This window comes from Lelliottia wanjuensis, assembly GCF_030238365.1.
Lineage (GTDB): Bacteria > Pseudomonadota > Gammaproteobacteria > Enterobacterales > Enterobacteriaceae > Enterobacter > Enterobacter wanjuensis.
Genome location: NZ_JASSOT010000053.1, coordinates 56,824 through 100,798, shown reverse-complemented (window position 1 = coordinate 100,798; position 43,975 = coordinate 56,824). Strand labels below are relative to the sequence as shown.

Genomic DNA, 43,975 nt, shown 5'->3' with positions numbered 1-43,975 from the left:
TTTGCCTGGCGGCTTTAGCGCGGTGGTCCCACCTGACCCCATGCCGAACTCAGAAGTGAAACGCCGTAGCGCCGATGGTAGTGTGGGGTCTCCCCATGTGAGAGTAGGGAACTGCCAGGCATCAAATTTAGCGTGCTGATATGGCTCAGTTGGTAGAGCGCACCCTTGGTAAGGGTGAGGTCCCCAGTTCGACTCTGGGTATCAGCACCACTTTATTACGTGGTTGAAGTTCGGCAATAGTAAAAAGAATTTGTCTGGCGGCTTTAGCGCGGTGGTCCCACCTGACCCCATGCCGAACTCAGAAGTGAAACGCCGTAGCGCCGATGGTAGTGTGGGGTCTCCCCATGTGAGAGTAGGGAACTGCCAGACATCAAATAAGTGAAAAGGCCATCCGCAAGGATGGCCTTTTTGCGTTTAAGTCTCAGAAATACAATGACTACCCGGCAGCAAAAAGCCACCGGGCAACGAAAACCATTAATGAATCACCTGAGACAGGAATGCGCGCGTACGTTCAGATTTAGGATGCGCGAAAAACTCTTCCGGAGGAGCCTGTTCCACGATTTCCCCACGATCCATAAAGATCACTCTGTCCGCCACCGTCCTGGCAAAGCCCATCTCATGCGTCACACAGAGCATAGTCATTCCCGATTGCGCCAGACCAATCATCGTATCCAGCACCTCTTTCACCATCTCCGGATCCAGCGCTGAAGTCGGTTCATCAAACAGCATGATTTTAGGTTTCATGCACAGAGAACGGGCGATCGCCACACGCTGCTGCTGCCCACCAGAGATCTGTCCGGGGAACTTGTTCGCATGCTCGGCTATACGCACGCGTTCCAGGTAATGCATCGCCAGCGCTTCGGCCTCCTTCCTGGGCATCTTCTGGACCCAAATAGGTGCCAGCGTGCAGTTCTGCAACACGGTCAAATGCGGGAATAAATTGAAATGCTGAAATACCATTCCCACTTCCTGGCGGACCCGTTCGATATTGCGAATGTCTTCATCCAGCTCAATCCCGTCAACAACAATCCGGCCTTGTTGATGTTCCTCAAGATGGTTAATACAGCGAATAGTCGTCGACTTTCCTGAACCTGAGGGGCCGCACAGGACAATACGTTCGCCCTGTTTAACCTTTAGGTTGATATCTTTCAGGACATGAAACTGGCCGTACCATTTATTGACGTTTTCCAGCGTAATCATCGCGTCGGCAGGGGTCATCGTTATTTTGCTCATAAATTCCTCAGTGCGGTGTACGCCCGGTGTTAAAGCGCTTTTCCAGATGTTGGCTGTAGCGCGACATGCTGAAACAGAAGATCCAGTAAACAAGTGCAGCGAAAACATAGCCTTCGGTCGACATCCCGAGCCATGCCGGGTCGACCGTTGCCTGCTGAACGCTGCTAAAGAGATCGAACAATCCGATGATGATCACCAGGCTGGTATCTTTGAAGAGTGCGATGATGGTGTTCACCAGACCAGGGATAACCATCTTGAGAGCCTGAGGTAAGATCACGAGCCCCTGCGTTTTCCAGTAACCGAGCGCCAGCGATTCAGCGGCTTCGTACTGACCTTTCGGCAGCGCCTGCAGACCTCCGCGAACCACCTCTGCGACATAAGCCGACTGGAATAAAACAACACCCACCAGAGCGCGGATCAGTTTGTCGATCGTGGTGCCTTCCGCCATAAATAGCGGCAGCATCACGGAAGACATAAACAGGACGGTGATCAGCGGCACCCCGCGCCAGAACTCAATGAAAATCACCGAAAGAATGCGCACCACCGGCATGGTGGAGCGACGGCCAAGTGCCAGCAGAATGCCTAACGGCAGCGCTCCGGCGATCCCCACAGACGCGATGATTAGCGTCAACGTCAATCCGCCCCACTGGCGCGTCTCGACTCGCTCCAGCCCCAGAATTCCCCCATACAGCAGCAGCCAGACAATCAGTGGATACACTACCGCCCAGCAGGCAATGTAACGTCCACGGCGCGGCAGGTTTTTCCAGAACATCGGCACAATCGACAGCAACCCGACAACCAGCGCCAGATTGATGCGCCAGCGCTGATCGTGTGGATACAGCCCATACATAAACTGGCCAAAACGTTCGTGAATAAACACCCAGCAGGCGCCTGCTTTGGTACAGTCTGCCCGCGTTGAGCCCACCCAGTTTGCCTGCAGGAAAGCCCAGTTCAGAAGCGGAGGGATCAACTCCCACATCAGCCATAAGCTGACAATCGTCAGGAGACTGTTGCTCCAGGAGGAGAACAGATTTTTGCGTGCCCAGGCGATGAAACGCCAGCTTCCGGTGCTGGACGGACGCGAGGGGTGTGACAATACGGCTTTTGTCATCATGGTTCCTTAGCGCTCAACCAGGGCGATACGGCGGTTATAGATATTCATCAGCAATGAGATCGTCAGGCTGATAATCAGATAGACGGACATCGTGATAGCGATCGTCTCGATAGCTTGTCCGGTCTGGTTCAGTACGGTTCCGGCGAACAGCGAAACCATGTCGGGATAACCAATCGCGGCAGCCAGCGAGGAGTTTTTAGCGATATTGAGGTACTGACTGGTCAGCGGTGGGATGATCACGCGTAAGGCTTGAGGGATGATCACCTGGCGCAGCGTTACCGGGTTAGGTAAGCCGAGAGAACGCGCAGCCTCGTGCTGCCCATAGGGAACCGCCTGAATACCGGAGCGAATGATTTCTGCAATAAATGCGGAGGTATAAATCGACAGCGCCAGCGTCAGGGCTGCCAGTTCAGGAATGAGGACCATTCCACCGCGGAAGTTAAAGCCCCGGAGCTGCGGAATATCCCAGTGCAAAGCGGCTCCGAACACCCATTGCGCCAGTAACGGCAATCCTATGATCAATGCGGCGCCGATTGGCCATGTCCGGCGAAGTTGCCCGGTTTTAATCTGCAGCGTCCGGTTATAGCGAAACAGCCCCACGGTAATCGCAATCGCAATAACAATGGCCGCGATAAACGCATACAAACCCTCACCCGCAAGAGGTGAGGGGATATAGAGACCCCGGTTACTCAGATAAAAAAGATCCCAGGCATCAACGGCCTGACGCGGGCCGGGCAGATTACGCAGTACGGCGAAATACCAGAAAAAGATCTGCAGCAGTGGCGGAATATTGCGAAACGTCTCGATATAAATCGTCGACAGTTTGCGTAAGAGCCAGTTATCAGAAAGGCGTGCAAGACCGAGGAAAAAACCCAGGAATGAAGCAAATACAATACAGAGTCCGGAGACCAGCAGTGTATTAAGCAAACCGACCAGAAACACCCTTCCGTAGGTATCACCCTCTTGATAATCAATCAGATGCTGCACAATACCAAAACCAGCACTGCGATCCAGAAATGCAAAGCCTGAAGTAATACCGCGATTGCTCAGGTTGGCCACAGTGTTATGAATCAAATAAACCGCAACAACCACAACGGCAACGACGGCGATTATCTGGAATAGCCAGGCGCGAACCGCGGGATGAGAAAAGGAAAGCTTTCCTTTTACGGCTAAGCGGCGATGGGACATAAAGAAACCTCGGTAACCATGACTCTGGATGGGGCACCGCAGTTGCAGTGCCCGTTACAGCCAAATGCTTAACGTACTGGCGGAGCGTACTGAATACCGCCGTTGTTCCAGAGGTTGTTCTGGCCACGTTTGATCTTCAGCGCACTTTCCGATCCCACGTTGCGCTCGAAGATCTCTGAATAGTTACCGACGTGTTTGATGATGTTATAAGCCCACTTATTGTCGAGTTTCAGATCTTTGCCGAAGTCACCCTCTTTACCCAGAAGATGTGCCATATCCGGTGTTGATGGATTTGCCGCTTTCTCGTCGACGTTTTTCGAGTTGATACCCATTTCTTCGGCGTTCAGCATGGCAAACAGCGTCCAGCGAACGATCGAGAACCAGTCTTCATCACCGCGACGAACCACCGGGCCGAGAGGTTCTTTCGAGATAACTTCAGGCAGAACAATCCATTCCGCCGGGTTGCTCAGCTTGATGCGCAGGGCATACAGCTGTGACTGGTCAGAGGCCAGCGTATCGCAACGGCCTGATTCCAGCGCTTTAGCGGATTCGTCAGAGCGATCGAAGGTCACAGGCGTGTATTTCATGTTGTTGGCTTTGAAATAGTCGGCGACGTTCAGCTCGGTATCGGTGCCAGCCTGAATACATACGGTGGCGCCATCCAGCTCTTTCGCGCTCTTCAGCCCCGCTTTGTTATGGGTCAGGAAGCCGATGCCGTCATAATAGGTCACGCCGGTGAACGACATCCCCATCCCGGCATCACGGGATGACGTCCATGTGGTATTACGAGAAAGCATGTCTACTTCGCCGGATTGCAAAGCGGTGAAACGTTCTTTCGCCGTCAGCGGGGTGTATTTTACTTTGGTATCATCCCCGAAGAGAGCGGCTGCAACGCCACGGCAAACATCGACATCAATGCCAGTGAACTTTCCGTCCGCATCGGCGTAAGAGAAGCCCGGTAACCCATCACTAATACCGCATTGCACAAAGCCTTTCTTTTTAACGGCATCCAGCGTGGTACCCGCATGAGCCTGACCCGCTACAGCAAACAGCATGCCCGCAGCGGCAAGGCTGGCTATCATCGTCTTTTTCATATTGCATCCTGTGTGGCGAAATTTATCTTTATAGAAAGTCGTTTTAAAACGCTTTACCTGTCTGTGGCGTTGGCCGACGTTTATAAAGCAAACGTAATGCCAGTTTTTGCGTTCGGCAGAAATTGGGATAATTGAACGCATAATGCAGAGTGTAGACAGGGATAAATAAATCGAGCGCCCCGGAATGGTGCGAAATCACAACCTACGCCACAAATCAGAGCAAAAGTTGCGAGTCCGTCAGTGAATTCAGGAAGATAGTTTCTGACGTGAATATTGGCAGGATAGTTAATCTCGTTAATTTGTGAAAAGTATCACGCGGGAAAATGAAATAAAAAATACACCGCAAAAAAGATGTGAGAAGAATCAGGTATTAATAAGCGAGGCAGAATGAAGAGGGGAGTTTTTTTAACGAATCGTAAAAAGGCTGCACTGATTTGAAGCAAAAGCGCGGACTAGACGCGCTTTTGCCAGGGAAAGATTATTTAGTTAACGCGACGATACCTAGCGTCAGGCCAGCAACAGCAGCGGCACCACCGGCGATGGCCCCTGCTGTTTCCCAGTTATCCTGGGTGGTTCCTTTCATACAGGTATTGGTATGAACCAGTCGGCCTTGATCGTCATAAACCGGAACACACGGAGAGTCGTGTGCGCAACCGGCAAGAAGCGCAGCGAGTGTTGCAACGCAAATGAATCTTTTCATGATGTTACCTCAGAATTAAAACTTACTCGCTATAAAACCGAAAGGGTATTTATCGAGCTGGAGAACATTTTACCACTACATTCCTCTGCAGAGTCAGTATGAATAATCTCAAATTATGTGGTTTGTAAAAATCGTGGAGAAGATTTAGGAAAGGCATGAATTTATGAAGGAAGTGTGGATGTAATAAATGAATAACCGGGGTTGTTAGCGTTTCTCATTATTCGCAGACGCATCATAATACAATGATAGTTTGTGCGCTAATGTTCTCTTTGAAGGAAAAAGAAAAGGCGCCGAGCGACGCCTTTTCTGTTTAATTTACTTATCGTTGCGGTTAAATCGTCTTCTGACGACCACAAAGAAGACAGGAACGAAGAAGATAGCCAGCAGTGTTGCGGACAACATCCCTCCCATCACCCCTGTCCCCACGGCGTTTTGCGCACCGCTGCCTGCACCATGGCTGATAACCAGAGGCAGTACACCGAGGATAAACGCCAGGGAGGTCATCAGAATCGGGCGAAGACGCATGCGTGATGCCTCAAGGGTGGCTTCGATAACGCCTTTGCCTTCTTTCTCCATCAGGTCTTTCGCAAACTCCACAATAAGAATGGCGTTCTTGGCGGATAACCCGATGGTGGTGAGGAGTCCCACCTGGAAATAGACATCGTTGTTCAGACCGCGCAACGACGCGCCGAGCAGGGCACCAATAACACCCAGCGGCACGACAAGCATAACGGAGAAGGGAATCGACCAGCTCTCGTAAAGCGCCGCCAGACACAGGAACACCACGATGAGCGAAATGGCATACAGCGCAGGAGCCTGATTGCCAGAGAGTCGTTCCTGATAGGACATTCCCGTCCAGTCGTAGCCAATCCCGGAAGGCAGTTTCTGCGCAAGTGACTCCATCAGGACCATTGCTTCACCGGTACTTTTGCCTGGCGCAGCTTCACCAAGAATTTCCATGGATGGCATACCGTTGTAGCGCTCAAGGCGCGGGGAGCCTGAAATCCAGCGCGAGGTACTAAACGCAGAGAAGGGAACCATCTCTCCGTTAGCACTGCGCACATACAGATTGTTGATATCTCCCGGCAACATACGGAACGGCGCATCTGCCTGCGCGTACACTTTTTTCACGCGACCGTGATCGATAAAGTCGTTTACGTAGGTCCCGCCGAGGGCGGTTGAAATGGTCTGGTTGATATCAGACACGCTCACACCCAGCGCCTGCGCTTTCTCCTGGTCGACATCCAGCTTGAATTGCGGCGTATCTTCCAGCCCGTTTGGACGCACACGCTCCAGCATCTCAGGATGTTCTTTAACCATGCCCAGCAACTGATTACGTGCTTTTGTCAGCTCGGTATGTCCAAGGTTTGCCTGGTCAATCAGCTCAAAGTCAAAGCCGGTTGCGGTACCCAGTTCGATAATCGCTGGCAGGTTGAAGGGGAACACCAGGCCATCTTTGATCTGGCTAAAGGCTTTGGTCGCACGGCCAACGATCGCTCCTACACTATTCTCAGCGCCTGGACGTTGATCCCATGGCTTAAGACTGATGAACGCGATACCGGAGTTTTGCCCCTGGCCACTGAAGCTAAAGCCGTTAACCGTAAAGACCGATTCTACGTTGGCTTTTTCTTTGGTTTGATAGTACTGCTGGACCTGATCCAGGATCTGCTGTGTGCGGGTTTGCGTGGCACCAGCCGGAAGCTGGACCATGGTCATAAACACGCCCTGATCTTCCTCAGGCAGGAAGGAGGTCGGGAGACGTAAAAACAGTACCGCCATGCCCGCGACAATCAGCACATACACCACCAGATAGCGCCCGGTTCTGCGTAAGATACCGCCCACGCTATTGCTGTAATGCTCCACGCTCTTATCAAAGAGATTGTTGAACCAGCCAAAGAAACCGCCTTTTGCATGATGCTCTTCCGATGCCGGTTTAAGCAGTGTGGCGCAAAGGGCGGGTGTCAGAATTAACGCAACCAGCACGGAAAGGGCCATGGCAGAAACGATGGTCAGGGAGAACTGACGGTAAATGGCACCGGTAGATCCACCAAAAAAGGCCATCGGAACAAACACCGCCGAAAGCACCATCGCGATACCGACCAGCGCCCCCTGGATTTGCTCCATGGATTTTTGCGTTGCCTCTTTTGGCGGGAGCTTGTCTTCCACCATAACGCGTTCAACGTTCTCCACGACCACGATGGCATCATCGACCAACAAGCCTATCGCCAGCACCATCCCAAACATCGTTAGGGTATTGATGGAAAATCCGAAAGCGCCCAGCACGGCAAAAGTCCCCAGCAATACGACGGGCACCGCAATGGTGGGGATAAGAGTGGCACGCAGGTTTTGCAGGAACAGATACATGACGAGGAAGACCAGAATGATCGCCTCGAACAGGGTTTTGACCACTTCATGAATGGAGATTTTCACGAAAGGTGTCGTGTCGTACGGATAAACGACTTTCAGCCCTTGCGGGAAGAAGGCCTGCAGCTCTGCCAGTTTTGATTTAATGGCCGCGGCGGTATCCAGCGCGTTCGCACCTGTCGCTAACTTGATGCCGAGACCGGTGGCCGCCTGGCCGTTGATCTTCGTCACCATGTTGTAGTTTTCACCGCCAAGCTCAATGCGGGCCACATCTTTCAGATGCACCATTGAGCCATCCTGATTCACTTTCAGCGTAATTTTGCCAAACTCTTCCGGTGTTTTCAGGCGCGTTTGCGCGATGATCGAGGCGTTCAGCTGCTGCCCAGGTACTGCAGGCGTCCCCCCCAGTTGCCCGGCAGCGATCTGGTTGTTCTGGGTTTTAAGCTGATTAATGACATCCAGCGGCGTCAGCTGATACTTATTCAGCGCGTTGCTGTCGAGCCAGATGCGCATGGCGTACTGCGCGCCAAACAGCTGAACGTCGCCCACACCGGAGGTCCGGCTGATGGAGTCTTTGACGTTGGAGGCGACGTAGTCTGAGATATCATCCTGCGTCAGGCTTTTGTTATCAGAGACAAAGCCGGCGACCAGAAGGAAGCTGCTGCTGGATTTCTCCACGCCGATCCCTTGCTGCTGCACTTCTTGCGGCAGGAGCGGCATCGCCAGCTGGAGTTTGTTCTGAACCTGTACCTGCGCGATATCCGGATCCGTACCAGACTGGAAGGTCAGAGTGATGGTCACATTACCCGCTGAATCGCTGGTGGAGGACATGTACATCAGGTTATCGATACCATTCATGTTTTGTTCGATAACCTGGGTCACGGTGTCCTGCACCGTCTGCGCATCAGCGCCAGGATAAACAGCCGTAACGGCTACGGCTGGTGGCGCGATGGTGGGATACTGCGCCACCGGCAATTTGAGAATTGCCAGCCCGCCCGCAATCATCAATATGATGGCGAGTACCCAGGCGAAAATCGGCCTTTGAATAAAGAAGTTAGCCATTGATTAATCCCTTAACTGGCTTTAGGCGCGGCGGAATCCGGCGTGGCGACCACAGTGGCGCCAGGATGGACTTTTTGCAGGCCGCTGACGATCACGCGATCGCCTTCCTTCAACCCTTCGGTGACCAACCAACGATCGCCAATGGCCTGTGGCGCAACTACGGTTCGCATCTCAACCTGCTCTTTGGCATTCACCACCAGAACCGTGGCGTCACCGCGCGGTGTGCGAGTGAGCCCCTGCTGCGGAACCAGAATGGCATTCGGTTGCACGCCTTCATCAATACGGGCACGCACAAACATGCCGGGTAACAGCATATGCTGAGGATTTGGGAAGACGGCGCGAAGAGTGATGGAACCGGTGCTCTCGTCAACGGTGACGTCGGAGAACTGCAGCGTGCCCTTTTCCGGGTACGGCTGCCCGTTTTCCATCAGCAGCTGGACGGTGCTGGTGTCATTGCCTTTTTGCAGACTCGCCTGCTTCAACTGCATGAAGTCATTGCTCGACTGTGTGACATCCACATAGATCGGATCAAGCTGTTGCACGGTTGCCAGTGCTGAAGTCTGCCCATTGGTGACCAGCGCGCCTTCTGTGACGCTGGATTTACCAATCCGTCCGTTAATTGGCGATGACACTTTGGTGTAAGCAAGATTGATGCGCGCCGTTTCGACACCCGCCTGAGCGGCAGTAACGCTGGCATCGGCCTGTCTGGCGTTGGCCACCGCCTGGTCATACTCTTGTCGACTGACGTATTGCGTACCGACCAGAGGGACATAACGTTTCACGGTCAAATGAGCGATGTTAGCGGCGGCTTCGGCTTTCTGCAGATCGCCTTTCGCACTGTCATACGCGGCCTGATAGGTCGCAGGATCGATCTGATACAGAGAATCGCCCGCTTTGATATCACTGCCCTCGGTAAAATTACGACGTAAAACAATGCCGCTTACCTGGGGACGAACTTCAGCGACGCGAAAGGCATCCGTACGCCCTGGTAGTTCAGTGGTCACCGCCAGCGGAGCACTTTTCACGACATATACAGTTACCTGAGGTGCCTGTGCGCTTGGTTTTGAGTTATCAGAACCATCACAGCCAGCAAGCAGCGCGGAGCAGATAATTAAACCGGATAAGGGTAAAAGCCTGAAGTGTTTCTTCATTACTGTTCCTTTAAAAACAATAAACTGATATTTGCCGTGAAGTGATGAAAAGGGTTGCGGGGGCAAAGAGTCAGAAAGTCAACGCACATCATAATGGGGCACAGTGATGTTGTTTAATTTATAAGTGCGGCACATCGATTATTAGGATAAAAACCAGGGCCTGATACGACTAATCAAGGATATAGTGAAGAACAACAACGGGCGTTTGCCAAATACACTTAAGGTTATTCATATATTTTATGAATCTAATGATTGCTATTCATTTACGTGAATTATTAATTAAGGTCATTGCCTTTTTTTGTTCAGAATAACAATTCCTTTTAGGGAATACTTTCACGACTACGTGCTCAGGGTTACGTGGAAAAGTATTCAGGTAATGGATGAGAGTCTATGGCGCGTAAAACGAAAGAAGATGCACTCAAAACAAGACAACAGCTGATCGAAGCCGCCATAGCGCAGTTCTCCACGCGGGGTGTGGCCAGCACTACCTTGACCGATATCGCTGATGCCGCAGGCGTCACGCGCGGAGCAATTTACTGGCACTTTACCAGCAAGTCGGAAATCTTTAATGCCATATGGGAGCAGCAACTGCCCCTGTGCGATTTAATTCACGACCAGCTTTCACTGACGCTCAATGACGATCCTTTATGCGTTCTTCGCGAGCGCTTTATTGTTGCGTTGCAATATATTTCTCGCGATCTTCGCCAGCGGTCGCTGTTACAGATTCTGTATCATAAATGTGAATTTAATAATGAAATGACATCAGAGTGTGAAATTAGAAACAGAATTGGCTTTAATTACCAGAACGTTCGCGCACTGCTGGAGAAGGGGTTGTCGAAAGGAATCATCTCTCCGCCGTTAAATATCGATATGACGTTGATTGTTTTTCATGGTTTTTTTAGCGGATTAATTAAAAACTGGTTAATGAATAGTGAGAATTTTAATCTCTATCAACAAGCCCCCGCGCTGGTGGACAATATCCTGGCGACGTTAAATATCACCCGCGTGCCGCCAGCGATCTATCCTGTTGCTTCATGATGGCAGAGGGTTCTTCATCGCTTCCAGGTTATTGCACAGCTCTTCGACGGTCTGCGCGGTGACGGGACGGCCTAGCAGATATCCCTGCAGCGTATTGCAGCCAAGTTCAGTCAGGAACTGCTGCTGGGCTTCGGTCTCCACCCCTTCTGCGACCACTTTAAGATTCAGCGTTTTCGCCAGCGCGACAATCGCCGAGACAATCGTGGCGTCGTCGCTTTCCCCGCTCAAATCCTTCACGAACGCGCGATCAATTTTCAGCTCGCAGGCCGGCAATTGCTTCAGATAGAGCAGGCTGGAATAGCCCGTCCCGAAATCATCAATCGACGCTTTTACGCCTGCATTTGTCAGCTCCGTTAAGATCCTGACGCTCTCCTCCGGATTGTGCATCGCAGTGGTTTCTGTCACTTCGAGGATCAACGACTCCGCTGGAAGGTTATGCCGTGCCAGGCAGTCGAGGACCGTTTGAACCAGCGTGGGTTGTTCAAACTGTAGCGTCGATAGGTTCACCGCCATCGACCACGCGCTGTGGCCCTGCATGTGCCACTCGCGCAGCTGGCGGCAGGCCTCGTTAATCACCCAGTTCCCTATCGGGATAATCAGCCCGGTTTTTTCTGCCAGCTGCAGGAAGACATCAGGCGTCAGGAGCCCCTGTTTAGGGTGCTCCCAGCGCAGCAAGGCTTCAAAGCCGAGTATCGGGCCAGCCGGAGCGTGGAATTTCGGTTGATAGTGCAGGCGCAGTTCATCGCGATCGATCGCCAGCCACAGATCGTTCATCAGCTGTAAATGGGTTTGCGCAAGCGTGTTCATCGACGGCTGGAAAAAGTGATACCCGTTACGGCCCATACGTTTGGTGTGATACATCGCCGCGTCGGCATTAAACATCAGCTCACGATCGGATTTTCCGTCGTGCGGATAGAGCGCAATGCCAATACTGACAGTCACGACCAGCTCGTAAGGTTCGACGTTGAACGGGCTGTCGATGGTGCGAACCAGCGCACTGGCCAGCGAAGCCGCATCATCCGGACCGCCGACTTCCGCCAGCAGAACAAACTCGTCGCCGCCAATGCGGGCGAGGGTGTACTGGCCTTTCAGCGGCAACAGGAGCCGCTCGGTGACCGCCACCAGAAGTTTATCGCCCGTATCATGGCCGTAGGCATCATTCACCCCTTTGAAGCCATCAAGATCCATAAACATCAGCGCAAAGTGCGTTCCTTCGCGATCGGCCTTGCTGATCGCCTGGTCGAGACGGTCTTCCAGCAGTATGCGATTGGGCAAGCGGGTCAGGGTATCGTGCAGCGCAAGTTGGGCCAGCTCGCGGTTGGCTTCGGCAAGCGAAGAGGCCAGCAGCGAAGTGCGGGCCTGGAGGCGCGCATCGAGCATGGAAACCAGTAAGGTGATGCCGAGAATAGAGAGTGCAACCACGCTGACCAGCACCGCCAGCCAGCTGCCATTAATCCCGTCATGATGCATTTCCGTCGATGCCGGGAACTGCGCCGCTTTCATGCCCGCATAATGCATGCCCGCAATGGCAATGCCCATCGTCACGGCGGCACCTAAACGCATCAGTGCCACCTGGGCCGCCTCATGGCGCAATCGGAAGGTGAGCCACAGGGCGGCCAGTGAGGCTGCCAGCGCGATGACCACAGAGAGGGCGATCCAGGTTTTGTCCCAGATGATCCCCGGTGTCACTTCCAGCGCCGCCATCCCCGTGTAATGCATGGCGACAATCCCGGTGCCCATCACTAATGCGCCAGGTAAAAGGCGGCGTAAACGCAATTGCTCTCCGCTCACCAGCCAAAGCGCAAACATCGACGAGCCAATCGCAATCACCATCGACAGCACGGTTATCGCCGGGCTGTAGCTCATGCTCATGGAGATATCCATCGCCAGCATGCCGATAAAATGCATCGCCCATACGCCGATCCCCATCGCCACGCCGCCGCCCGCCAGCCAGACGCGCGCAGCAATACCCTGACTCCCCGCGACGCGCGCGGCCATATTCAGCGCGGTGTAGGCAGCGAGGATGGCAACAACAAAGGAGACGACAACGAGGATTTGGTTGTATTGGCTTACCAGCATGGGGGTTTAACTCATTCTCAGTGAGACGATATGCAATGCGCCTGAAAAGGGCAGTGACATTACCATCGTAACGGAATGGCGAAAAGGGATTTAAATCCCCGTTTTTACTGGGTGTTAAGGCCGTTTTTACGGGTGTTCGCCGCTTAATCGAGCTCTGAGCAGTTCACCAGTTTGAGAGGATTTACGGAATTCATATTGCGACATTTATCGGTTTCGGTACTCAGCAACTCAATCCACTGGATCAGCAGCGCATCGAAGATGAAAACCGTGACAGCAAATACCACTAACCACCCGTATTTACGAATCATTGTGTCGTTCCGTGTTGAAGAAGAGGCCCTGTAAGGTGGTGGAAATATACACGAAAAGCAGGCGTTGAAAAGCGGGAAAAGGCAAGGTTTACAAACCCTTGACGTTCGGAAAAAAGGCAATAAAAAAGGCGCATCCCCATGCCGAGTAGCGCCTTTTTAAACAAGCATTTAGCTAATCGAAATTAGTTCATGCCGTACTTTTTCAGCTTCTTACGAAGAGTACCACGGTTGATACCCATCATCAGGGCTGCGCGGGTTTGGTTACCGCGGGTGTATTGCATCACCATGTCCAACAGTGGCTGTTCAACTTCAGCCAATACCAGCTCATACAGGTCACTAACATCTTGACCGTTCAGTTGAGCAAAATAGTTCTTCAGTGCCTGTTTTACCGAGTCACGGAGGGGTTTTTGAGTTACCTGATCCTGAGAGTTAACGGTAGAAACGGTCAGTACGTCAGAATTTACGCGTTGTTCGAACATAGTTCTGTCAGCTCTTTATTTCTGTTTACGCAAAATTTTCGAAGTATGCCTCCAACGCCTCCAGCTGTACGCTGGCATCCTCTATGGCGTTGAATGTGCGCCGAAACTGGTCATTTGGAGCGTGCTCCTGGAGATACCAGGAAACGTGTTTACGCGCAATTCGGTACCCTTTTGCCTGACCATAAAAGTCATGCAGTTCCCGAATATGCGAACAAAGCAAGCGCTTAACCTCTGCCAGAGGCAGTGGCGCAAGCAACTCTCCAGTGTCCAGATAATGCTGGATTTCCCGAAAGATCCAGGGTCTTCCCTGAGCCGCACGTCCTATCATCAGAGCATCTGCCCCTGTATAGTCGAGCACAGCCCTGGCTTTTAGCGGGTCAGTTATGTCGCCATTCGCGATAATCGGAATGGAAACTTTCTGCTTAACTGCCCGAATGCTGTCGTATTCCGCATTGCCGTTGAACAAACAGGCGCGAGTGCGTCCATGAATGGTCAGGGCCTGGATACCACAGTCTTCGGCCAGTTGGGCAATTTCTACACAGTTACGGTGTTCCGGCGCCCAACCAGTGCGAATCTTCAGCGTAACGGGAACGTCCACTGCGTTAACCACCCCCGACAAGATCAGCTTCACCTGGTCGGGGTATTGCAGAAGGGCGGAACCTGCCAACTTGCGATTCACCTTTTTTGCCGGGCAACCCATATTGATATCAATAATTTGGGCGCCACTTTCAACGTTAATACGCGCGGCTTCCGCCATTTCTTCAGGATCGCTTCCGGCAATTTGCACGGTGCGAATACCTGGCTCATCAATATGCACCATCCGAAGACGGGACTTATCGCTTTCCCAAACCTGAGGGTTAGACGACATCATCTCGGAAACAGTCAATCCTGCTCCCATCTCGTAGCACAACGTCCGAAACGGCCGGTCAGTGATACCTGCCATGGGCGCTGCGATCAGGCGATTTCTGAGCTGATAGTGTCCGATGCGCATGTGTTAAGAAATGACCATACTGTGACTGCAAGGCGGCGTATATTACGCATTTTTTGCACGAGATGAAAGGCCAAACTTTGAACAATCCGCTGTTACAGATCAAGGAATTGCTGCTCAGCGTTTGTGCGAGAGATTATTAATCATGTAAATCATTGTGTTATATGATTGTGGTTGTTTTATAGGCGCTTACAAATTCCCGTAAGTTCTCATCATTTCTGCATAAATGACTCACTTAATCCGGATAATCTGCTGTTTTAAGCAGCAGATTATCGCCCTTCTTTGCGATCTGAGTCGCATTTTAGAACATGATCTCAGCGCGCCGTGCGAGCATTATTCCACAACAACGCGACCATTCAGGGACTGTACCGGACGGTTATTATCGTGATGCATAGTGTGGGTAAACTTTTCCAGCTGTGCGTCGGAAAGTGTCATCGGGTGCTTAAGCACGATCCAGGTGACACCCTCTGAGCACGGTGGCGTGGTCAGGGAACCGCTAAAGCGCCAGTAGGTTTTGTCCTTCGGCAAAAGCTTGTTCAGGTTCAGATGTGTATCCAGTTTCGCCGATTGCTCTGCCTGCCCAGGCATGACGCCCCACAGTTTATCCAGCTCGGCGTTCGCCGCTCCCTTATCAAACATCACCGCTACCACCACCAGTGCGCCGTTCGCATTTTTATGCACGAGGTGCATCTCCATGGCGGACTTTTTGCCATGAATCGCGTTCTCAGCCGGAGCGTGGAAGTGGAACTGCTGCAGAGTCCAGGTCTGGTTGTCGAGGGTGATGGAATCGCGCGTCTGCGCATCTTCAGCGGCCTGGATGGTGTGGCCATTGTTCGTCAGCGTCACCGGGCCATCAATGTAGCGCGTTACCAGCGGTGAAATATGCGCTTTGGCAGTAGCGTCGATATTAATCGGAGACTGATTCTTCCCGCTCTGGCAGGCCTTGTAAGCATCATCCAGTTCGCCCCAGTGTTCCGGTGAACCTTCGCCTTCGTAGCTCCAGTGAGATGCATATGCTGAAACCGAGATCATGCTGAGCGCCAGCAGTGCTGCCTTGCCAATAAAATGTGCCATAGTATTCTTCCAGTGAATTTTTATATTCAAATCATTGATTGTGAGATGATTTGCCGTTGGAATTTTACTGGATAACCACAATAAAAAGGAGGGAAATTGAGTCTAAAAAAGGCGTGGGGAGGAACCCACGCCGGAGAGACGAAATTACTTTTTACGGCCGGTGATGCGGCACCACTCTTCTTTCTCGACCACCGGATCGAGGGCAAAGAGATCGGCGTAGGCTTCGCATACGCTGTCAGCCTGGCTGGCAAGGATCCCCGACAGACCCAGCAGACCGCCCTCAACGGGCAGGACGCTGATTAACGGGGCCAGTTCGCGTAATGGGCCCGCCAGGATGTTTGCGACCACTACATCGGCTTTCATGACCTCTGGCTGGCTATCCGGCAGATAGAGTTCCAGACGATCGGAAACGCCGTTGCGCTGCGCGTTATCGCGGCTGGCCTGAATCGCCTGCGGATCGATGTCGATCCCGATGGCTTTGGCTGCACCCAGTTTCAGCGCGGCGATCGCCAGGATCCCGGAACCACACCCGAAGTCGATCACGGTTTTGCCTTCCAGATCCAGTCCGTCCAGCCATTGCAGGCACAGAGAGGTGGTCGGATGCGTTCCGGTACCGAACGCCAGGCCCGGATCCAGCATCACGTTCACGGCGTTGGCATCCGGCACATCGCGCCAGCTTGGACAGATCCACAGACGCTTACCGAACTGCATCGGGTGGAAGTTATCCATCCACTCGCGTTCCCAGTCTTTATCTTCCAGTTGCTCGATTTTGTGCACGAAACCGGCGCCCAGCAACGGGTGATTCTCAAGGATCGCCACCACTTCTTTCATATCGGTTTCGGCATCGAACAGGCCAATGACGTCGGTATCGCCCCAGAGGCGAGTTTCGCCTGGCAACGGCTCAAACACCGGCGTGTCATGCGTGTCCTGGAAAGTAATGGAAACTGAACCCGCTTCCATTAACGCGTCACTCAGTTCTTCGGCATTGGCACCGGTTGTATTCAGTTTTAGTTGGATCCAAGGCATGGCAAAACTCTTTATTTATCAGTAGAAATGACGGCGGCCTGTGGTACGGGTTGACCGAAACGGTTCCCCACCACAAACGCCAGCAAACTTAACAGTAACGAAGGCACGATCGGATGGAAGCCCAGGTACTGAATTTTAAAGGTGGCGAGTACCGCATAAAGTACGCCACCGACAATCATCCCGCTGAGCGCGCCCGCAGCGTTCGCGCGCTCCCAGTACAGCCCCAGCACCAGCGGCCACAGGAATACCGCTTCCAGCCCGCCGAACGCCAGCAGGTTGAGCCAGATGATCATCTCCGGCGGGCGCCACGCGGCCAGCATCATCAGAATGCCGAGCACCAGCGTGGTCCAGGTCGAAATGCGCTTCAGGCGATGCTCATTACGCATTTTAGTCGGCGTTGCGCTGAGCCACAGATCTTTAATAATGGTCGCCGACGCCTGCAACAGGTGTGCATTGACGTTGGACATGATCGCCGCCATTGGCGCGGCCAGGAATAGCCCCGCCGCCCACGGCGGCAACACCTGCACCATTAATGTCGGGATCACCTGATCCGGCACGGTCAGATGCGGAAGAATGGCGCGGCCTAACGCGCCCGCCAGATGCATGCCCAGCATCAGAAGTGACACCACGATCGTGCCGATGATAATCCCGCGATGCACTGCTTTGCTGTCTTTATAGGAGATACAACGCACCGCCGTGTGCGGCAGACCGATGACACCAAAGCAGACCAGCACCCAGAATGAGGTCATAAACGCCGGTGTCAAAATATCGTCGGCACCGTGCGGGCTGACCAGTTTCGGGTCAATCTGCTCCAGGGTTTCCACCGCGTTATGCAGGCCGCCCGCGGCGTAGATCACGCCAACCAGCAGCACCAGGGTGCCAATCAGCATCACCATGCCCTGCATCGTGTCGTTCAGGACGCTGGCGCGGAAACCGCCGAACGCGGTGTAGAGCGCGATGGTGATCCCGAAGATTAGCAGGCCATTTTCGTATTTAATCCCTGCGGCGGTCTCCAGCAGACGTGCGCCGCCGATAAACTGCACGGCAATCGCGCCGACGAAAGCCACCAGCAGACTGACGCTGGCAATCCACACCACCGCGCGGTTTTGATAGCGCGCCTGCAGCATGTCGTTAAGCGTAATCGCGTTATAGCGTCGGGCGAGGATGGCAAATTTTTTGCCCAGAATGCCGAGCGACAGCCAAATCGTCGGGACCTGAATCATCGCCAGCAGCACCCAGCCGAGCCCGTATTTATACGCCGCACCCGGTCCGCCGATGAACGAGCTGGCGCTGACGTAGGTCGCGGTCAGGGTCATCGCCAGCACAAACCCGCCCATTGAGCGGCTTCCGAGGAAATATTCGCTGAGGAACGAGCCGGTGCTGCGCTTACGCATGGCATAAGCCGAGAGGCCAAACACAATAAAGAGATAGATAACCAGAACGGCGATGATTTCAGTTTGCATCGCTATCCTCCAGAGAGATATCGCGGAAGATAAAACGCACCATCAGCCAGCACAGCAGCGTAAAGACCAAAGGCATCAGCAGACAGGCCATTTCAAACCAGTGCGGCAGGCCGGTGAATCCGGGGGCCGAATCAGGTAAGTAAGCAGTCACTAACCACGCAAGAAGATAGAGAAGGGTCAGCCACAGCGCCCAGCGCGCTTCTTTATGGGCTTGAACAAAACGCTTGTCCATTTTAAGTCCCTTGTGGATGAAGAAAGCGGGGATTGTACATGATGGGGGCTAAGCGTCCCCAGAAATAAAAAAGGCCGGATTATCCGGCCTTTTAACGCTAATGCGGTCTTACTTTTCGTGAAGGCCGAGTTTTTTCTCCAGATAGTGGATGTTAGTCCCACCATTCTGGAAGTTCTCGTCGTTCATGATACGAACCTGCAGATCCACGTTGGTTTTGATGCCATCGATGATCAGCTCCTGCAGGGCGTTCTTCATGCGGGCAATTGCCACATCACGGTTCTCGCCGTAGCAGATAAGCTTACCGATCATTGAGTCATAGTACGGTGGCACGGTGTAGCCAGCGTAGATATGAGATTCCCAACGTACACCAAAGCCACCCGGCGCGTGGAAACGCGTGATTTTACCCGGGCTCGGCAGGAAGGTGTTCGGGTCTTCGGCGTTAATACGGCACTCGACCGCATGGCCTTTGACCACCACTTCTTCCTGCTTGATGGACAGCGGTTGACCCGCTGCGATACGCAGCTGCTCTTTGATCAGGTCAACGCCAGTAATCATTTCGGTCACCGGGTGTTCAACCTGAATACGGGTGTTCATTTCGATGAAATAGAACTCGCCGTTTTCGAACAGGAATTCGAACGTACCTGCACCGCGATAGCCGATATCGACGCACGCCTTGGAGCAACGCTCGCCGATGTAGCGACGCAGTTCCGGGGTAATACCCGGTGCTGGTGCTTCTTCGACCACTTTCTGGTGACGACGCTGCATGGAGCAGTCGCGCTCTGCCAGATAGATAGCATTACCCTGACCGTCAGCCAGCACCTGAATTTCGATGTGGCGTGGGTTTTCCAGGTATTTTTCCATGTACACCATGTCATTGCTGAAAGCGGCTTTCGCTTCAGCTTTGGTCATGGAGATGGATTGCGCCAGGTCTGCATCGCTGCGAACAACGCGCATACCACGACCGCCGCCGCCGCCGGACGCTTTGATGATCACCGGATAGCCAATGCGTTTAGCATGAGCACGGTTTGCATCCATATCGTCGCCCAGAGGGCCGTCGGAGCCTGGTACCGTTGGAACGCCCGCTTTCTTCATCGCGGTGATCGCAGACACTTTGTCGCCCATCAGGCGAATAGTGTCAGCTTTCGGGCCAATGAAGATAAAGCCAGAGCGCTCAACCTGTTCAGCAAAATTGGCGTTCTCAGAGAGGAAGCCATAACCCGGATGGATTGCCACCGCGCCGGTGATTTCAGCGGCGCTGATGATAGCCGGGATATTCAGATAACTTTTTACGGACGGAGCCGGGCCAATACAGACCGTCTCATCCGCCAGTAATACGTGTTTTAAATCGCGATCCGCGCTTGAGTGCACAGCCACGGTCTTGATGCCCAGTTCTTTACAGGCACGAAGGATACGCAGTGCAATCTCGCCACGGTTGGCGATGACAATTTTATCCAGCATGTTCGCCTCGTTACTCGATGACGACCAGCGGCTCGTCAAATTCTACCGGCTGACCACTTTCGACCAGAATCGCTTTAACAATGCCTGACTTGTCAGCTTCGATCTGGTTCATCATTTTCATCGCTTCAACGATACACAGGGTATCGCCTGCGTTGACTTTCTGACCTACTTCGCAGAACGCTTTAGCGTCCGGGCTTGGTGTGCGGTAGAAAGTACCAACCATCGGGGAACGTACGATGTGACCACTGATTTCTGCTGCTGCTGCTGCGGCTGCCGGCGCTTCAGCGGCCGGTGCAACTGCGTTAGACAGAGCAGGCTGCTGCTGCATCACAGGTGCAGCATAAGCCTGCTGCATGACCGGGAAGCTAGCGGCTGGCGCTGCACGGCTGATGCGTACAGACTCTTCGCCTTCAGAAATTTCCAGTTCGGAGATGCCTGATTCTTCAACCAGCTCGATCAGTTTTTTAATCTTACGAATATCCATGAGTGGGTTCCGTACTCTTGTTTAGTGTGATTGTGACAGGCGTTTTACCGCTGTCTGTAAAGCGTATGAATAACCGTCTGCACCCAGTCCGCAGATAACGCCAGCAGCGATATCCGACAGATACGAATGGTGGCGGAACGGCTCTCGTGCATGCACATTGCTCAGGTGGATCTCGATAAACGGGATGCTCACCGCAAGCAGTGCGTCGCGGATAGCAACACTGGTGTGCGTAAACGCGGCCGGATTAATCAGGATATAGTCCACAGTGTCTTTAGCCTGATGAATACGGTCGATGAGTGCGTACTCCGCATTTGACTGAAAATGGTCAAGACTCACGCCAAGCGCCGCTGCTTCCGTACCCAGACGGTTAACAATTTCGCTTAACGTCAGCGTGCCGTACTTCTCGGGTTCACGGGTGCCGAGCATGTTCAGGTTCGGTCCGTTCAAAACTAAGATGTGCAACTTTCCAGTCATTGTGCCGCTATCTCCTGCGATTCTCGGGTAAAAAACAAAATATACCTTCGATGCGCAATTGTCACCCTTTCAGGGGAGGAAAAACCCCTTCAGGAAAACCAAGGTCGCACATTATAACGAGTTCGTAGCATTTAGCAGCTAAATACTGGTCTTATCAGGGAAGATTATCAACCGCAATTGGAAAAAGATTCGCGGTTGATAAGTAATCTGCGGGAATACGCACAGTTTCGCGAACTATCGCCACCACTGGCGGAACTTCTTGTAGCGCCATACCAAAAGGGCCACAGCAAGCAGGGCGTAGATGATGGGCTGAGGAGATAAAATCTTCACTGACCACAGATAATGTATCGGCGCCAGGATCGCCACCAGATAGACGAAGTTATGCAAAAGTTGCCAGCGTCGGCCCAGCTTTCGCTGTGCGTATTGTGTCGATGTCAGCGTCAGGGCCAGTAAAATCACCCAACTGATGATCCCGAGCGTCAGATACGGACGTGACACCAGTTCGCTGCCAAGTAGCGCCAGATTGTTAATCCCCAGCTCCAGCAACGTATAGCTCGTGAGATGTATCGTCGCCCAGGCAAAGCACCATAACCCTAAAAGACGCCGGGTTCGTATCAATAATGGCTGTTTAGCGTAGCGCGCCAGGGGCGAGACCAGCAAGGTCGCCAGCAAAAATTTCAGAGCCATCCTACCCGTAAAGTGTTGAATATCTTTGGCCGGATCGGCGCTGAAATAGCCCTGACTGGCCGCCCAGAATAGCCATATAAAAGGAAGCAAACCGGCAAGGTGTAGTAGCACCTTGAGCCAGGTGACCTGTTTAGCGGTTAAGCGCACTTAAAAATTCTCCCGCAAATTGAGCCCGCGATAGAGCGAGGCGACTTCATCGGCGTAGCCGTTAAAGAGCAGCGTCGGCTGGCGTTTCACATCCAGCGCGCCGCCGGAGCCGATAAAGCGCTCGGTGGCCTGCGACCAGCGCGGGTGATCCACATGCGGGTTCACGTTTGCAAAGAAACCATATTCGTTGGGCGCGGCGAGATTCCAGGTGGTCGGCGGGCGCTCTTTTGTCAGCTTAATGCTGACGATCGATTTGATGCCTTTGAAACCATATTTCCACGGCACGGTTAAGCGGATGGGGGCGCCGTTCTGCGGCGGCAGGGCTTTACCGTAAACGCCAACGGTCAGCAGCGTCAGAGGATGCATCGCCTCGTCGAGGCGCAGCCCTTCAACATACGGATATTCCAGCCCGCCGCCGATAAACCGATCTTTCTGGCCTGGCATCAGCTCAGGCGAGTAGAGCGTCTGGAAAGAGACATATTTGGCATCGCTGGTGGGCTCGGCCATCGCCAGCAGTTTGTGCAGCGGGAAACCGATCCACGGCACCACCATCGACCAGGCCTCGACGCAGCGCATCCGGTAAATACGCTCCTCGAGCGGGAAACGGGTGGTGAGATCGTGATGGTCAAAGGTGAGCGGTTTGGCGACCTCGCCCTCAATTTTTAAGGTCCAGGGATCGGTTTTCATGCTTCCGGCATTGGCGGCAGGATCGGCTTTATCGAGGCCAAACTCGTAGAAGTTGTTATAGCCCGTGACTTTATCTTCCGGCGTCAGCGCAAGCGTGTTCTGCCACTGGGCGGGTTTGGTAAAAGTCAGCGGCTGGCCCGAGGGGGCTTTTGGACGATCGTTACCCTTGAACCAGTCGAGCAGGTCGGCATGGGCGGCGGGTGAGAGGGAAAGGGCGGTGGCGCTGATGCCGAGCATCTTCAGGATCTGGCGGCGCTGCAGCATAAAGACAGATTCGGACGTGACATCGGCTTCCGTCAGTTTTTTGGTTTTCATGGCATCCTCCATCATGCATTTTTCTAAGCATGACGGAGGAGTCGGTTTAGCGCGAATATGTCACGAAAATTTGAAGATTAGGCAATTTTCACCAGCGCACGACCGTGGAACTGATTGCTCATGATTTTACCGGCGTATTCCGGAGCCTGCTCGAGGGTGATCTCGGTGGCGCTCTGGCTGAAGAAGGATTCCGGCAGATCGCGCACCAGACGCTCCCAGGCCTGCGCGCGGCGCGCGGCTGGCGTCATCACCGAATCCACGCCCTGCAGACGCACATTACGCAGAATAAATGGCATGACCGTCGTTGGCAGTGCGAAGCCACCCGCCAGACCGCAGGCCGCCACACAACCACCGTAGTTCATCTGCGCCAGCAGTTTTGCCAGGACTTTATCGCCCACAGTATCGACCGCACCGGCCCAAACCTGTTTCTCCAGGGGGCGCGTTTCGCTGAACTCTTCGCGACCGAGAATGCGGTTTGCACCCAGAGAACGCAGGTATTCATGGGTGCTTTCGCGCCCGGTCACCGCAGCGACCTGATAACCCAGTTTGTGCAGCAGGGTGACGGCCGTACTGCCTACGCCACCGCTGGCACCGGTCACTACCACTTCGCCGGAGTCCGGGCGAACACCCGCCTCTTCCAGCGCCATCACGCACAGCATGGCGGTAAAACCTGCCGTGCCGATAATCATCGCTTTACGACCGTCCAGCCCTTTCGGCATCGGCACCAGCCAGTCGCCGTTGACGCGCGCCTGCGTCGCCAGGCCGCCCCAGTGGTTCTCACCCACGCCCCAGCCCGTCAGCAGCACCTGCTGCCCGGCGTGAAAACGGGGATCTTCACTGGAATGGACGCGCCCGGCGAAATCAATTCCCGGAATCATCGGAAAGTTGCGGATGATTTTACCCGTGCCGGTAATCGCGAGGGCATCCTTGTAGTTCAGGCTGGACCAGTCGATATCAATAGTGACATTGCCTTCAGGAAGACGGCTTTCTTCAACGGATTGAATCGACGCCAGCGTGTTACCGTCCTGCTGTTCTAAGATCAAAGCCTGCATACAAATGTCCTCACTAAGCATGGTGATTGGAAAATTATTTCTGGAGACTATACTCGCTCATTGAAACGCTATGCCGATTTAACGCAATAAATTGCCAGATCGACCAGGTTTGGTAGTATGCCCCTGCTAAACGCAAGTTAGCACTTACTTGCTATTAAACTGTTTCCCCATCAACCAACGGAGTGATCTCAAGGATGCGATTAACGACGAAATTTTCAGCTTTTATTACGCTGCTGACGGGGCTGACCATTTTCGTCACCCTGATGGGGTGCTCGCTGAGTTTTTATAACGCGATTCAGGACAAGCTCGACAACCGTTTACAGTCCGTCGCCTCGGTGATTGATTCACGACTGGTGACTTCCTCGCTCCCCGCGCTCGCTCAGCAGCTGGATGAGATGATGGTGCCGGTCGACATTGTGCATATCGACATCTTACAGGGTAGCAAAGTCGTTCTGAGCCATGCGCGTCAGAGCAGCTATCGTCCCGCCGGGAATTTAGCTCAGTACCGCGAGATGATCATTCACTCCTTAAAAAGCCCCGGTGTCACCATCAGGCTGGTCTATCAGGACCCGATGGCGAACTACTTCCGCTCCCTGATGACCACCGCGCCGCTGACCGTGGCGGTGGGTTTTATCGTGGTGCTGCTCTTTCTGGCGGTTCGCTGGCTGCGACGCCAGCTTTCCGGACAAGAACTGCTGGAATCGCGATCTGTACGTATTTTAAACGGCGAACGGGGTGCTAAGGTACGGGGCTCCGTCTACGAATGGCCTACGCGGACCAGCAGTGCGCTCGACGTCTTGCTCTCGGAGATTCAGTTCGCCAGCGATCAGCGCAGCCGGATGGATACGCTGATTCGCTCCTATGCTGCCCAGGACAATAAAACCGGGCTGAACAACCGTCTCTTCTTTGATAATCAGCTGGCTACGCTGCTGGAGGACACGGAAAAAGTCGGCGCGCACGGCGTGGTCATGATTATCCGCCTGCCGGATTTCGATCTGCTGCGCGATACCTGGGGCCACTCGGTGGCGGAAGATCATCTCTTTACGCTCATCAATTTGCTCTCGACCTTTATCATGCGGTACCCGGGCGCGCTGCTGGCGCGCTATCACCGCAGCGATTTTGCGGTGCTGCTGCCGCACCGGACGTTGAAAGAGTCTGAAAGTATTGCCAGCCAGCTGCTGAAAGCGGTCGATGCCCTGCCGCCAACCAAAATGCTCGATCGGGACGACATGGTCCACATCGGGATTTGCGCCTGGCGCGGCGGGCAACACACGCAGCAGGTGATGGAACATGCCGAAGCTGCCACGCGAAACGCGGTGCTGCAGGGGGCGAATGGCTGGGCGGTTTACGATGATTCTCTGCCGGAGAAAGGGCGCGGCAACGTGCGCTGGCGGACACTCATCGAGCAGATGCTCAGCCGCGGCGGGCCGCGTATCTATCAAAAACCGGCCGTGCTGCGCAACGGCGTGGTGCATCATCGCGAATTACTGTGCCGTATCTTTGACGGTACGGAAGAGGTGGTCTCCGCCGAATATCTGCCGATGGTGCTGCAGTTTGGTCTGTCAGAAGAGTACGACCGCCAGCAAATTACGCGTCTTATTCCATTTTTATCTTTCTGGCCTGAGGAAAATCTGGCATTACAGGTAACGGTAGAGTCGCTGATTCGCCCGCGTTTCCAGCGCTGGCTGCGTGATGTTCTGATGCAATGTGAAAAATCGCAGCGGAAACGGATTATTTTTGAACTTGCAGAGGCAGATGTCTGTCAACATATCAGCCGTTTACAGCCGGTCGTCCGTTTGATGAATGCTCTCGGCGCTCGCGTCGCGGTAACACAGGCGGGTTTAACGCTGGTCAGTACCAGTTGGATCAAGGAGCTGGATGTGGAACTGTTGAAGCTGCATCCGGGGCTGGTCAGGAATATTGAAAAGCGCACGGAAAACCAGCTTCTGGTTCAGAGTCTGGTGGAAGCGTGCAAGGGAACGCAAACGCAAGTATTCGCCACAGGCATACGTTCACGGAGCGAATGGCAGATGTTGACGGAGCGCGGTGTGGCGGGTGGTCAGGGGGATTTTATTGCCTCCTCTCAGCCGCTTGACAGCAATGTGAAAAAATATTTGCAAAGATACTCTGTTTGACCTGCCGTTTAATTTGTTTTCACGTAGAATATCGCGCCTGTAGCTTTGAGTATGACGAGCAAAACGCCAGTCGTTGACCCGGACCGGTTACAAATGAAAGCGAGTGACGCAGCTGTTAACTCAGCCCTGATGGAGTCAGGAATTAAATTTGTAACATACGGAAACGTACTGCACTAATTTTCACCGTAGCAGATGATTTTTGCGCCTTGTCGCTGCTACGTGTGGTTGGTAAAGTAAGCGGATTTTAATTTTTCCGCCCCAGCTTTCAGGATTATCCCTTAGTATGTTGAAAAAATTTCGTGGCATGTTTTCCAATGACCTGTCCATTGACCTGGGTACCGCGAATACCCTGATTTATGTAAAAGGACAAGGCATCGTATTGAATGAGCCTTCCGTTGTGGCCATTCGTCAGGATCGTGCCGGCTCCCCGAAAAGCGTGGCAGCCGTAGGACACGATGCGAAGCAGATGCTGGGTCGAACCCCAGGCAACATCGCCGCGATCCGCCCAATGAAAGACGGCGTTATCGCTGACTTCTTCGTGACTGAAAAAATGCTTCAGCACTTCATCAAGCAGGTTCACAGCAACAGCTTTATGCGCCCAAGTCCGCGCGTGCTGGTGTGTGTGCCGGTTGGTGCGACTCAGGTTGAACGTCGTGCGATCCGTGAATCCGCTCAGGGTGCAGGCGCGCGTGAAGTCTTCCTGATTGAAGAGCCGATGGCTGCTGCAATTGGTGCAGGCCTGCCGGTTTCTGAAGCAACAGGTTCGATGGTGGTGGATATTGGTGGTGGTACCACTGAAGTGGCCGTTATCTCCCTGAACGGCGTGGTTTACTCCTCCTCCGTGCGTATCGGTGGTGACCGTTTCGACGAAGCCATCATTAATTATGTGCGCCGTAACTACGGCTCTCTGATCGGTGAAGCCACCGCAGAGCGTATTAAGCACGAGATCGGTTCTGCTTACCCTGGTGACGAAGTCCGCGAAATCGAAGTTCGTGGCCGTAACCTGGCAGAAGGCGTTCCGCGTGGCTTTACCCTGAACTCCAACGAAATCCTCGAAGCGCTGCAAGAGCCGCTGACCGGTATCGTCAGCGCGGTGATGGTTGCGCTGGAACAGTGCCCGCCAGAACTGGCTTCCGACATCTCAGAGCGCGGTATGGTTCTGACCGGTGGTGGTGCGCTGCTGCGTAACCTCGACCGCCTGTTAATGGAAGAGACAGGGATTCCTGTCGTAGTTGCAGAAGATCCACTGACTTGCGTAGCCCGTGGTGGCGGCAAGGCGCTGGAAATGATCGACATGCACGGCGGCGACTTGTTCAGCGAAGAGTAGTCGAAGTGAGAGGGTAGCGAAGGCTACCCTTTCTCTCTGACACGAGAATACGCATAGCCTATGAAGCCAATTTTTAGCCGTGGCCCGTCGCTGCAGTTTCGCCTGATCCTGGGGGTGCTGGTAGCGCTTGGAGTCATCATCGCCGATAGCCGCCTCGGTATGTTCAGCCAGATTCGAACATACATGGATACCGCCGTCAGCCCTTTCTATTTTGTATCAAACGGTCCCCGTGAATTACTCGACAGCGTTTCTCAGACTTTGTCGTCACGTGACCAACTCGAGCTCGAAAACCGTGCACTGCGCCAGGAACTGCTGCTGAAAAACAGCGAGCTGCTGATGCTGGGTCAATATCGCCAGGAAAACGCCCGTTTGCGTGAACTGCTCGGGTCGCCGCTGCGTCAGGACGAGCAAAAAATGGTGACTCAGGTGATCTCCACAGTTAACGATCCGTACAGCGATCAGGTGGTGATCGACAAAGGCAGCGTGAACGGTGTGTACGAAGGCCAGCCGGTCATCAGCGATAAAGGCGTCGTCGGCCAGGTGGTTGCCGTAGCCAAGCTGACCAGCCGCGTGTTGCTGATTTGCGATGCGACCCATGCCTTGCCTATTCAGGTGCTGCGTAACGACATCCGTATTATTGCGGCCGGTAACGGCTGTACGGACGATCTGCAGCTGGAGCATCTGCCAGCCAACACCGACATTCGTGTGGGTGACGTTCTGGTGACTTCAGGTCTCGGTGGTCGTTTCCCGGAAGGTTATCCGGTTGCCGTGGTCTCTTCCGTGAAGCTCGATACGCAGCGTGCGTATACCGTGATTCAGGCTCGTCCGACCGCGGGCTTACAGCGTCTGCGCTATTTGCTGCTGCTGTGGGGAGCCGATCGTAACGGCGTTAACCCGATGACGCCGGAAGATGTTCACCGCGTGGCGAATGAACGCTTAATGCAGATGATGCCGCAGGTTCTGCCTGCGCCGGATTCTATGGGGCCTCCTGCACCGGTTCCGGCCCCTGCTACCGGTTTAACGCAGCCACCTCCGGATGCGCCGCTGCCGCCACACATCTCCTCAGGAGGGCAGTAGTGGCCAGCTACCGTAGCCAGGGACGCTGGGTTATCTGGCTCTCGTTTTTCGTCGCGTTACTGCTGCAAGTCATGCCCTGGCCGGACGACATTCTCGTCTTCCGGCCAAACTGGGTGCTGCTCATTTTACTCTACTGGACCCTCGCTCTGCCGCACCGCGTAAATGTGGGCACAGGTTTTGTGATGGGTGCCATACTGGATCTCATTAGTGGCTCTACGCTTGGCGTGCGCGCCCTGTCGATGAGTATTATTGCGTATCTTGTCGCACTGAAATTCCAGCTTTTCCGTAACCTCGCGCTCTGGCAACAGGCGTTGGTGGTGATGTTGTTGTCCCTCGCCGCGGATATCATTGTTTTCTGGGCTGAGTTTTTAGTGATCAACGTCTCTTTCCGACCGGAAGTGTTCTGGAGTAGTGTAGTAAACGGTGTGCTCTGGCCGTGGCTGTTCCTGCTGATGCGTAAGATTCGCCAGCAGTTTGCCGTGCAATAACTAAGGTTTCTATGACGTCTATATTTCTTGCCTCTGGTTCCCCGCGCCGTCAGGAGTTGCTCACTCAACTGGGTGTCTCTTTTGAACGCATCGTCCCCGGTATTGAAGAACAACGGGCCGATGGCGAAAGCGCGCAGCAGTATGTGTCTCGTCTGGCACGGGAAAAAGCGCAGGCTGGCGTGGCGCTAACGCCACGCGATTTGCCAGTGCTGGGGGCGGATACCATCGTGATCCTCAACGGTGAAGTGCTCGAGAAACCGCGCGATAGCGAACATGCGGCGCGTATGCTGCGCAAGTTATCCGGACAAACGCATCAGGTGATGACGGCGGTTGCACTGGCCGACAGCCAGCAGGTGCTGGATTGTCTGGTGGTCACGGACGTCACGTTCAGAGTGCTTACCGATGAGGAGATCGCCGGTTACATCGCCAGCGGTGAACCTATGGATAAAGCAGGTGCATACGGTATTCAGGGGCTGGGTGGCTGTTTTGTCAGGAAGATTAATGGCAGCTATCACGCCGTAGTCGGCTTACCGCTGGTGGAAACGTATGAGTTGCTGAGCAATTTTAACTCACTGCGTGAGGGAAGGGATAATTATGACGGCTGAATTGTTGGTAAACGTAACGCCATCGGAAACCCGAGTGGCCTATATTGATGGCGGCATTCTTCAGGAAATTCATATTGAGCGCGAAGCGCGACGCGGAATAGTAGGCAATATCTACAAAGGTCGTGTCAGTCGTGTACTACCGGGTATGCAGGCGGCATTTGTAGATATTGGCCTTGATAAAGCGGCGTTTTTACATGCCTCGGACATCATGCCCCATACCGAATGCGTGGCGGGCGAAGAGCAAAAGCAGTTCACCGTTCGCGACATCTCCGAGCTGGTCCGTCAGGGGCAGGATCTCATGGTCCAGGTGGTGAAAGATCCCCTCGGCACCAAAGGCGCCCGCCTGACCACCGACATCACCTTACCTTCCCGCTATCTGGTCTTTATGCCGGGCGCGTCGCACGTCGGCGTCTCTCAGCGTATCGAAAGTGAAAGCGAGCGCGAACGCCTGAAAAAGGTGGTTGGCGCTTACTGCGACGAGCAGGGCGGGTTCATTATCCGTACCGCAGCAGAAGGGATCAGCGAAGATGATCTGGCTTCCGATGCGGCGTACCTGAAACGCGTCTGGACCAAAGTGATGGAGCGTAAAAAACGCAACCAGACGCGCTATCAAATGTATGGCGAACTGGCGCTGGCCCAGCGCGTCTTGCGTGATTTCGCTGACGCACAGCTCGACCGCATCCGCGTGGATTCGCGTCTGACCTACGACGCTTTGCTGGAATTTACCGCCGAATACATCCCCGAGATGCCGGGCCTGCTGGAGCACTACACGGGGCGTCAGCCGATCTTCGATCTCTACGACGTCGAGAACGAAATCCAGCGCGCGCTGGAGCGTAAAGTCGAACTCAAATCCGGCGGGTATCTGATCATCGATCAGACCGAAGCCATGACTACCGTCGATATCAACACCGGCGCATTCGTTGGTCATCGCAATCTCGACGACACCATCTTCAACACCAACATCGAAGCGACGCAGGCCATCGCGCGCCAGCTTCGCCTGCGCAATCTCGGCGGGATCATCATCATCGACTTTATCGATATGAATAATGAAGATCACCGTCGTCGCGTGCTGCACTCTCTGGAGCAGGCGCTGAGCAAAGATCGGGTGAAAACCAGCATCAACGGTTTCTCCCAGCTCGGCCTGGTGGAGATGACCCGCAAACGCACGCGCGAAAGCGTCGAGCACGTGCTGTGCAACGAATGCCCAACCTGCCACGGACGCGGAACGGTTAAGTCCGTGGAGACGGTCTGCTACGAAATCATGCGTGAAATTGTCCGCGTCCATCACGCCTACGACTCCGACCGTTTTCTGGTCTATGCTTCCCCTGCGGTGGCTGAAGCACTGAAAGGCGAAGAGTCGCACGCGCTGGCGGAAGTGGAAATCTTTGTCGGCAAACAGGTAAAAGTACAAATCGAACCACTCTACAATCAGCAGCAGTTTGACGTGGTGATGATGTAAGACGCAGCAATGCTGCAAGAGAACGGCTGACAAGGAGAGATGCGTGAGGCGATTGCCAGGAATTTTACTGCTTACAGGGGCAACGCTTGTCGTCATTGTCGCGTTGCTCGTGAGCGGACTGCGCCTCGTGTTACCGCATCTCGACAGCTGGCGCCCGCAGGTGCTGGCAAAGATCGAAAGCGCCACCGGCGTTCCCGTTGATGTCAGCCAGCTGAGCGCCAGCTGGCAAAACTTCGGCCCGACGCTGGATGTGCGCGACATCCACGCCACCCTGAAAGATGGCGGCTACCTCAAAATCAAACGCGTGACGCTGGCGCTGGATGTCTGGCAAAGTTTGCTGCACATGCGCTGGCAGTTTCGCGATCTCACCTTCTGGCAGCTTCAGTTTTTGACCAATACTCCCCTGACGCAGGGCGAGAACAGCAAAGGCATTGAGACCAACCGCATCAGCGATCTTTTCCTGCGCCAGTTCGATCATTTCGATCTGCGCGACAGCGAAATTAGTTTCATTACCCTCTCCGGCCAGCGGGCCGAACTGGCGATCCCGCAGCTCACCTGGCTCAACGGCAAAGATCGCCATCGCGCCGAAGGGCAGGTCAACCTCTCCAGTCTCAACGGCCAGCATGGCATCATGCAGGTGCGGATGGATTTGCGCGACGATAATGGTCTGCTGAACAAAGGCAAAGTCTGGCTGCAGGCCGATGATGTCGATGTGAAACCCTGGCTCGGCAAATGGATGCAGGACAACGTCGCGCTGCAAAGGGCGCGGTTTAGCCTCGAAGGATGGCTGACGCTGACCGACGGGGACATTGCCGCCGGTGACGTGTGGCTGAAGCAGGGCGGTGCGGCGTGGAAAGGCGAAACCCAAACCCATGATATGTCGGTCGATAATCTGACGGCACACGTCACGCGTCAGGGCGACAGCTGGCAATTCTCCATTCCCGATACGCGCATTACGATGGACGGCAAAGCCTGGCCGCGCGGTGCGCTGACGATGGCATGGGTGCCTGAGCAGGAAGTCGGCGGCGTGAACAGCAAACGCAGCGATGAGCTACGCATCCGCGCCAGCAATCTCGATCTGGCGAGTCTCGACGGTTTGCGTCCTATCGCTACCCGCATGTCCGCTTCGCTGGGTGAAGTCTGGCAAGCCACGCAGCCGAGTGGACAGATCGACTCACTGGCGCTGGACATCCCCCTGCAGGCCACGGAAAAAACCCGTTTTCAGGCCTCGTGGAAAGCGCTCTCCTGGAAGCAGTGGAAGCTCCTGCCGGGTGCCGAGCACTTTGGCGGCAAGCTTGAAGGAAGCGTGGAAGACGGCAGGCTGACGGCAGAAATGACCGATGCCAAAATGCCGTACGAAACGGTTTTCCGCGCCCCGCTGGAGATCGAAAAAGGCACGGCGATCCTCAACTGGCTGAAAAACGACAAAGGGTTCCAGCTCGATGGTCGTGATATCGACGTGAAAGCCACCGGCGTGCATGCGAGCGGTAACTTCCGCTATCTGCAGCCCGAAGGGGATGAACCCTGGCTGGGCATCCTGGCAGGTATCAGCACCGACGATGGCGGTCAGGCCTGGCGCTACTTCCCGGAAAACCTGATGGGCAAAGAGCTGGTGGACTATCTGAGCGGTGCGATTCAGGGCGGCCAGGCTGATAATGCCACGCTGGTCTACGGCGGCAATCCGCATCTGTTCCCATATAAACACAACGAAGGTCAGTTCCAGGTCCTGGTGCCGCTGCGCAACGCGACCTTTGCCTTCCAGCCCGACTGGCCGGCGCTGAAAAACCTCAACATTGAGCTGAACTTCCTCAACGACGGTCTGTGGATGAAATCCGACAGCGTGGCGCTGGGTGGCGTCACCGCCCGCAATCTGACCGCCGTGATCCCGGACTATTCCAAAGAAAAACTGCTGATCGACGCGGATATCAACGGGCCGGGTAAAGCCGTGGGACCGTATTTCGAAGAGACACCGCTCGATGACTCGCTGGCCGCCGCGCTGCAAGAGCTGCAGATCGACGGCGATGTGAATGCCCGCTTACATCTGGATATTCCGCTGGACGGCGAAATGACCACCGCCGAAGGCGACGTGGTACTGAATAACAACAGCCTGTTCATCAAACCGCTCGACAGCACGCTCAAAAATCTGAGCGGCAAATTCAGCTTTGTGAACGGCAACCTGAAGAGTGAGCCGCTGAAAGCCACCTGGTTTAATCAGCCGCTTAACGTCGATTTCAGAACCACCGAAGGCGACAAAGCCTACCAGGTCGCAGTCAACATGGACGCCAACTGGCAGCCCGCGCGAATGGATGTTCTGCCGAAACCGGTGGCGGAATCCATCGACGGCTCGGTGGCCTGGAACGGTAAAGTGGCCATCGACCTGCCTTATCGCGGAAGTGCGCGCTACCAGGTCGACGTGACCGGCGATCTGAAAAATGTAAGCAGTCACTTACCTGCGCCGCTGGATAAAAAATCCGGGCAGCCGCTGCCGATGAACATCAACGTTAAGGGCGATCTCAACAGCTTCGAACTGACTGGCAATGCCAGCGGTAAAAACCACTTCAACAGTCGCTGGTTGCTCAGTCGTAAACTGACGCTCGATCGCGCCATCTGGACCACGGACAGCCGCACCATTCCGCCGTTGCCTGAGCAGTCGGGCATCGAACTGAACCTGCCCGCGATGGACGGCGCAGAGTGGCTGGCGATGTTCAACAAGGGCGTCGGGCAAAACGTTGACCAGGCGGCGCAGTTCCCGGAGCGTATCACCGTCCGTACGCCAGCTCTGACCCTTGGCGGGCAGCAGTGGAACAACCTCAGTATTGTCTCCGAACCGACGATCAACGGCTCAACGGTGGAAGCCCAGGGGCGTGAAATCAACGGCACGCTGACGATGCGTGACAACGCCCCGTGGCAGGCGGCGATTCGTTATCTCTACTACAACCCGACGATGGCAGCGAAAGGGCAAACGGCAACGGATTCACCATTAGCCGAAGTGTCTAAAGTGGATTTCAGCGGCTGGCCAGATTTACAGCTGCGCTGCGCCGAGTGCTGGCTGTGGGGCCAGAAATATGGCCGTATCGACGGTGATTTTGCCATTAAGGGCAACACCCTGAGCCTCGCGGGCGGCCTGATTGATACCGGTTTTGGCCGTCTGACGGCTGACGGGGAATGGGTGAATGGCGCAGGCGAACAGCGCACCTCGCTCAAAGGCACCATCAAGGGCAACAAGCTGGATGCGGCGACGAATTTCTTTGGCGTCAGCACGCCGCTGCGCGGCTCGTCCTTCGATATCAATTACGATATGCACTGGCGCGCACAGCCGTGGAAACCGGACGTCGCCTCGCTGAACGGGATTCTGAAAACCAATCTCGGCAAAGGTGAAATCGCCGACGTCAGTACCGGCCACGCCGGGCAGCTATTACGTTTGCTGAGCTTCGACGCGCTGCTGCGCAAACTGCGCTTTGATTTTAGCGACACCTTTAGCGAAGGGTTTTATTACGATTCCATCCGCAGCACGGCGTGGATCAAAGACGGTGTCCTGCACACGGACGACACGCTGGTGGATGGCCTCGAGGCCGATATCGCCATGAAAGGCTCGGTGAATCTGGTGCGTCGCGAGCTGGATATGGAAGCGGTCGTTGCACCTGAAATCTCGGCGACCGTGGGTGTTGCGGCGGCCTTCGTGGTGAACCCGATTGTCGGCGCCGCGGTGTTTGCCGCCAGTAAGGTGCTCGGGCCGCTGTGGAGCAAGGTCTCGATCCTGCGCTACCGCATTACGGGCCCGGTCGATAAGCCACAGATTAATGAGGTGCTCCGTCAGGCGCGCAAAGATGCACAGCAATGATTTGACGCGGGCAATTAATTGCCTCACTCTCAATAATAATGATTTTTTTACCGCCCGCTGGGTGGCAACGAACGAGTAGCAAAACGATGAGTCTGAACCTGGTAAGTGAACATTTGCTCGCAGCGAACGGCCTGAGTCATCAGGACCTGTTTTCCATTCTCGCCCAACTCACCGAGCGTCGCCTCGATTACGGCGATCTCTATTTCCAGTCGAGCTACCACGAATCCTGGGTTTTAGAAGACAGCATCATTAAAGATGGCTCTTACAACATCGACCAGGGCGTTGGCGTGCGCGCCGTGAGCGGTGAGAAAACCGGTTTTGCCTATGCCGATCAGATCAGCCTGACTGCTCTTGAGCAAAGCGCCCAGGCGGCGCGCACCATCGTGCGTGAAACGGGCGATGGCCGCGTAAAAACGCTGGGCGAAGTACAGCACACGGCGCTCTATACCAGCATCGATCCGCTGCAAAGCATGAGCCGCGAAGAGAAGCTGGACATTCTGCGTCGCGTGGACAAAGTGGCGCGCGCTGCGGATAAACGCGTGCATGAAGTGTCTGCCAGCCTCAGCGGTGTGTACGAACTCATCCTGGTCGCGGCGACCGACGGAACCCTGGCGGCAGATGTCCGTCCGCTGGTGCGTCTGTCCGTGAGCGTGCAGGTGGAAGACGACGGTAAGCGTGAGCGCGGCTCCAGCGGCGGCGGCGGTCGTTTTGGCTATGACTGGTTCCTGGCCGACGAAGACGGCGAAGTTCGCGCAGATGCCTGGGCGAAAGAAGCTGTACGTATGGCGCTGGTGAACCTCAATGCCGTCGCGGCACCTGCCGGTACGCTGCCGGTGGTATTGGGCGCAGGCTGGCCTGGCGTGCTGCTGCACGAAGCGGTCGGTCACGGTCTGGAAGGCGATTTCAACCGTCGCGGCACCTCCGTATTCAGCGGCCAGATGGGCGAGCTGGTGGCTTCTGAACTCTGTACCGTTGTCGATGACGGCACCATGACCGATCGTCGTGGCTCGATCTCCATCGACGATGAAGGGACGCCGGGACAGTACAACGTGCTGATCGAAAACGGCATCCTGAAAGGCTACATGCAGGACAAACTCAACGCGCGCCTGATGGGCGTTGCGCCAACCGGTAACGGCCGTCGCGAATCCTACGCGCACCTGCCGATGCCGCGCATGACCAACACCTATATGCTGGCGGGTAAATCCACGCCGCAGGAGATTATCGAATCGGTGGATTACGGTATCTTCGCGCCAAACTTCGGCGGCGGGCAGGTGGATATCACCTCCGGCAAGTTTGTCTTCTCGACGTCAGAAGCCTATCTGATTGAGAAAGGCAAAGTCACCAAAGCGGTGAAAGGGGCCACGCTGATTGGCTCCGGGATCGAAGCGATGCAGCAGATTTCGATGGTTGGCAACGATCTGAAACTGGATAAAGGTGTGGGCGTGTGCGGTAAAGAGGGCCAGAGCCTGCCGGTGGGCGTCGGCCAGCCAACGCTGAAAGTGGACAATCTGACCGTCGGCGGTACTGCCTGATCTGACTCCGCATTAAAAAAAATGGCGTGCCCTTAAGGCGCGCCATTTTTGTATGCGACGCTTATCGCGCGCTGTTCAGCGGAATTTCAGGATCCGGCTCGTGAGTGATGCGGTTGCGTAAATCACGACGAATAATTTCGATCGACCAGAACCAGATCAGGTGCCCCACGATCTCGGAGACGTGTTCGTACCACGGGAGATCAAACAGCGGCGGAGTCAGCCCCATCAGCGGGAATGAAATCATGTGGACGAACAGTTGCGCTAACGCCCCTGCGAACAAACCCTGCCAGAGTTTTATTTTCGGGAAGACTTCTGCCACAACGCAATAGCCTACAGCGAACACGATAGAGAAAATAATATGTGTTACGCCGACCCAGTTAAATATATGTCCGGCAAACGTATAAACGGCGGCGTTAGGATCGACGACACCCAGCCAGTCACGCAGAAATACATAGGGTGGGTTGAGGAAATTACGCGAGCAATCGATTTGGCTGGCGGCTCTGATTAATTGCTCGGGTCCGCATGCGCTGGTGAATAAATCCGTTGGACTGCGTGGAGGAAGCGGAACCTCTGCGCCCCATTTGACAAAGGCGGAGACAATCCCGGCGATCAGCCCAATGAACGCGGCGAGCCCGTAGCGCCTGCGTGAAGGCGGTGTTTGTTCAAACAGATTCATTTGTATTCCTTGTTTAAAAAGATTCCTGAGAAACGCTATTTTTATGATGTATATTTTAACAAATAAATAACGGCCTTTTCTGACAAGGATACGATAATAGCCAAATGGCGAAGGTGTCAATTCGCCATTATTAATAGAATTGAATGAAATATCTGAATAATAGTTGATGGGGCAGTGGCTGATTATTCCTTCCTTTCGCCGCGCATGCCCTGATACAGCTCCGCCACTTCGACAAAATAATCGGTCAGATAGTTAATACACACCTGCACCTTGAGCGGCAGTTTGTCCTTTTCCGTATAAAGGGCATATACCGGGCGCGGGTCGGACTGATAGCGCGGGAACAGGATCTCCAGCTCGCCGCTGTTGATCTCATTGATCACCCACATCAGCGGCACGTAGGCGATCCCGGCACCGGCAACCAGCCAGCGGGAAATGGTCATCGGATCGTTGGTCACGAATCGCCCCTGTGGCAGCAGTTTTGTCGACAGTCCTTCCGGAGCAATCAGCTCAAATTCGTTATCCGGCCGTACGCTGTACTCCAGCCAGGAGTGGTTAGTCAGATCGGCGGGTTTTTCCGGTACGCCAAACTGCGCCAGATAGTTTTTGGAGGCGCAGACCACCATCGGCATGCTGCCGAGGCGGCGTGAGAACAGGCTGGAATCCTGCAACGCGCCGACGCGGATCACTACGTCCAGCCCGTCGGCGATCAGGTCGGGGGCGGGGATGCCGGTGACTAAATTGACTGCCAGTCCTGGATACTCTTTGAGCATTTCCGCCGTCATACTGGCGAGGACATTTTGTGCCATAGTTGAAGAACAGCCGATCCGCAGCGTGCCGATAGGGGTGTTGTTGAAGGCATAGAGCTGCTCGTGCACGTCCTGGACTTCGTGCAGCATCCGCCGACAGCCCTGATAATAAATTTTGCCCGCTTCCGTCAGCCCAATGCTGCGGGTGCTGCGGTTTAGCAGCTTGACCTGCAGCTCATCTTCCAGTTTTGACACCGTCTGGCTGATGGATGAAACACTCATCTGCAGCTGTCGGGCCGCGGCGGTAAAGGAGCCAAATTCGACGACTTTGGCAAACACAGACATGCGTTTTAAACGTTCCATTGTTCACTCTGGCTTAAAAGTGATTTAGATCACATATTATAGATAACAGCATAACAGTTACGTTAATATATTATTACTGACATAACAGCTTCACCCTTCCCGCCTGGCTCTTCTTGCCCTTCAGCGACGGTGGAGCTAAACAAAAAACTGTCGCCTGCTCGCTCTCAAATCAAGGTTAACATGAGTCTGTTTCCCGTTATCGTGGTGTTCGGTTTATCGTTCCCACCGATTTTCTTCGAACTTCTTTTATCACTGGCGATTTTCTGGCTGGTGCGCAAGGTGCTGGTTCCGACCGGTATCTACGACTTTGTCTGGCACCCTGCACTGTTTAATACCGCGCTGTATTGCTGCCTGTTCTACTTAATATCGCGCATGTTTGTCTGAGGTAGATGTGAAAACACTAACAAGAAATATCTCCCGTACCGCCATTACCGTGGCGCTGGTGGTCCTGGCGTTCATCGCTATTTTCCGCGCCTGGGTGTTTTACACCGAATCGCCGTGGACGCGCGATGCGCGTTTCAGTGCCGACGTGGTGGCGATTGCCCCGGACGTCGCCGGGCTTATCACCGCGGTGAACGTGCGCGATAACCAGCTGGTGAAAAAAGATCAGGTGCTGTTCACCATCGATCAGCCGCGTTACCAGAAAGCCCTTGAACAGGCCGAAGCCGACGTTGCCTATTATCAGGCGCTGGCGACAGAAAAACGCCGCGAAGCCGGGCGTCGTAACCAGCTTGGCGTGCAGGCGATGTCCCGCGAAGAGATCGACCAGTCTAATAACGTACTGCAAACCGTCCTGCATCAGCAGGCCAAAGCGGAAGCCACGCGCGACCTGGCGAAACTGGATCTGGAACGCACGGTGATCCGCGCGCCCTCTGACGGCTGGGTGACCAACCTCAACGTCTACACCGGGGAATTTATCACCCGCGGCTCGACCGCCGTGGCGCTGGTGAAACAGCACTCCTTCTACATTCTCGCCTATATGGAAGAGACCAAACTGGAAGGCGTGCGTCCGGGCTACCGCGCCGAAATTACCCCGCTCGGCAGCAACCGCGTGCTGAAAGGCACGGTGGACAGCGTCGCCGCGGGCGTCACCAACTCCAGCGCCACCCGCGATAGCAAAGGGATGGCAACCGTCGATTCCAATCTCGAGTGGGTCCGTCTGGCGCAGCGCGTGCCGGTGCGTATTCGCCTCGACGAAGAGCAGGGCAATCTGTGGCCAGCAGGCACCACGGCGACGGTGGTGATCACTGGTGAAAAAGACCGCGACGCCAATAACGACTCCCTGTTCCGCAAAATCGCGCATCGCCTGCGTGAGATTGGTTGATTGTGATGGGCATTTTCTCCATCGCCACCCAGCACGTTCGCTTCGCCATTAAACTGGCGTGCGCTATCGTGCTGGCGCTGTTTGTCGGTTTTCACTTCCAGCTGGAAACGCCACGCTGGGCGGTGCTGACGGCGGCGATTGTCGCCGCGGGTCCGGCCTTCGCGGCGGGCGGCGAACCCTATTCAGGAGCCATTCGCTATCGCGGAATGCTGCGTATCGTCGGGACCTTTATCGGCTGTGTCGCGGCGCTGACCATCATCATCACCATGATCCGCTCCCCGTTGATGATGCTGATGGTGTGCTGTATCTGGGCGGGCTTCTGTACCTGGGTCTCTTCCCTGGTCAAAGTGGAGAACTCCTACGCCTGGGGCCTGTCCGGCTATACCGCGCTGATCATCGTCATCACCATTCAGAGCAATCCCCTGCTGGCGCCGCAGTTTGCGCTGGAGCGCTGCAGCGAGATCGTCATCGGCATCGTCTGCGCCATCGTCGCCGACCTGCTTTTCTCCCCGCGCTCGATCAAACAGGAAGTCGACCGCGAGCTGGATTCGCTTATCGTCGCTCAGTATCAGCTGATGCAGCTCTGTATTAAACACGGCGACAGTGAAGAGGTGGATAAAGCCTGGGGCGACCTGGTGCGTCGCAGCACCGCGCTGGAAGGGATGCGCAGCAACCTGAATATGGAATCCTCCCGCTGGTCGCGCGCCAACCGCCGTCTGAAAGCGCTCAACACCGTCTCCCTGACGCTGATCACCCAGGCGTGCGAAACCTATCTTATTCAAAATACCGGTCCGGAAGCGATCACCGATACCTTCCGCGAGCTGTTCGAAGAGCCCGTCGAAACGGAGCAGGATGTACGCAAACAGCTGAAAAGAATGCGCCGGGTGATGGCCTGGACCGGCGAGCGCGACACGCCTGTGACGATCTACAGCTGGGTGGGTGCGGCGACGCGCTACCTGCTGCTGAAACGCGGAGTCATCAGCAATACCAAAATCAGCGCCACCGAAGAAGAGGTTCTGCGCAGTGAAGTGGTGGTGAAAGCCGAGTCGGCCGAACGTCACCATGCGATGGTGAACTTCTGGCGCACCACGCTCGCCTGTATGCTCGGAGCGTTGTTCTGGCTCTGGACGGGCTGGACGTCCGGCACCGGGGCGATGGTGATGATTGCCGTTGTCACCTCACTCGCCATGCGCCTGCCGAACCCGCGGATGGTGGCGATTGACTTTCTGTATGGCGCGATAGCGGCGCTCCCCATTGGGGCGTTCTACTTCCTGGTGGTGCTCCCGTCGACGCAGCAGAGCATGCTGCTGCTGTGTATCAGCCTGGCAGTACTGGCGTTCTTTATCGGTATCGAAGTGCAGAAACGGCGTCTGGGTTCCCTCGGCGCGCTCGCCAGTACCATTAACATTCTGGTGCTGGATAACCCGATGACCTTCCACTTTAGCCAGTTTCTCGACAGCGCCTTAGGTCAGCTGGTGGGCTGCTTCCTGGCGATGATGGTCATTCTGCTGGTGCGCGATAACTCCCAGGCGCGGACCGGACGCGTCCTGCTGAACCAGTTCGTTTCGGCGGCGGTTTCTGCGATGACCACCAACACCGCGCGGCGCAAAGAGAACCATCTGCCAGCGCTGTATCAGCAGCTGTTTTTACTTCTGACCAAATTCCCAGGCGATATCGCGAAGTTTCGCCTGGCGCTGACGATGATCATCGCTCACCAGCGTCTGCGCAATGCGCCGATTCCGATCAACGACGATCTCTCGGCGTTCCACCGTCAGCTGCGTCGTACGGCGGATCATGTTATCTCTGCTTCAACGGATGACAAGCGACGTCGCTACTTCGCCCAGCTGCTGGAAGAGCTGAACATCTACCAGGAGAAGCTGCAGGTCTGGGAAGCGCCGCGGCAGGTTACGGAGCCGGTACAGCGTCTGACGGATGTGCTGCATCGCTATCAGAATGCGCTCACCGACAGTTAAAGGTGAACAGAACTTGTAGGCCGGGTAAGCGCAGCGCCACCCGGCGAAACCGACTGACAAAACCGACGCCAAAAGCGTCGGTTTTTTTGTGGCTATACTTATCTGGCAGGCTCTTAAACCCAGATCAGGAGGACACATGACCACCCAGGCACTCCAGGACAATGCGCTTTTTCAAACCGGATATCTGGTAGACGGCATATGGAAAACGCTGGATACCACCTTTGACGTGCTCAACCCGGCCACGGGAGAGGTCGTCGCGAAAGTTGCAAAAGCCGGTAAAAAAGAGACCGAAGAGGCCATCGCTGCGGCAAGCCGTGCTTTTCCCGCGTGGCGCGCGAAAACCGCGAAAGAGCGCTCGACCATTCTCTATCGCTGGTACGAACTGATTATCGAGAATAAAAGCTGGCTTGGCCGACTGATGACCACCGAGCAAGGCAAACCGCTGAAAGAGGCGGAAGGCGAAGTCGAGTACGCAGCCAGCTTTATCCAGTGGTTTGCCGAGCAGGCGAAACGCGCCAACGGCGAAATCATTCCCCCGATTAAACCCGGCTCGCGCATTCTGGCTACCCGCGAACCGATCGGCGTAGTGGCGGCCATCACGCCGTGGAACTTCCCGATGGCGATGCTGACCCGCAAACTCGGCCCGGCGCTGGCCGCAGGCTGCACCGGCGTGATCAAACCCGCCAACAACACGCCGCTCAGTGCATTTGCGCTGCTGACGCTGGCGAAAAAAGCGGGCGTACCCGATGGCGTGCTCAACGCTGTTGCCGGGAATACCCATGAGATCAGCGACGCCATCATGGCCAGCCACGAGGTGCGCAAAATCTCCTTTACCGGTTCGACCGCCGTGGGTAAAACCCTGGTGCGTAACGCCGCAGAAACCATGAAAAAAGTCTCCATGGAGCTGGGCGGTAACGCGCCTTATATCGTTTTCGACGATGCGGACATCGATGCCGCCGTGAAAGGGGCCATCGCCAATAAATTCCGCAACGCCGGGCAAGTGTGCGTCAGCGTGAACCGCTTCTATATCCAGGAAGCTGTCTACGACACCTTTGTGAGCAAACTCGCCGATGCGGTGAACGCCCTGAAAGTGGGGAACGGTCTGGAAGAGGGCGTAGTCGTGGGTCCGCTGATTGAATCTGCCGCTGTCGACAAAGTGCGTGAGCACGTCGAGGATGCGGTGGCGAAAGGCGCTACCGTGCTGGCGGGCGGGAAACCGCACTCCCTCGGCGGTAATTTCTGGCTGCCGACGGTGCTTGGCGATTGCCACGAAGGAATGAAACTGGCCGAAGAAGAGACCTTTGGTCCGGTCGCGGCCTGCTTCCGCTTTACCTCCGAAGAGGAGGTGATCCAGCGCGCGAACAACACGCCGTTTGGCCTTGCCGCCTACTTCTATACGCAAAATCTGTCGCGCGTCTTCCGCGTCTCGCAGGCGATTGAGAGTGGCATGATCGGCATTAACGAATATGCAGTCTCGACGGAACTCGGTCCGTTCGGCGGGGTGAAAGAGTCGGGGCTCGGACGAGAGGGATCGGTACTGGGGCTGGAAGAGTTTCTGGAAGTCAAAACCCTGCATATCGGGGGATTATAATTATCGTCAGGGCGGCGCAGTCCGCCTGTCTGGACGGGGTGGCAGGCAATGAATATCACTACTTTTGATTTTGATGAAATCGACAGTCAGGAAGACTTTTACCGCGAATTTTGTCGCGCTTTTGGATTAGAACGGGAAAAGGTCACGGATCTGGATTCCCTGTGGGATGTGGTCGTTGGCGATATGTTGCCTGTGCCGCTGGAGATCGAGTTTATCCACCTGCCGGATAAGCTCCGCCGACGCTTTGGCGCGCTGGTTCTGCTGTTTGATGAGGCGGAAGAGGAGCTGGAAGGGCAGCTACGTTTCAACGTTCGTCATTGATTTACAGACATAAAAAAGCCCCTGACAACGTGTCAGGGGCAAGTCGTATGATGAGATACGACGAGGGTTTATTTATACAGTTCAGCCGTTGCGTGCCAATGGTCACCCTGATTCAGTTCGGTGACGCGATAGCTGCTGGCGCCTGCTTTTTCAGCTTTAGCGGCTAATTCCTGACGGATATCCATCGGAGAGCCCGCGACTGAAGAGACGGATACGCTACCCATTGATTGCAGGTTTTGTGCTTGCTCTGAATTCACCTGATGCACAGCGGCGCTGGCGCCGAAGGAGAGAACAGAAGCTAAGCCAAGGGTTGCGATGATTAATTTGGTGTTCATAGTCGTACTCCTGAAATGTGTTATCCCAACGGCGAGAAGGGTTGTACCGCTATTTTTATGCCTGGTGCCGTTGAGTTGATAATGTCGTTACTTCTATTGATGAAACTTATTTGTACAGCTCAGCCGTTGCGTGCCAATGGTCGCCAGAACGCGCTTCGATGATGCGGTAAGAAGACGCACCTTGTTCAGCCGCTTTCTTGTTCAGCATTTCGTGCATATCCATCGGAGAAGAGCTGACAGCACCCACAGAAACGGTGCCGATGGCCTGACGGGACTGCGCCTGAT

At 54.8% G+C, this 43,975-nt stretch carries 39 protein-coding genes, 1 tRNA gene and 2 rRNA genes (1 of these 42 cut by a window edge); 17 read left to right on the top strand and 25 right to left on the bottom strand.

The window, feature by feature from the left end:
• Positions 1-4 precede the first annotated feature (4 nt).
• The 3 genes from rrf (QQF33_RS07490) (at position 5) to rrf (QQF33_RS07480) (ending at position 369) form a co-directional block, all read left to right on the top strand.
• A 5S ribosomal RNA gene (rrf, locus tag QQF33_RS07490) occupies positions 5-120 on the top strand.
• A 14-nt stretch (positions 121-134) separates the two neighbouring features.
• A tRNA-Thr gene (locus QQF33_RS07485) sits at positions 135-210 on the top strand.
• Between the two features lie 43 nt (positions 211-253).
• Positions 254-369 (top strand): 5S ribosomal RNA (rrf, locus tag QQF33_RS07480).
• 105 nt (positions 370-474) lie between these two features.
• Here the strand turns inward: rrf (QQF33_RS07480) and QQF33_RS07475 are convergent.
• The 7 genes from QQF33_RS07475 to QQF33_RS07445 form a co-directional block, all read right to left on the bottom strand.
• On the bottom strand, positions 475-1,233 hold the full coding sequence (locus QQF33_RS07475; RefSeq protein ID WP_282491906.1) for an amino acid ABC transporter ATP-binding protein: 759 nt from the start codon (positions 1,231-1,233) through the stop codon (positions 475-477).
• A gap of 7 nt (positions 1,234-1,240) precedes the next feature.
• Positions 1,241-2,344: an amino acid ABC transporter permease gene (locus QQF33_RS07470; protein ID WP_282491905.1), complete on the bottom strand. Its 1,104-nt coding sequence runs from the start codon at positions 2,342-2,344 to the stop codon at positions 1,241-1,243.
• A gap of 9 nt (positions 2,345-2,353) precedes the next feature.
• On the bottom strand, positions 2,354-3,535 hold the full coding sequence (locus QQF33_RS07465; protein ID WP_282491904.1) for an amino acid ABC transporter permease: 1,182 nt from the start codon (positions 3,533-3,535) through the stop codon (positions 2,354-2,356).
• 68 nt (positions 3,536-3,603) lie between these two features.
• Positions 3,604-4,629: an amino acid ABC transporter substrate-binding protein gene (locus QQF33_RS07460; RefSeq protein WP_282491903.1), complete on the bottom strand. Its 1,026-nt coding sequence runs from the start codon at positions 4,627-4,629 to the stop codon at positions 3,604-3,606.
• 478 nt (positions 4,630-5,107) lie between these two features.
• A complete protein-coding gene (locus QQF33_RS07455) occupies positions 5,108-5,329 on the bottom strand; it encodes a lipoprotein (protein WP_015960684.1) in 222 nt (73 codons plus the stop codon).
• Between the two features lie 315 nt (positions 5,330-5,644).
• Positions 5,645-8,755, bottom strand: coding sequence for an efflux RND transporter permease subunit (locus tag QQF33_RS07450; protein WP_285148089.1), 3,111 nt, complete (start codon positions 8,753-8,755; stop codon positions 5,645-5,647).
• Between the two features lie 11 nt (positions 8,756-8,766).
• On the bottom strand, positions 8,767-9,906 hold the full coding sequence (locus tag QQF33_RS07445) for an efflux RND transporter periplasmic adaptor subunit (protein ID WP_282491901.1): 1,140 nt from the start codon (positions 9,904-9,906) through the stop codon (positions 8,767-8,769).
• A 390-nt stretch (positions 9,907-10,296) separates the two neighbouring features.
• Between QQF33_RS07445 and envR the strand changes: the two genes are divergently transcribed.
• Positions 10,297-10,944: an acrEF/envCD operon transcriptional regulator gene (gene envR, locus QQF33_RS07440; RefSeq protein WP_285148091.1), complete on the top strand. Its 648-nt coding sequence runs from the start codon at positions 10,297-10,299 to the stop codon at positions 10,942-10,944.
• Here envR and QQF33_RS07435 read toward each other — a convergent pair.
• From QQF33_RS07435 to acuI, 14 genes are all read right to left on the bottom strand, one after another.
• Positions 10,939-13,023 carry a putative bifunctional diguanylate cyclase/phosphodiesterase gene (locus tag QQF33_RS07435; RefSeq protein WP_285148093.1) on the bottom strand — a complete coding sequence of 695 codons (2,085 nt, stop codon included), beginning with the start codon at positions 13,021-13,023 and terminating at the stop codon, positions 10,939-10,941. The genes envR and QQF33_RS07435 overlap by 6 nt on opposite strands.
• Positions 13,024-13,166: 143 nt before the next feature.
• Positions 13,167-13,331: a DUF2556 family protein gene (locus QQF33_RS07430; protein ID WP_282491898.1), complete on the bottom strand. Its 165-nt coding sequence runs from the start codon at positions 13,329-13,331 to the stop codon at positions 13,167-13,169.
• A 182-nt stretch (positions 13,332-13,513) separates the two neighbouring features.
• Positions 13,514-13,810: a DNA-binding transcriptional regulator Fis gene (gene fis / locus QQF33_RS07425; protein ID WP_003855228.1), complete on the bottom strand. Its 297-nt coding sequence runs from the start codon at positions 13,808-13,810 to the stop codon at positions 13,514-13,516.
• Positions 13,811-13,835: 25 nt separating this feature from the next.
• Complete coding sequence (gene dusB / locus QQF33_RS07420) at positions 13,836-14,801, bottom strand: tRNA dihydrouridine synthase DusB (RefSeq protein ID WP_282491897.1); 966 nt, start codon at positions 14,799-14,801, stop codon at positions 13,836-13,838.
• A 330-nt stretch (positions 14,802-15,131) separates the two neighbouring features.
• Positions 15,132-15,872 (bottom strand): carbonic anhydrase, encoded by a 741-nt coding sequence (locus QQF33_RS07415; protein ID WP_285148094.1) that lies wholly within the window; start codon positions 15,870-15,872, stop codon positions 15,132-15,134.
• Positions 15,873-16,016: 144 nt separating this feature from the next.
• Positions 16,017-16,898 carry a 50S ribosomal protein L11 methyltransferase gene (prmA, locus tag QQF33_RS07410; RefSeq protein ID WP_282491895.1) on the bottom strand — a complete coding sequence of 294 codons (882 nt, stop codon included), beginning with the start codon at positions 16,896-16,898 and terminating at the stop codon, positions 16,017-16,019.
• 11 nt (positions 16,899-16,909) lie between these two features.
• Positions 16,910-18,361 carry a sodium/pantothenate symporter gene (gene panF, locus QQF33_RS07405; RefSeq protein ID WP_100778677.1) on the bottom strand — a complete coding sequence of 484 codons (1,452 nt, stop codon included), beginning with the start codon at positions 18,359-18,361 and terminating at the stop codon, positions 16,910-16,912.
• Entirely contained in the window at positions 18,351-18,593 is a 243-nt protein-coding gene (locus tag QQF33_RS07400) for a YhdT family protein (RefSeq protein ID WP_282491893.1), read from the bottom strand. Before QQF33_RS07400 ends, panF begins: the two co-directional genes overlap by 11 nt.
• Positions 18,594-18,701: 108 nt before the next feature.
• Positions 18,702-20,051 (bottom strand): acetyl-CoA carboxylase biotin carboxylase subunit, encoded by a 1,350-nt coding sequence (accC, locus tag QQF33_RS07395; RefSeq protein WP_095283636.1) that lies wholly within the window; start codon positions 20,049-20,051, stop codon positions 18,702-18,704.
• A gap of 10 nt (positions 20,052-20,061) precedes the next feature.
• On the bottom strand, positions 20,062-20,535 hold the full coding sequence (accB, locus tag QQF33_RS07390; protein ID WP_285157630.1) for an acetyl-CoA carboxylase biotin carboxyl carrier protein: 474 nt from the start codon (positions 20,533-20,535) through the stop codon (positions 20,062-20,064).
• A 21-nt stretch (positions 20,536-20,556) separates the two neighbouring features.
• Complete coding sequence (gene aroQ / locus QQF33_RS07385; RefSeq protein WP_282491891.1) at positions 20,557-21,009, bottom strand: type II 3-dehydroquinate dehydratase; 453 nt, start codon at positions 21,007-21,009, stop codon at positions 20,557-20,559.
• A gap of 234 nt (positions 21,010-21,243) precedes the next feature.
• Positions 21,244-21,843 (bottom strand): protein-methionine-sulfoxide reductase heme-binding subunit MsrQ, encoded by a 600-nt coding sequence (gene msrQ, locus QQF33_RS07380; protein WP_285157629.1) that lies wholly within the window; start codon positions 21,841-21,843, stop codon positions 21,244-21,246.
• A complete protein-coding gene (gene msrP, locus QQF33_RS07375) occupies positions 21,844-22,845 on the bottom strand; it encodes a protein-methionine-sulfoxide reductase catalytic subunit MsrP (RefSeq protein ID WP_285157628.1) in 1,002 nt (333 codons plus the stop codon).
• Positions 22,846-22,922: 77 nt separating this feature from the next.
• Positions 22,923-23,897 carry an acrylyl-CoA reductase (NADPH) gene (acuI, locus tag QQF33_RS07370; protein WP_285148097.1) on the bottom strand — a complete coding sequence of 325 codons (975 nt, stop codon included), beginning with the start codon at positions 23,895-23,897 and terminating at the stop codon, positions 22,923-22,925.
• Between the two features lie 194 nt (positions 23,898-24,091).
• On the opposite strand from acuI, the gene csrD reads away from it, so the two are divergent.
• The 8 genes from csrD (at position 24,092) to tldD (ending at position 36,361) form a co-directional block, all read left to right on the top strand.
• The gene (gene csrD, locus QQF33_RS07365; protein WP_285157627.1) at positions 24,092-26,032 is read left to right on the top strand and encodes an RNase E specificity factor CsrD; all 1,941 of its coding nucleotides are present in this window, start codon (positions 24,092-24,094) and stop codon (positions 26,030-26,032) included.
• A gap of 283 nt (positions 26,033-26,315) precedes the next feature.
• Complete coding sequence (gene mreB, locus QQF33_RS07360) at positions 26,316-27,359, top strand: rod shape-determining protein MreB (protein WP_000913396.1); 1,044 nt, start codon at positions 26,316-26,318, stop codon at positions 27,357-27,359.
• A gap of 60 nt (positions 27,360-27,419) precedes the next feature.
• On the top strand, positions 27,420-28,436 hold the full coding sequence (gene mreC / locus QQF33_RS07355; RefSeq protein WP_282491883.1) for a rod shape-determining protein MreC: 1,017 nt from the start codon (positions 27,420-27,422) through the stop codon (positions 28,434-28,436).
• Positions 28,436-28,924, top strand: a complete 489-nt coding sequence (gene mreD, locus QQF33_RS07350) for a rod shape-determining protein MreD (RefSeq protein ID WP_282491882.1) — start codon at positions 28,436-28,438, stop codon at positions 28,922-28,924. The genes mreC and mreD overlap by 1 nt, the downstream gene beginning before the upstream one ends.
• Before the next feature lie 11 nt (positions 28,925-28,935).
• Positions 28,936-29,529, top strand: coding sequence for a Maf family protein (locus QQF33_RS07345; protein WP_282491881.1), 594 nt, complete (start codon positions 28,936-28,938; stop codon positions 29,527-29,529).
• Positions 29,519-30,988: a ribonuclease G gene (rng, locus tag QQF33_RS07340; RefSeq protein ID WP_285148099.1), complete on the top strand. Its 1,470-nt coding sequence runs from the start codon at positions 29,519-29,521 to the stop codon at positions 30,986-30,988. Before QQF33_RS07345 ends, rng begins: the two co-directional genes overlap by 11 nt.
• A gap of 43 nt (positions 30,989-31,031) precedes the next feature.
• On the top strand, positions 31,032-34,829 hold the full coding sequence (gene yhdP, locus QQF33_RS07335) for an AsmA2 domain-containing protein YhdP (RefSeq protein ID WP_285157626.1): 3,798 nt from the start codon (positions 31,032-31,034) through the stop codon (positions 34,827-34,829).
• 86 nt (positions 34,830-34,915) lie between these two features.
• Positions 34,916-36,361 (top strand): metalloprotease TldD, encoded by a 1,446-nt coding sequence (gene tldD / locus QQF33_RS07330; protein ID WP_282491878.1) that lies wholly within the window; start codon positions 34,916-34,918, stop codon positions 36,359-36,361.
• Between the two features lie 61 nt (positions 36,362-36,422).
• On the opposite strand, the gene QQF33_RS07325 is transcribed toward tldD, so the two are convergent.
• On the bottom strand, positions 36,423-37,037 hold the full coding sequence (locus QQF33_RS07325; RefSeq protein WP_285148102.1) for a YagU family protein: 615 nt from the start codon (positions 37,035-37,037) through the stop codon (positions 36,423-36,425).
• Between the two features lie 182 nt (positions 37,038-37,219).
• On the bottom strand, positions 37,220-38,146 hold the full coding sequence (aaeR, locus tag QQF33_RS07320; protein ID WP_282491876.1) for an HTH-type transcriptional activator AaeR: 927 nt from the start codon (positions 38,144-38,146) through the stop codon (positions 37,220-37,222).
• Positions 38,147-38,326: 180 nt separating this feature from the next.
• On the opposite strand from aaeR, the gene aaeX reads away from it, so the two are divergent.
• The 5 genes from aaeX (at position 38,327) to QQF33_RS07295 (ending at position 43,355) form a co-directional block, all read left to right on the top strand.
• Complete coding sequence (gene aaeX / locus QQF33_RS07315) at positions 38,327-38,530, top strand: p-hydroxybenzoic acid efflux pump operon protein AaeX (protein WP_003860416.1); 204 nt, start codon at positions 38,327-38,329, stop codon at positions 38,528-38,530.
• A gap of 7 nt (positions 38,531-38,537) precedes the next feature.
• Entirely contained in the window at positions 38,538-39,470 is a 933-nt protein-coding gene (aaeA, locus tag QQF33_RS07310) for a p-hydroxybenzoic acid efflux pump subunit AaeA (RefSeq protein ID WP_285148106.1), read from the top strand.
• A 5-nt stretch (positions 39,471-39,475) separates the two neighbouring features.
• Positions 39,476-41,443 carry a p-hydroxybenzoic acid efflux pump subunit AaeB gene (gene aaeB / locus QQF33_RS07305; protein WP_285157625.1) on the top strand — a complete coding sequence of 656 codons (1,968 nt, stop codon included), beginning with the start codon at positions 39,476-39,478 and terminating at the stop codon, positions 41,441-41,443.
• Positions 41,444-41,579: 136 nt separating this feature from the next.
• The gene (locus tag QQF33_RS07300; RefSeq protein ID WP_285157624.1) at positions 41,580-43,034 is read left to right on the top strand and encodes an NAD-dependent succinate-semialdehyde dehydrogenase; all 1,455 of its coding nucleotides are present in this window, start codon (positions 41,580-41,582) and stop codon (positions 43,032-43,034) included.
• A gap of 48 nt (positions 43,035-43,082) precedes the next feature.
• Positions 43,083-43,355, top strand: coding sequence for a barstar family protein (locus QQF33_RS07295; RefSeq protein WP_285157623.1), 273 nt, complete (start codon positions 43,083-43,085; stop codon positions 43,353-43,355).
• Positions 43,356-43,423: 68 nt separating this feature from the next.
• On the opposite strand, the gene yhcN (QQF33_RS07290) is transcribed toward QQF33_RS07295, so the two are convergent.
• Both yhcN (QQF33_RS07290) and yhcN (QQF33_RS07285) read right to left on the bottom strand, forming a co-directional pair.
• A complete protein-coding gene (gene yhcN / locus QQF33_RS07290; protein WP_102105510.1) occupies positions 43,424-43,690 on the bottom strand; it encodes a peroxide/acid stress response protein YhcN in 267 nt (88 codons plus the stop codon).
• 106 nt (positions 43,691-43,796) lie between these two features.
• A protein-coding gene (gene yhcN / locus QQF33_RS07285; protein WP_282491868.1) for a peroxide/acid stress response protein YhcN crosses the window boundary here: on the bottom strand, positions 43,797-43,975 show its 3' portion. The gene runs 85 nt beyond the window's last position; the window shows 179 of its 264 coding nt (coding positions 86-264); its start codon lies beyond the right edge, outside the window; the stop codon is at positions 43,797-43,799.

Coding starts and splice junctions, on each gene's coding strand:
- QQF33_RS07430 (WP_282491898.1), bottom strand. CDS start 13,331: ATGATTCGTAAATACGGGTGGTTAGTGGTATTTGCTGTCACGGTTTTC.
- msrP (WP_285157628.1), bottom strand. CDS start 22,845: ATGAAAACCAAAAAACTGACGGAAGCCGATGTCACGTCCGAATCTGTC.
- aaeX (WP_003860416.1), top strand. CDS start 38,327: ATGAGTCTGTTTCCCGTTATCGTGGTGTTCGGTTTATCGTTCCCACCG.
- mreB (WP_000913396.1), top strand. CDS start 26,316: ATGTTGAAAAAATTTCGTGGCATGTTTTCCAATGACCTGTCCATTGAC.
- accB (WP_285157630.1), bottom strand. CDS start 20,535: ATGGATATTCGTAAGATTAAAAAACTGATCGAGCTGGTTGAAGAATCA.
- accC (WP_095283636.1), bottom strand. CDS start 20,051: ATGCTGGATAAAATTGTCATCGCCAACCGTGGCGAGATTGCACTGCGT.
- QQF33_RS07325 (WP_285148102.1), bottom strand. CDS start 37,037: ATGAATCTGTTTGAACAAACACCGCCTTCACGCAGGCGCTACGGGCTC.
- QQF33_RS07475 (WP_282491906.1), bottom strand. CDS start 1,233: ATGAGCAAAATAACGATGACCCCTGCCGACGCGATGATTACGCTGGAA.
- rng (WP_285148099.1), top strand. CDS start 29,519: ATGACGGCTGAATTGTTGGTAAACGTAACGCCATCGGAAACCCGAGTG.
- tldD (WP_282491878.1), top strand. CDS start 34,916: ATGAGTCTGAACCTGGTAAGTGAACATTTGCTCGCAGCGAACGGCCTG.
- QQF33_RS07415 (WP_285148094.1), bottom strand. CDS start 15,872: ATGGCACATTTTATTGGCAAGGCAGCACTGCTGGCGCTCAGCATGATC.
- prmA (WP_282491895.1), bottom strand. CDS start 16,898: ATGCCTTGGATCCAACTAAAACTGAATACAACCGGTGCCAATGCCGAA.
- panF (WP_100778677.1), bottom strand. CDS start 18,361: ATGCAAACTGAAATCATCGCCGTTCTGGTTATCTATCTCTTTATTGTG.
- QQF33_RS07450 (WP_285148089.1), bottom strand. CDS start 8,755: ATGGCTAACTTCTTTATTCAAAGGCCGATTTTCGCCTGGGTACTCGCC.
- QQF33_RS07455 (WP_015960684.1), bottom strand. CDS start 5,329: ATGAAAAGATTCATTTGCGTTGCAACACTCGCTGCGCTTCTTGCCGGT.
- QQF33_RS07470 (WP_282491905.1), bottom strand. CDS start 2,344: ATGACAAAAGCCGTATTGTCACACCCCTCGCGTCCGTCCAGCACCGGA.
- QQF33_RS07400 (WP_282491893.1), bottom strand. CDS start 18,593: ATGGACAAGCGTTTTGTTCAAGCCCATAAAGAAGCGCGCTGGGCGCTG.
- QQF33_RS07445 (WP_282491901.1), bottom strand. CDS start 9,906: ATGAAGAAACACTTCAGGCTTTTACCCTTATCCGGTTTAATTATCTGC.
- QQF33_RS07295 (WP_285157623.1), top strand. CDS start 43,083: ATGAATATCACTACTTTTGATTTTGATGAAATCGACAGTCAGGAAGAC.
- acuI (WP_285148097.1), bottom strand. CDS start 23,897: ATGCAGGCTTTGATCTTAGAACAGCAGGACGGTAACACGCTGGCGTCG.
- fis (WP_003855228.1), bottom strand. CDS start 13,810: ATGTTCGAACAACGCGTAAATTCTGACGTACTGACCGTTTCTACCGTT.
- envR (WP_285148091.1), top strand. CDS start 10,297: ATGGCGCGTAAAACGAAAGAAGATGCACTCAAAACAAGACAACAGCTG.
- csrD (WP_285157627.1), top strand. CDS start 24,092: ATGCGATTAACGACGAAATTTTCAGCTTTTATTACGCTGCTGACGGGG.
- yhcN (WP_102105510.1), bottom strand. CDS start 43,690: ATGAACACCAAATTAATCATCGCAACCCTTGGCTTAGCTTCTGTTCTC.
- QQF33_RS07345 (WP_282491881.1), top strand. CDS start 28,936: ATGACGTCTATATTTCTTGCCTCTGGTTCCCCGCGCCGTCAGGAGTTG.
- QQF33_RS07300 (WP_285157624.1), top strand. CDS start 41,580: ATGACCACCCAGGCACTCCAGGACAATGCGCTTTTTCAAACCGGATAT.
- aaeB (WP_285157625.1), top strand. CDS start 39,476: ATGGGCATTTTCTCCATCGCCACCCAGCACGTTCGCTTCGCCATTAAA.
- aaeR (WP_282491876.1), bottom strand. CDS start 38,146: ATGGAACGTTTAAAACGCATGTCTGTGTTTGCCAAAGTCGTCGAATTT.
- dusB (WP_282491897.1), bottom strand. CDS start 14,801: ATGCGCATCGGACACTATCAGCTCAGAAATCGCCTGATCGCAGCGCCC.
- QQF33_RS07460 (WP_282491903.1), bottom strand. CDS start 4,629: ATGAAAAAGACGATGATAGCCAGCCTTGCCGCTGCGGGCATGCTGTTT.
- aroQ (WP_282491891.1), bottom strand. CDS start 21,009: ATGACTGGAAAGTTGCACATCTTAGTTTTGAACGGACCGAACCTGAAC.
- mreC (WP_282491883.1), top strand. CDS start 27,420: ATGAAGCCAATTTTTAGCCGTGGCCCGTCGCTGCAGTTTCGCCTGATC.
- QQF33_RS07435 (WP_285148093.1), bottom strand. CDS start 13,023: ATGCTGGTAAGCCAATACAACCAAATCCTCGTTGTCGTCTCCTTTGTT.
- QQF33_RS07465 (WP_282491904.1), bottom strand. CDS start 3,535: ATGTCCCATCGCCGCTTAGCCGTAAAAGGAAAGCTTTCCTTTTCTCAT.